The following is a 51363-nucleotide window of genomic DNA, read 5'->3' as shown; positions in this document are numbered from 1 at the left end:
ACCTGGACAAAACCATGATGGTGTTCGGCGACGCTAAAAAGGTCATCGAAGACATGGTCAAAGCCGTCGACTAACCCCGCGCGGCACCCGGAACGCCCCGACTTGTCGGGGCGTTTTTGTTTGCGCAAATCGTCGGACAAACTATGCTTTTGTTACCGATCCGGTAACGGTGTTTTGCTTCAAAGGCCCGGAATAGACGCCTCGATTGCGACCTTGGTAGCGGGACAGAAGTCGGCGCAATTCACTAGACTGCACGTCCTGCTACCTGTTGCCCGAGATAACAATCCATGTACCGTGACCGTATTCGCCTGTCTTCGTTGTTGGACAAAGTGATGAGCGCTGCCGACGCTGCCGCTCTGATTGAGGACGGCATGACCGTCGGCATGAGTGGCTTTACTCGCGCCGGCGAAGCCAAGGCCGTCCCCCAGGCGCTGGCCGAGCGCGCCAAGGTCACGCCGCTGAAGATCAGCCTGATGACTGGCGCAAGCCTGGGCAACGACCTCGACAAGCAGTTGACGGAAGCCGGCGTGCTGTCGCGACGCATGCCGTTCCAGGTCGACAGCACGCTGCGCAAGGCGATCAATGCCGGTGAAGTCATGTTCATCGACCAGCACTTGTCGGAAACCGTGGAGCAATTGCGCAACCAGCAATTGAAACTGCCGGACATTGCCGTGATTGAAGCCGTAGCGATCACCGAGCAAGGACATATCGTGCCAACCACCTCGGTGGGCAACTCGGCCAGCTTCGCGATCTTCGCCAAGCATGTGATTGTCGAGATCAACATGGCGCACAACCCGAACCTCGAAGGTCTGCACGACATCTATATTCCAACCTATCGCCCGACCCGCACCCCGATTCCATTGGTCAAAGTCGACGACCGCATCGGCAGCACCGCCATCCCGATCCCGGCAGAAAAAATCGTCGCCATCGTGGTCACCAACCAGGCTGATTCACCCTCCACTGTGCTGGCACCGGACGCCGAGACCCAGGCCATTGCCGACCACCTGATCGACTTCTTCAAACAGGAAGTGGCAGCCGGACGCATGACCAACAAGCTCGGCCCATTGCAAGCCGGCATCGGTACCATCGCCAACTCGGTGATGTGTGGCCTGATCGATTCGCCGTTCGAAGACCTGACGATGTATTCCGAGGTACTGCAGGACTCGACCTTCGACCTGATCGACGCAGGGAAGCTGAGCTTTGCTTCGGGCAGCTCGATCACCCTGTCGAGCCGGCGCAACGCCGACGTGTTCGGCAATCTGGAGCGCTACAAGGACAAACTGGTCCTGCGCCCGCAGGAGATCTCCAATCACCCTGAAGTCGTGCGCCGCCTCGGCATCATCGGCATCAACACGGCACTGGAGTTCGACATCTATGGCAACGTCAACTCCACTCACGTCTGCGGCACCCGGATGATGAACGGTATCGGCGGCTCGGGTGACTTCGCGCGCAACGCGCACCTGTCCGTGTTCGTGACCAAGTCGATCGCCAAGGGCGGTGCGATCTCCAGCGTGGTACCGATGGTCAGCCACGTTGACCACACCGAACATGACGTCGACATCCTCGTGACCGAAGTAGGCCTGGCAGACTTGCGAGGCCTCGCGCCTCGGGAGCGTGCCCGGGTGATCATCGACAAATGCGTGCACCCGGATTACCGCCAGGCGCTGAATGATTACTTTACCGCCGCGTGCGCCATCGGCGGGCACACCCCGCATATCCTGCGTGACGCCCTGAGCTGGCACATAAACCTGGAAGAATCCAGGCAAATGCTGAAGAAGTAATTGGTACAGAAAGCAGCTGACGCAAACACAGTTTCGTCAGCTTGCTCTTGCTCTCCTCGCAACATGAAAAAAACTGTACTGCTGTACTGGTCATTTCCTACAGTAAATCCCCACACCACGAAGCAAAAACTGCAATTTTGCACTTAAACAGTGCAGACAGGTACAGTTGCCTCAATTTCGACCAGTACACCCCCTATAAACAGTTAACTGAGCTCTCACAATACAGATGAACTGTATCTACAGAGACTAGGCAAACAAGAGGATCATGGGCACCAGTTAAACCACTACCTAATCCCGCCACAAGCGGAAGGATGACCACCATGGAACGTACACTCAGTTCCGATCTGTTCTTCGAAGACACCGCTGCAAAAACCCAGGCTTCCCTGCCTCTGCGCGTTATCGCCAACCTGATGTTGTGGCAGCGCCGCATCACCAGCCGCCATCAACTGGCTCGCCTGGATTCGCGTTTGCTGGCTGACGCCGGGATTAGCGAAGCACAACGCTACGAAGAGCTGAGCAAGCCGTTCTGGCGCTAAGTTAGCGTCGCTGGCTCTGACCTTAAGGTCCACCGCCAGCAACCCGAATTGAAAAAACAAAACCCGTCGTGGGAAACCACGACGGGTTTTGTCGTTTTGGCCTGTCAGATCCGGTCTTACAGTAGGGAAACCTGAAGACCAGTACAGTTTGCAAAAACCAACAACTGAATGAGTACAATATCGTCGCTGCGTGTCTGTAGTGGATGTTCGGCCGGTGTCAGCATGGAACCTCTACTGATCAGGACAGGGACCGCATCATGAATTCTTTACAGGATGTTTCCAGCACCTCAGTTCGATCGAGACCTTGCCTGAACCGGGTTAGAGATCTGTTAACAGCACTCTAAGCCAGTCTCGAAAGAGCGAGAACACGACGTTTACTGGCTCAACTCGATGATCGTCAGCTAGCAGATCTTGGCATCAGCCACGCCGAGCGCATCAATGAACTGGATAAACCGTTCTGGCGCTGACTTCCCGCTTGCATGCCGGGCTGTTCGAACCGACACACTCAGGCCTAATATCAGACCAGAACGTGGCGAGCGCCAAGCGCCTGGCGTCTGACTTTGCAGACACTGCGCCACTTTTCAATTGGTTTACCCAAAGGAGTTACCCCATGTCCCGTCTTCGCCTGCTCAGTGCTGCGGCCCTGTTTGCCGTGGCTGCCAACGCCAGCGCAACCAGCTTCATCGTGACCACCGACGCTGTTGTCAACGCACTCAAAGCCACGTCCGATGCGACCACCGACGTCGTCTCGTCGTCGTTCAAGGATGACAAGATCGTGCTCGCGGCCCGTGACGACGCTGCCAGCTTCGTCGCCAGCGAAGGTTCCATCCGCGGCGTGAAACTCGAAAGCGCCCTCGACCACATTCGCCATCAGGCGCCACAGCTGAGCGCAAGCGACGCACAACTGGCGCAAGCGATCCTGACAATCTAAACGACTGCACAGGCATGGGGCACGCCCGGCTTGCCCCAATGTTTCGGCGCTGGCTCCAGAACGGGCCTTGCGCTAGCCTTTGGACTCACTTTCAACTGTCGAGTCTCATGCGTCTTCCTTCGAATTTCTTGATCGTTCCAGTCTTTCTTGCCCTTGGTTACTGTGGATCAGCCCACGCCTATGACGCCTTCAACCTGTCCACCCAAGGCATCGTCGCCAGCGGTTACGCCACAAGTTTGGTGACCAGCGCCCCCTTCGACCATAAACTGCTGCTCGCCGCCCAGGATGACGCTGCGGCATTCATTGCCAGTGACGGCCAACTCAGAGGCGCACGACTGGAGTCGGCCCTGCGGTATCTGCACCGAACCCAGGCAAAACTTCATGCCAGCGACCTTGAACTGGCACAAGCAATTCTCGTCCAATAGTTATCCCTGTTTTTCTGGAGTCGTTCCATGCGTAACCCGCTGATTGCTGCCACCTTAGGCCTGCTGCTGTTGGCCGATGTAACCCAGGCACATACTCTGGTTGCCACCAGTAACATGCTGATCCGCGCTACCCAGCGCACCCTCGATTTCACTTCCGACACCACCACGTCCATTCGCGATTCGAAAATCGTGCGCGAAGCCCAGGACGACGCTGCCAGCTTCGTTGCCAGCAATGGCGACATTCGTGGCGCTCACCTGGAGTCCGCTTTCGACTTGCTGCGCACCCGCGTGCCGGAAGCCCGTGACGCCAGTGACCGGGATCTCGCCGAAGCCATCCTCGCACTGTGAGACGTCCAGGCACCTGGCTGCTGGCCGGGGTCCTGTTGCTGCTTGGCAACACGGCCCACGCAGGCCTTCAGTTACATCTAAAGACTGAAGGTCTGACTCCCGCGCAACAGCAAGCCAGCCAGGCGTTGCTTGATGAAGCCATGCAGGCACTGCCGCCACGCTTTATCGAGCAACTCGATCGACGCATCGACGTCGATTGGACCGATGACATGCCGCGCAACGCCTACGGTCAGGCATCACTGGTGTCCGAGCTCGATCTGAATCGCAACCTGCTGGCCGGCCTCACCGATGGCAGCGCCGCGACCAGGAAAACCCATCGTCCTCATGGCACCGTGCGCAAGGAACTGCTGGCCACGGTGTTGCACGAACTGACGCACATCTACGATCGCTCGCGTCTGTGGCCGGATACCGAACGCAAACTGATTCAGCGCTGCACCCGGCACAACAACAGCTCAGGGCTGGTTGGCATTCCCGACCAATGTCGAGGCCAGTCCGATCGGCGCTTTACCCTCAGTGACGATCCGCGCCTGCTCGACCTCGCTGGCTGGCAGCAATACGTAGGCCGTCGCGGAGAACGCGAACAGCACAATCGCCAGATTGCCCGCAGTCCGGATATCTACGAGACCAGCAGTCCAAAGGAGTTCGTCGCGGTCAACATGGAGTATTTCCTCCTCGACCCGAGCTACGCCTGCCGCCGCCCGGCGCTGTACCGCTACTACAAGGATCATTTCGGCTGGGCGCCCGCCGCCAAAGACACCTGCAGCAAAACCCTCGCTTTCCTCAATGCCGGCAACGACTTCGCCAAGACACCTTTGGGCCAGGTCGATCCGGAGCGGGTCTATGCCGTTGACTATCTGCTGGCCGAGGCCAACCAGAACCTGTTCAGCCGCTGGGGCCACAGCATGTTGCGCCTGGTGATCTGTGCGCCGGGGCGACCACGCGGACCGGATTGTCGATTGGACCTGGACCAGCATCTGGTGCTGTCGTACCGCGCCTTCGTCGGCGACGTACAGCTGTCGAGCTGGGATGGCCTGGTCGGCAAATACCCGTCACGGCTGTTTATCCTGCCGCTGTCCCAGGTCATCGACGAATACACCAAGACCGAACTGCGCAGCCTGGCCTCCGTGCCCCTGAACCTGTCGCGCAGAGAGATTGAAGATGTGGTGGAACGTGCCGCCGAGATGCACTGGAGCTACGACGGCAACTACTTCTTCCTGTCAAACAACTGCGCGGTGGAAGAACTGAAACTGCTGCGCGGCGGCACCAACAACCCGCAACTGGTGGGACTCGACAACATCATGCCCAACGGTTTGCTCGAGGTGCTGAAGGGCCGCGGACTGGCGGACACCAGTGTGCTTGACGATCCGCGAGAGGCCTTGCGCCTCGGTTATCGTTTCGACTCCTTCCGCGATCGCTATCAGGCCATGTTCGAGATACTGAAAAAGCAATTGCCGATCAAACAGGAAACCGTCGAAGACTGGCTGGACTTGAAAGCCCAGGAGCGTCGGCAATGGTTCGAGCAAGCCGATTTGCGCACCAGTGCGGCGTTGCTTCTGCTGGAGCAAGCGAGTTTCCGTCGACAGTTGCTATTGGCCCAGGATGAAGTGAAGCAGCGTTATCTGGGTGCCCGAGAGCTGAAGAATGGCGGCATGGACAAGGCCAACGAGACGCTCAAGGACATTCTCGCCAACAGTGGCTTCCTCAGCCGGCCGGCGGAGCTGCTGGGCACCAACGGTTATGGCTTGCCGCAGCAGAGCGAGTGGCAGCATCTGGAAGCGGAAACCAGCCAGCGCCAGAAGCAGCTCCTGGCGCTGTCCGGGGATCTGGACAGGGAAGTGAGAGCGTTGCTTGAACCGAGCCGTGCCGCCGAAATGGCCGCCAACGAGGCCAACGTGAAGCAGATTGGCGAGCACCTGCGCAAACTGCACAAGGCGTCGGGCGGGATAGAGTTGCCCTGACCCCGCAACCTGTTTGTAGGAGCGAGCTTGCTCGCGAAGGTATATCAGTCAACAAGGATGTTGAAACTGATGGTCTTTTCGCGAGCAAGCTCGCTCCTACAGGGGGTCAGGGTTCAGCCCGATGACCGATCCGTCAGTACAGAACCCCCTGCAGAACCTCATAAACAATCCCGGTACCCGCCGCGATCAGTACAACGTCCGCGCCTGCGCGACGCCATTCGTAGCCCGGGTAATACGGCAACCGGCTCAACGCGCGGTTATCCAGGCGTTCGCCGTAATAGCCCCGAGGCAGCGGCCTGCCACGCACCACGATGACACCCGGTGGTGGCGGAGCACCGCGGACGAAATACACATGATTGTCGTGGATCGCCTGGCGAACAGGAGCGAAATCCCGGGGTGGAGGCCCACCGTGATGGTAGTCCTGCGGGACTCGGCGCTCGTCACCATGATAATCACCATGGTTATCGTAACGGCCGTGATCGTCGTGCTGATCAGCGTTGGCATGCAGGGTCGTGCCGAGCAGCAGCACACCGAGGCCGGCCATCAGGCGTTTCGACATTTTCATCAGGTCTTTCCTCACATCACACACAGCAAAAAGGGCTTCAGAACGCAGTCCTGAAGCCCTCGGTCTTGCTGTTTAGTCTGTGTCGCGAGGCTCTAATTCCTCTGTATCAGGAACTTTACCCTCAGTTGACGCGGGCTTTACGCACGCCGTCGGCCAACGCCGAGCACAGGCTCAGCACGCCATCGATCGCCTGATCCGGCGTCGAGGCATTGGCGATGTGATCGATCAGTGCCGAACCCACGACCACACCGTCCGCCAGACGCGCGATAGACGCGGCTTGCTCCGGCGTGCGAATGCCGAAACCGATGCTGATCGGCAGATCAGTATGGCGACGCAAACGAGCGACCGCCTCTTCAACGTGCTCCAGCGTCGCCGCGCCAGCACCGGTCACACCGGCAACGGACACGTAGTAAACAAACCCGGAGCTGCCGTTAAGCACGGTCGGCAGACGCACATCGTCGGTGGTCGGGGTGGTCAGACGGATGAAGTCCAGGCCGGCAGCCTGTGCCGGATCGCACAACTCGCCGTTATGCTCGGGAGGCATGTCGACCACGATCAGACCATCGACACCGGCCTCTTTCGCTTCGGCGATAAAGCGCGGCACACCATATTTGTGGATCGGGTTGAAGTACCCCATCAGCACCAGTGGCGTTTCATTGTTGTCCTTGCGGAACTCGCGAACCATTTCCAGGGTTTTCGCCAGGTTCTGCTTGGCAGCCAGAGCACGGATGTTGGCGAGCTGGATCGCCGGACCGTCGGCCATCGGATCGGTAAAGGGCATGCCCAGTTCGATCACATCGGCGCCAGCCGCCGGCAAGCCTTTGAGGATCGCCAGGGACGTGTCATAACCCGGGTCGCCAGCGGTCACGAAGGTCACCAGGGCGGCGCGGTTCTGTTCCTTGAGTTCGGCAAAACGCGTTTGCAGGCGGCTCATCAGTGTTTCTCCTGCTTGGATTGCTCTTGTTGAGAGTGTTCCATGTGGTGCATCACGGTCTGCATGTCTTTGTCGCCACGGCCGGACAGGTTGACCACCATCAGGTGATCCTTTGGCAGCTTCGGTGCGCGCTTGAACACTTCAGCCAAGGCATGGGCGCTTTCCAGGGCAGGGATGATCCCTTCCAGGCGGCAGCATTGGTGGAACGCGGCGAGAGCCTCGTCGTCGGTGACCGAGGTGTACTGGACGCGACCGATGTCGTGCAACCAGGCGTGTTCAGGGCCGATGCCTGGATAATCCAGACCCGCGGAGATCGAATGAGCATCAATGATCTGGCCATCGTCATCCTGCAGCAGGAAGGTGCGGTTGCCGTGCAACACACCCGGTACGCCGCCGTTCAGGCTGGCCGCATGCTTGCCGGTCTCGATGCCGTAACCGGCGGCTTCAACGCCGATGATCTCGACGCTCTTGTCGTCGAGGAACGGGTGGAACAGCCCCATGGCGTTGGAGCCGCCACCGATGCACGCCACCAGGCTGTCCGGCAGGCGGCCTTCCTGGGCTTGCAGCTGCTCACGGGTTTCCTTGCCGATCACGGCCTGGAAGTCGCGAACCATTGCCGGGTAAGGGTGCGGACCGGCCACGGTGCCGATCAGGTAGAAGGTGCTGTCGACGTTCGTCACCCAGTCACGCAGGGCTTCGTTCATCGCATCCTTCAGGGTGCCGGTGCCGGCCACCACCGGGATAACCTCGGCGCCCAGCAGTTTCATGCGAAACACGTTGGCCTGCTGACGCTCGATATCAGTGGTGCCCATGTAGATCACGCAATCCAGACCGAAACGCGCAGCGACGGTGGCCGTGGCCACACCGTGCATGCCGGCGCCGGTCTCGGCAATGATGCGCTTCTTGCCCATACGCCGCGCCAGCAGGATCTGGCCGATGCAGTTGTTGATCTTGTGCGCGCCAGTGTGGTTCAGCTCTTCACGCTTGAGGTAGATCTTCGCGCCGCCACAGAACTCGGTCAGACGCTCGGCGAAGTACAGTGGGCTCGGACGGCCGACGTAGTCGCGCTGGAAGTAGGCCAGTTCTTCCTTGAATGCAGGATCTTCCTTGGCCAACTCATATTCACGGGCCAGGTCGAGGATCAACGGCATCAGGGTTTCGGCAACGTAGCGGCCACCGAACGCGCCAAACAGGCCGTTGGCATCAGGGCCGTTGCGCAGATTAGTCTGGGTCATTTGGCGCTCCAGTTGAATGCGTGAAGTGATGCATAAAGAGATAGTGGGCTTAACTCTACCCCTGACGCCCCGGACTGAAAACCGATAAGATCGCCACAACCTGTCAGGAAAACTCACAGATCCCATGAGCCATGACCTTCCTCCGCTGAACGCGCTTCGCGCCTTCGAAGCCACCGCCCGCTTGAACAGCGTCAGTCAGGCGGCGGAGCAGTTGCACGTCACCCATGGGGCCGTCAGCCGGCAATTGAAAGTACTGGAAGAACACTTGGGTGTGAGCCTGTTCATCAAGGACGGGCGCGGCCTGAAACTCACAGATGCCGGGTTACGCCTGCGTGACGCCAGCAGCGAAGCCTTCGAGCGCCTGCGCAGTGTTTGCGCCGAACTCACACAAAGCACAGCCGATGCCCCGTTCGTGCTTGGCTGCTCGGGAAGCCTGCTGGCGCGCTGGTTTATCCCGCGACTGGGCAGACTCAATGCCGACCTGCCGGACTTGCGCCTGCACCTGTCGGCCGGAGAAGGCGATCTCGATCCGCGAAAACCGGGGCTGGATGCCTTGCTGGTCTTTGCCGAGCCACCCTGGCCGGCGGACATGCAGGTTTTTGAGCTTGCCGGCGAACGCATCGGTCCGGTCATGAGCCCTCGATTCAGCGGCTATGAACGGCTCAGGCACGCGCCGGAAACTGCACTGGTGAGCGAACCCTTGTTGCACACCACCTCACGCCCGCAAGCCTGGCCGAGCTGGGCGCAACCACGCGGCCTCGACGCCAGGGCGTTGAAGTACGGTCAGGGATTTGAACATTTGTATTATTTGCTCGAAGCCGCCGTCGCGGGCCTGGGTGTGGCGATTGCCCCCGAACCCCTGGTGGCCGAGGACTTGAAGGCCGGCCGCCTGGTTGCACCATGGGGTTTCAGTGAAACCCCGGCACAACTGGCGTTGTGGCTACCCAAGCGCGCCGCGGACGGGCGCGCCCGGCAACTGGCTCAGTGGCTCAGGAACGAGCTGCATCGAGCGGATTAATCACGTTTGCACAACAGATAAGCGGCCAGCAGGCCCAATGCGCCCACGGCGACGCCGGCTGTTGTCCAGGGGTGTTCCTGGGCATAGTCGCGGGTGGCAATCCCGGTTTCGCGGGTTTTGACCTTGACCTCTTCATAGGCATCGGCAAGCAGATGGCGCGAGTGCCTCAAGGCATTCTCGGCGTTGCTTTTCAGGGTCTTGAGGGTTTTACGCGACTCGTCCGAGGCGTCATCCTTCAGGCTTTCCAAAGACTTGAGCAGACTCTCGATCTCGGCTTCCATGCTCTGCAATGAGGCTTTGCGTAACGAGGTGTTGGCCATGGTGGCTCTCCTGCATTGGTGATGAGTGGCGTGTGTTGGTTGGGACTTCAGGGGTACAAGAAAGTGCAGAAAATCTGAACTTGATCCAGAGAACGACCAACACAAGAAATAGGAAAAATCACTGCTAGGCTGTAATTCACACGCCGAGGAGAACGCCATGTCTGACCATCACACCTACAAGAAAGTCGAGCTGGTCGGCTCGTCCACCAGCAGTATCGAAGATGCGATCAACAACGCGCTGGCCGAGGCCAGCAAAAGCATCAAGTACATGGAATGGTTTGAAGTGACCGAGACCCGTGGGCACATCAGAGACGGCAAGGCTGCGCACTTTCAGGTGACCTTGAAAGTCGGGTTTCGGATTGCCAGCAGCTGACTTTGGGCTAGTCTTCTGAACTTGCACGCCGGCCGAATGCCACAGGGAATGGCAATGCGCGACATGAGTGCGTCCGGCTGACGGCTGGTTACCCCCTATGATCCGACCAGGGAATGCAACCGATGAAGAAGTTTATGTTGGCGGTAGGTTTGTTGAGCCTTGCGGGGACCGCATTGGCGGGCGGCAAGCCATGCGAAGAGCTGAAAGCCGAAATCGCAGCGAAACTTGATGCCAAGGGCGTTTCCGGTTATTCGCTGGAGATTGTCGATAAAGGTGCCGCTGCCGGCGGAAAAGTTGTTGGCAAATGCGAAGCGGGCGCCAAAGTGATCGTCTATAAAAAGTAGGCAGAATTGCGCCTGAAAAAAAGCCGACACCACGGTGTCGGCTTTTTTACGCCTGGCGTTTGAGTATCAGCCTCGCATGACCTGCGCCAGCAGCTCGTAGGAATGCACGCGATCCGAATGTTCGTACAGGTCACAGGTAAAAATCAGCTCGTCAGCCTGGGTCTGTTCAATCAGGACCTCGAGTTTGGCGCGTATTTTCTGCGGGCTGCCGATCATGGCCAGGCCAAGGAAATCGTGCACGGCCTCTCTCTCATGGGGCAGCCACAGGCCGTCCATGGTCTTCACCGGCGGGCGCTGTACCAGACTTTGGCCACGCATCAGGGCAAGAATCCGCTGGAACACCGAAGTCGCCAGGTAATCGGCCTGCTCATCGGTATCGGCCGCCACCAATGGCACACCGAGCATCACGTAGGGTTTATCCAGAACGGCTGACGGCTTGAAGTGATTGCGGTAGACCCGAATCGCTTCATGCATGTAGCGCGGTGCGAAATGCGAAGCGAAGGCGTAGGGCAATCCGCGCTCACCCGCCAGTTGTGCGCTGAACAGGCTCGACCCCAACAACCAGACCGGTACATTGGTCCCGGTTCCCGGCATGGCGATGATGCGTTGATCCGGGGTACGTGGCCCAAGGTAGCGCACCAGTTCCGCCACATCTTCCGGGAAATCGTCGGCGCTGCCGGAGCGTTCGCGGCGTAAAGCGCGTGCGGTCATCTGGTCGGAACCGGGGGCACGCCCCAGGCCCAGGTCAATCCGGCCCGGATAAAGGCTTTCCAGGGTGCCGAACTGCTCGGCAATCACCAGCGGTGCATGGTTGGGCAACATCACTCCGCCCGAACCAACACGAATGGTCGACGTACCACCGGCCAGATAACCGAGCAGCACCGATGTCGCGGAACTGGCGATGCCGTCCATGTTGTGATGCTCAGCCACCCAGAAGCGGTTGTAGCCAAACTTCTCGACGTGCTGCGCCAGGTCCAGCGAATTGCGCAGCGACTGGGCCGCGCTGCCGTTCTCGCGCACCGGCACCAGATCGAGAGTCGAGAACTTGATATCGGACAGTCGTTTCATGAACCTGCTTCTCCAATTGAGGGCGCAGGTTTGTTCTTGCGAACGCAAACCTGCCGAATCCAAAAGCGTGTTCATGCAATGTGGGCATATACCCGAGTTTCAATAGCCAGGTAACAAATCCCGCAAAAAAAGCAGATTGACCGGACGAAATGAATATTCCCAGGGTGACTCAGGTGCAGTTCGAAGAACCCGGCAACAAGGCCAAATAGGGCTGCCCGGTGTCCAGGCTGCTGAATGCGAAGATCAGCCTGGAGGCAACATTGGTTGGCGGGATTTTCATTGAAACGAAAAAGATCGCAGCCTTGCGCAACCTGCCGGGATCATTCGGCAAAAGCTGCTCAAGGCTACGATCTTTTTTGCGTCGTGACAGATTTGCCCGCTAAAACTATGGTCGAATAAATGACAGCAGCGAAACCCCATGAATATGCGTGCTGCCTCAAAGGAGCTTCAACCATGAAACGTTTTGCCCTGGCGGTTATCTGTTGCGCACTGGCCACTTCGGCCCTCGCAGCACCGAAGCCCTGCGAAGAACTCAAGGCCGAGATCGAAGCCAAGATTCAGGCCAGTGGCGTCACTGCCTACACGCTTGAAATCGTCACCAACGACGAAGTACACGACCAGAACATGGTCGTGGGCTCGTGCGAAAACGGCACCAAAAAAATCATCTACCAGAAGAACGACCGCTGACAGCTCACATCAGGCAGTAGGACTCCCGATCTTCAGCGACGATCTCGCGCTTGGCGTTGTACAGCCGGGCCTCGGGTATGAAGGCGATTGAGCGGCCTTGGAGCACATAACGCTGACCGGCTTCGAAATGATCGTAATTGATGGTCAGGTAGCAGATCCGTTCAGAGGGGCCGTTCATCATGCTCAATCCGCCACCACCGGGTACTTCAAAGTCGAAACGGACGATCAGTTCGTGGCTGCCCGGTGTGACCTCAAAGAAGCGCCCGTCGCGCAGGCGCTGCTTATCCAGTCGTTCGGCCATCAGCAACTTGTCGTTAGGGAAGGGCGTAGAGAATTCCACCCAGGCCATCTTCGGATTAGCCGCCGGCATCGGGCTCTGACAACCGGCAACAACACTGGCGGCGAGTAACAGCATCAACCTGCGCATGATGAATGTCCCAAGGGATTATGCATTCAGCATAACGCCGATCAGGTGCCTTGGCAGCCCGCTGGCTTGCCTTGACCAATCACTTTTCGCTGTTGATCGTAAAGTTTCGCCCAAGGCCGAAAACCAATGTTCCCCGCCTGTAGCTCATAACGCTCACCGGCGTTGAAGTCGTTGAATTTCACGTTCAACTGACAATCGCGCCACAACGGCTCGGCGTCGGGACCGATGTTGGTGGGCTGGACCGAAAACTGATAGCGGACCGTCAACTCATGACTACCGGGCTGGACCTCGAAATAGCGTTTATCGTCAGTGGCCTTGTTATCGACCTCCAGCGCCTGCAGCGCCGTATCTTCCTGCTTTGAGTCCAGGTCGATCCAGGCTTGCGCAGGATCAGGGCGGGGTATTCCGAAACCAGCACAGCCGGCCAGAAACAGCAGGCCACCCGTCAGTACCAACATGCGCATAGCGGAGCTCCATTCAAGCGGGATAGTCTTGTGCAAAGACTCTCCAAGGAAGAATTATTGTGTTCAGGCCGCTTCCTAGCCTTGGTTTACTTGATCGCGTTTTTCGCGTTTTGTTTCCGTGCGTGTTGTTTTTGTTGCTCAACGGTTGCGCCAGCGTCAGCTACTACAGCCAATTGGCCAGCGGCCAACTGCAGTTGCTGCGGGCCAGGGAGCCTGTTTCCAGTGTGATCGCCGACCCGGCGAGCGATGAAAAACTGCGTACGCACCTGGAGCAATCGCAGAAAGCCCGAACGTTCGCCAGCCGGCAATTGCACCTGCCGGATAACCAGAGTTACCGCTTGTACGCCGACATTGGGCGTCCTTTCGTCGTCTGGAATGTCTTCGCCACGCCGGAATTTTCCCTCAAGCCCGTAGACCACTGTTTTCCCGTTGCCGGTTGCGTGGCCTACCGCGGTTACTACAGCCAGAGCGCCGCCCGCGGCGAAGCGGCTGTGCAACGCTTACAGGGCATGGACGTATCGATCGGTGGCGTCGAAGCGTATTCGACGCTTGGCTGGTTCAATGACCCGATCATCAGTTCGATGATGGGCTGGGGCGATGAGCGACTGGCCACGCTGATTTTTCACGAGCTGGCCCATCAGCGCTTCTATGTGAAGGACGACACGGAGTTCAACGAATCCTTTGCCACTTTCGTCGAGCAGGAAGGTACTCGCCAATGGCGCGCCTACCGCCACCTGCCACCGGCTGACAATGCGCAGGCGCGCCAGCGCGACCAGTTCACCGAGTTGGTGCTCAATACCCGCACCCGACTGGAACAGCTCTACACCGCGCCGTTGCCAACCGAACAAATGCGCCAGCACAAGGCAGCCGAGTTCGAGCGCTTGCGTAGCGAGTACCGGCAAATGCGCGACCGTCAGTGGGCTGGAGACAAACGCTATGACGCCTGGATCTATGCGCCCATGAACAATGCCCGGCTATTGCCGTTTGGCTTGTACGATCAATGGGTACCAGCCTTTACCGCGCTGTTCCATCAGGTGGATGGCAACTGGCTGCAGTTTTATGCGGCCGTGGAGAAGCTCGGTGCCTTGCCCACGGACCAGCGCAAAGCAGCGTTGAAAACTTTGGCTGACGGCACCCGTCAACCAAAGAACCAGTAGCAAACCCCGATTGAACCCAGCACCCCGGCAAGCTCCGCCAGCAATGCGCAGCCAACCGCATGGCGTGCGCGCTGGATGCCCACGGCGCCGAAGTACACCGCCAGGACATAGAACGTCGTTTCGGTACTGCCCTGGACCGTTGCCGCCACCAGCGCCGGGAAGCTGTCTACGCCCGAGGTCTTCATGGTTTCAATCAACATCGCCCGGGCGGCGCTACCGGAGAAGGGTTTGACCATCGCCGTCGGCAGCGCATCGACGAAGCGCGTGTCCCAACCGGCCCACGCCACCAGATGACGAATCCCGTCCAGACCGAAGTCCAGCGCCCCGGAGGCCCGCAGAACACCAACGGCGCAGAGCATCGCCACCAGGTAGGGCAGCAAGTTCTTGGCGACGTCGAAACCCTCTTTGGCACCTTCAACGAAGGCCTCGTAGACCTTCACTTTGCGCAGCGCACCGATCAGCAGAAACAGCATGATCAGGCCAAACAGCGTCAGGTTGCCGAGGATTGACGACAAGCCGGCCAGCGCGGTCGCCGAAAGGGTCGCCAGCAATGCCATGAAAGCGCCAAGGGCGAGGGCACCGGGGATCAGGTAGGCCAGCACCACGGGGTCCCAGATGCGCAAACGCTGCATGAACGCCACCGCCAGGAAGCCGACAATGGTCGAGCAACTGGTCGCCAGCAGGATCGGCAGGAACACCAGCGTCGGGTCGGGCGCGCCTTGCTGGGCGCGATACATGAAGATGGTCACCGGCAGCAGGGTCAGCGAGGAAGCGTTGAGCACCAGGAACAGAATCTGTGCGTTGCTGGCAACGGTTGCGCTGGGATTGAGCTCTTGCAGCGCCTTCATGGCCTTGAGGCCGATCGGCGTAGCGGCGTTGTCCAGACCCAAGCCATTGGCGGCGAAGTTGAGGGTGATCAGGCCGATGGCCGGATGACCAGGCGGAACTTCGGGCATCAGGCGCAAAAAAAGCGGCCCCAAGGCCTTGGCCAACCATTCGACGATCCCGGCTTTCTCGGCAATGCGCAGAAAACCGAGCCAGAGGGTGAGGGTGCCGAACAGCAGCACCATGACTTCGACCGAAAGCTTGGCCATGGCAAAAATGCTTTCTACCATCGCCGCGAATATCCCGGCGTTACCGCCAATCAGCCACTGGGCCAGCGCCGATACGGCGGCCACGATGAAGAAGCCAAGCCACAGGCCATTGAGCATCAGTCAAATCCCCCAAAAGATCCGCGAATGATAGCGGGGTGGCCAGAAACGACAAACCCCGAATTTCTCCGGGGTTTGTCTGTTATTGCCTGTACCGCTCCCACAAGGGGTGTTGCATCAGTTCTTGGAAACTTCACCCATCGGCAGTTGTTCCTTGCTGCGCCAGTGCGGCAGGGAGTTCCAGTAGCGCTGACCCTTGGCGTCGTCGTACATGCCTTCCCAACGAGCGATAACCAGAACGGCCAGGGCGTTGCCGATCACGTTCAGTGCGGTACGGGCCATGTCCATGACGCGGTCGACACCGGCGATGAACGCCAGGCCTTCCAGTGGAATACCGACGCTGCCCAGGGTGGCCAGCAGTACCACGAAGGACACGCCCGGTACGCCGGCGATGCCTTTGGAGGTGACCATCAATGTCAGTACCAGCAGCAATTGCTGGCTGATCGACAGGTCGATGCCGTACAGCTGGGCAATGAAGATCGCCGCAATGCTTTGGTACAGGGTCGAACCGTCGAGGTTGAACGAGTAACCGGTCGGCACCACGAAGCTGCAAATGGCTTTCGGCGCGCCGTAGGCTTCCATCTTCTCGATCACGCGCGGCAGCACGGTTTCGGAGCTGGCGGTGGAATAGGCCAGTACCAGCTCATCCTTGAAGATGCGCATCAGCTTGATCACCGAGAAACCGAACAGGCGAGCGATCAGGCCCAGGATCACGAAAGCGAAGAAGGCGATGGCGACGTAAACCAGGATCACCAGTTTGGCCAGCGGTATCAGCGACGCGAAGCCGAAATTGGCCACAGTCACTGCGATCAGTGCGAACACGCCGATCGGGGCGTAGTTCATGATCATGTGAGTGACCTTGAACATGCTTTCCGATACGCCCTGGAACATCTTCACCAGCGGCTCGCGCAGGTCCGCCTGCAGGCTCGACAAACCGAGACCGAACAATACAGAGAAGAAGATGATTGGCAGCATTTCACCGCGAACCATGGCCGCAAAGATGTTCGACGGGATCAGGTTGAGGATGGTTTCGATGAACGCGTGTTCATGCTGAACCTCGGCCGCCGTGGCCTGGTACTTGGAAATGTCCACAGTGCCCAGGGTGCTCATGTCGATGCCGGCACCCGGATGGAACAGGTTTGCCAGCAGCAGACCGACCACGATGGCGATGGTGGTGACGATCTCGAAGTAGATGATGGTCTTGAAGCCGATACGCCCCAGCTTCTTGGCGTCACCGACGCCTGCGATGCCGACGATCAGGGAGGAGATGACGATCGGAATCACGATCATCTTGATCAGACGGATAAAGATATCGCCTGCCGGTTGCAGGACGTTGCTGATCCACCAGGCTTTTTCGGCACTGAAATGGTTGAGCAGCGCACCGATTGCAATCCCCAATACCAGACCGATGAGGATCTGCCAGGCGAGGCTAAGCTTTGCCTTCTTCATATCTTTACCCTTACTTGTTGTTTGACTCAGGGAGATGCGCGAACTGGAACGCTTATGGCGAAAAAGTCTGGTGCATCTACCCCCGTATAAGGTGCCCCGGAACGCGTATTGACGGCTCTCCGGCAGGCGAAAAAGGCGCAACTATTCCGATGCAAGGGAGCGCCGTCTAATGCCGTAAACGCCTACCCCATGCCAAATCGGCATGGAGTTTTTTTACCGAAAGCGACGTCGCAATCGGTTCGAATGCGACATTTCAGCAGGCATAAGTGCCGTGAACCGGTCATCACAGAGCAGATTGAATGTTTTTTGAGCAGTGGCTGAACGTTGATTTTTCAGCAGAATCCCGCTGGACGAAGCGAAAAATCATTGCCAAAGAAAATGCTTTTTTCTCGATATACGGTCGCTGGCGAAACACCTGGAAAAGTATTTTGCGACGTAACAAGGACAAGGAAGCGATAACACTGGTGAAACCGAGACGAGCGCTCTATTTCAATGTGTTGCGTATTCAAGCCCTTCGCAAGTCCGTCGAGCCATGGTGGTCCGGCGAACTTGCGCAGTAGCTTTTCCTGACCCGGCCCTTGCGCAGGCACTCCCTGTACCCGTAGGTCACTCCGCCCCTGAAACAGGCAGAACATCCCGACCCCTTGGTCATGCGCCAGCCTTCCTCAGGTGACGCAGGTGGAAGGAGGCGCTGTGGCCTCCTCTCATATCAGCCTCGACCGCGACGACCAAAGAAGAAAGAGGCAATGAACATCACCAGGAACACGACAAACAGAATCTTGGCGATACCCGTGGCGGTGCCCGCGATACCACCGAAGCCCAGTACGGCGGCGACGATGGCGATGATCAGGAATGTGATTGCCCAGCTCAACATGGTGATTCTCCTTACGCTTCTGTTTAGAGGTGCTGCGTTTCCCGGCGCATCGGGTGCGGCGGAGGTTTTGCCTAGAACACCCAACGCTCTTGATGACGCATCTCACCCACAGGCCCGGCCTGGTCGACATCCATCATGCGCATCGGGGGGCTATCGGCCTGACCGCTGCCGACAGCACTGAAATGGGTTTGGGTCGGATGCGGAGTCGACAGGAATGGCGCTTCCAGCTGCCGACTCTGCTCCCAGCGCAGAAACTGCTGGCCGCCGATCAGGGTGATCAACAGCGCCAGAACAGCAAACAGCCCTTGCTGGATATGCACAGGCGACAGGTGCAGGCGGGCGGCACGTTGACGGTTCATCCTGGAGCTCCTACCACTCGGGTCGGTATTCGATAGCGGGCGTTTGTCTTTGAATGCCCTGGTTAACCAGACAATTGCAGCCCGCATGCCACCTTTTCCTCGAAATATTCTCCTTTTATTTCAATATCTTATGCACACCAAGGAAATCACTTCGCACGCATCCTGCACGATGCCACGGGTGCAGTCGTGCGTATTGCACGATTCACTTGAAGGGAAGGTGTAAATTTTTTGAATTGAGAGAAGGGCGCGGATGTCAGAAATACAGGCTGTCCACTGTCAGGACCCGGGCATCTACTAAAAGACCCGCATAACCGGGTGGCTAACCGATACATCGGATGAAAGCTACTCTGCCATGACAGCATTGGCTCAGAATCAATCATGCAACTTGCCCGATTTTTCCGGGCCTAAATAAAGATCATTCATTAAGGAGCGCAGGAAAATGGAATCAGCCACTGAGCATCAAGGCCGCATTCTGCTGGTGGATGATGAGTCCGCTATCCTGCGTACCTTCCGTTATTGCCTTGAAGACGAAGGCTACAGCGTGGCCACCGCCACCAGCGCCGCGCAGGCAGATACCCTGTTGCAGCGACAGGTCTTCGACCTGTGCTTTCTCGATTTGCGCCTGGGTGAAGACAACGGCCTCGATGTGCTGGCCCAGATGCGTATCCAGGCGCCCTGGATGCGGGTAGTGATCGTCACTGCGCACTCGGCTGTCGACACGGCGGTGGATGCGATTCAGGCCGGTGCCGCCGACTATCTGGTCAAACCGTGCAGCCCCGATCAATTGCGCCTGGCAACCGCCAAGCAACTGGAAGTGCGGCAACTGTCGGCGCGACTGGAAGCCCTGGAAGGTGAAGTACGCAAGCCCATGGATGGCCTGGACTCCCACAGCCCGGCCATGAAAGTGGTACTCGAAACCGCCCGCCAGGTTGCCACGACCGATGCCAATATCCTGATTCTTGGTGAATCCGGTACCGGCAAGGGCGAACTGTCCCAAGCCATTCATGGCTGGAGTAAACGCGCGAAGAAATCCTGCGTCACGATCAACTGCCCGTCGCTGACCGCCGAACTCATGGAAAGCGAACTCTTCGGCCACAGTCGCGGCGCCTTCACCGGCGCCAGCGAAAGCACCCTGGGCCGAGTCAACCAGGCTGACGGCGGGACGCTGTTTCTCGACGAGATCGGTGACTTTCCCCTGACATTGCAGCCCAAGTTGCTGCGTTTTATTCAGGACAAAGAATATGAGCGCGTTGGTGATCCGGTGACCCGACGTGCCGATGTGCGCATCCTTGCGGCCACCAACCTCAACCTTGAGGACATGGTCCGCGACGGTCGCTTCCGTGAAGACCTGCTCTATCGCCTGAATGTCATTACCTTGCACCTGCCACCGCTACGCGAACGCCGCGAAGATATTCTCAACCTGGCCGATCGTTTCCTGGCGCGTTTCGTCAAGGAGTACGCCCGTCCCGCACGCGCCTTCAGCGACGAGGCCCGGGAAGCGCTGCTGAGCTATCGCTGGCCGGGCAACATCCGTGAGCTGCGCAACGTGATCGAGCGGGCGAGCATCATCTGTCCGCAGGAACGGGTCGAGATCAGTCATCTGGGCATGGCCGAAACCCCAGCCAACAATACACCTCGCATCGGCGCGGCATTGAGCCTGGACGAGCTGGAAAAGGCCCACATCGGCGCGGTCCTCGCCACCGCCGACACGCTGGACCAGGCCGCCAAAATCCTGGGCATCGACGCCTCGACGCTGTACCGCAAACGCAAGCAGTACAACTTGTGAGCAATAGCCGATGAAACTGGCGATGAAATTGCGGACCCGGCTTTTCCTGAGCATCTCCGCCCTGATCACCGTCGCCTTGCTCGGGCTCTCGCTCGGGCTGGTCAGCGTGATGCAGATGGCCGGCAGCCAGGAAGCGCTGATACGCAGCAATTTCATCACCCTGGACCTGGGGCTCAAGCTGCGTCAGACCCTGGGCGACCAGTTAATCATCATGCTGAGCGAGAAACCCGACTCTGCGGCCTTCGCGGCCTCGAAGCAGCATTACTTCGAACTGCTCGAACAAGGCATTGCCCAGGAACCGGCAGAAACAGGAAGCGAATACGGTTTCAGAAAAGCCAAGGCCGATTACGAGCGCTTTATCCGGGCTTATGAAGCGTCCCCGGACACCTCGAATGTGCTCAGCAGCCAGGACGACCTCACAGATAAATTCAACGCACTGCGCAATGGCCTGATCGCCGAGCACAAGCGCGCGCTGGATAACATCAACGATACCGAGCGCCAGGCCCGGGAGCAGGCACTGCTGATTGCCGGGTTACTTGGCCTGGTGGGGCTGGCGGTGCTGATCATCGGCTTCGTGACCGCGCAGGCCATGGCCCGGCGTTTCGGCGAGCCCATCGAGGCCTTGGCCAAGGCGGCGGACAATATCGGCCAGGGTAATTTCGATGTCACCCTGCCGATCTCTTCGGCGATGGAACTGAACCAGCTGACCCGGCGTTTCGGGATCATGGCCCAGGCGCTGCGTGAACATCAGGCCACCAATGTCGATGAGTTGCTGGCCGGTCAGCAGCGTTTGCAGGCCGTGCTCGACAGCATCGACGACGGACTGCTGATGATCGACCGTCAGGGCCACCTGGAACACCTTAACCCTGTAGCCCAGCGTCAGTTGGGCTGGGAGTCAGATCGCCTGGGTCAGGGGTTGGGCACGGCGCTGGAGCGCCCCGAACTCGATGATCAGCTGCAACTGGTGCTGCGTGGCGGCACGCTGGAGCGGGCGCCGGAAGACTTGAGTGTCGAAGTCGACGGCGAGTCGCGACTGCTGACCTATAGCCTGACCCCGGTCAGCCATACCCAGGGCCATATTCTCGGTGCCGTGATGGTGCTGCATGACGTTACGGAACAGCGTGCCTTCGAACGGGTTCGCAGCGAATTTGTATTGCGTGCCTCCCATGAATTGCGCACACCGGTCACCGGCATGCACATGGCCTTCGGATTGTTCCGTGAGCGCGCACACTTTGCTGCGGACTCCCGGGAAGCCGACCTGCTTGATACCGTGAATGAAGAAATGCAGCGGCTGATGCAGCTGATCAATGACCTGCTCAATTTCTCCCGTTACCAGAACGGCTTGCAGAAACTCACCCTGGCACCGTGCTCCATCGAAGCGTTGCTGGAACAGGCTCAGTCACGCTTTGCCACATCGGCAGAAGAGAAGGAAATCAGTCTGCTGGTGGAAGTGCAGGGGCCTTTGCCGCGGTTGCAGGCCGACCAGCCACAGCTGGACCGGGTACTCGACAACTTGCTCGACAACGCCTTGCGCCATACCGCTTCCGGCGGGCGGATACGCCTGCAGGCCCGGCGCCACGGCGACCGGGTCATCATCAGTGTCGAGGACAACGGCGAAGGCATTGCCTACGGTCAGCAGGGGCGGATCTTCGAGCCATTCGTGCAGGTCGGGCGCAAGAAGGGCGGGGCCGGGCTCGGCCTGGCCTTGTGCAAGGAAATCGTGCAATTGCATGGCGGGCGGATGGGCGTCTATTCAAGGCCGGGGCAGGGTACCCAGTTCTACATGGCGCTGACCGTTTAGGTCGCGGTCACGCTTCGTCATCCAGGCGCCGGCCAGCCAGGCGTCGCCCCCGGGTTATCAATTCAATGAACTGAACCGCGCTCAACGCGTGGGCGAACAGCCAGCCCTGGCCGAACTTCACGCCTTCACTGCTCAGGAACTCGGCCTGGGCCTCATGTTCGATGCCCTCGGCAATCACCTTCAAGTGCAGCGACTGGGCCATATGAATGATGTGCGGGGCCACACCGCTGCTGGCGGCGTCATGGCCCAACGCATCAATGAACGCCTTGTCGATTTTCAGGCAATCGACCGGCAAGGTTTGCAAATAGGCGAGGCTGCAATAGCCGGTGCCAAAGTCATCGATCAACACCTGGTGCCCGACATCCCGCAAGGACTGCAGGTTTTCCCGGGCCACCACCACATCGACCAGCCCGCGCTCGGTGACCTCAAAGGCAATTTGCCGCGCAGCGACGCGGTGCAGGGTCAGCAGCCTAGCCATCACCTGGCCGATCCGCGGAACCATCACATCACACGCCGCGAGATTGACCGAGATATACAGATGCGGGTTGGCACGCAGCAACTGGCCGAGTTGCTCGAGCAGGCGTTGCAGGACAAAGTCCGTCATCTGGCGAATCTGACCGGTGTTCTCCGCCATCGGAATGAACAGATCGGGACTGGTCAGGGTACCGTCCGGCCTGCGCCAGCGCAGCAACGCTTCAGCCCCGACACAGTTGCGGCTATCGAGGTCGAAGATCGGTTGATACAGCACCTGCAACTCGCCACGGCGAATCGCGCCGGTGAGTTCGGCGTCCAGCGACTGCCGCTGGCGCACCAGCAGAAACACCAGGAACCCAACGCATATGCCCAGCGCCAGGCTGGCCGGCAGCAGCCACCACCAGACCGCGGGGATGTGCATACCGCTACGCGGGCTGATCAACACCAATTGATACTCCGGGTTGTCGGTGGGCATGCGGTATATCAGGCGTGTCTGGGTGATCTGCAACGCATCACGGTTTTTTGGTGGCCAGGACTCGACCGGCGGCCAGGTCTGAGTAGCGCCCAACACCGGAATCGCGCGCGCACCATGGTCCAGGACAACCAGCAGGCTGCTGCCCGGAGAGAGGTCGACCATATCGGTCAAATGCCCGCGAGAGGTCGCGACCCGGAAATTCCCGCGCCCGAGCATCAGCGCGGCGCGGTTTTCATCGGGTTCAGTGGTGGTGTTGAGCCAATAGCTGTAAGTCGGGCCCTTGATGTCTGGCGATCGAATCAGCGACAGCCCTTCCTGGCGAGGTCGATTGGAGCAGATTCGCGAGGAGTCCATGTAGGCAGCTTCGTAGACGAAGCGATAATTGAACGTAACCTGTTGCAAGGTCGCGATCATTTCAGCATCGCAGCCGCGCAACGGTTGCGCTTCAAGGTCGTCAAGGCTTTCACGCAGTTGCCCGAAGAGCTGTTCCAGGCGGGCGAGGAAGCGCTCACCCTGAGCATTCATTTCTTCGCTTTCGTTTTGCTCGACCTGGTGTATGGCGACGAACAGGCTGCCAGCCATCAATAACGTTGCGCTCAAGACAGCAGACATCAGCCCCAGGAACCAGGGGTGACGGAACCAACCAGGGAAGGTCTCTCGAGCAGCTGGCATTGTGCAATATCCGAAGTATTACCAATGAGTTATAGCTGCTGATTGGGAAAAAGCCCTGACCGTCGGGCGGGCGTCATTATTTTGTCTGATTCAACACCAGGAGTAGCGCCGCAGTTTGCGCATCCGGAGTGCCATCGAAGCGCGCCGGGCGGAAATGCATCTGGAATGCCGCTATCACATGCCGCGTTGCGACATCGAGCTCGCCAGTTTGTGGCGAGGCGTAACCCAGGCGGGTCAATTGCGCCTGAAACCAGCTGATGCTCGGCAACTGTTCGGCGAACTGCATTTGCTGGCGCGCCACCAATTGTTCGTTCGGCCAGATACCCAGGCCTTCGGCGGCCAGACGCTTCCAGGGGAACAGCGGCCCCGGGTCCAGCTTGCGCAATGGTGCAATATCACTATGGCCGATAATGTCGCGAGGCCTTATGCCGTGGCGTTTGCTGATGTCCTTGAGCAACACGATCAACGACTGGACCTGATCTTCGGTGAAGGGATACCACACGCGCCCGGTCGGGGTGTCCTTGAAGCCCGGGTTGACGATTTCGATACCGATGGAACTGGAATTCAGCCAGGTCCGGCCATTCCACTCGCTCTCCCCGGCGTGCCAGGCCCGCAGGTTTTCATCCATCAGCTTGTAGATGGTGGCGCCCTTGTCGTCACCGATCAGGTAATGGCTGCTGACTTCACCATGGGTCAGCAGTTGCAACGACCGCTCCAGCGAGGCATTGGTGTAATGCACCACCACAAATTGCACGCGGCTGTCGTGATTGGCCGAAGGGTGGCTAGTGTCGTAACGAGGGCCGCTGGCACAGCCGGCCAGCAGAACCAGTGACACGATCAGAGCAAAATATTTCATGGCGAAAGGCAGTACACACAAGACAATAATGCAACAGTGTAACGTAATGCCTTGCGAGCTGACGGCAATCGCATCGAATTAAACAAAATGGAACAAATGATCGTCAGCCCGGTTCCACCCGGTTGCGACCGGCATTTTTTGCGCGATACAGCGCCTGATCGGCTCTTTTAAGCACTTGATCGCTGTGCTCACCCGACCTGAACGCGGTCATTCCGATAGACACGGTGATGGTCACCGGCTCTCCCTTGAAGTGGAACGGACAGGCCTCAATGGAGGCACGCAAGCTTTCCAGCAGCTTCAGCCCCGCCGCCGGCAGCGTGGATGGCATCAACAGCACAAACTCTTCACCGCCAAACCGGGCAATGAAATCCGTTCCGCGCAGACGTTTGCGCAACACGCTGGCAATGATTTTCAGCACTTTGTCACCGGCCAGGTGCCCGTAGTTATCGTTGATGCGCTTGAAATGATCGAGGTCGAGCATGGCCAGCATCAGCGTGTTGCCATGCTGCTGCCATTGTTTAACTTCATGATCCAGGCGCTCGCTCCAGGCCGCGCGGTTGGGCAGGCCGGTCAACGGGTCGACCAATGCCTTCTGACGTTGCTCTTCAAGGTGCTCGCGATAACCCTGGGCCTCCTGCTCCATATGGGCGACCCGCTCGGCCAGGCTGTGCAGGCGTGCAGCGACCTCTTGCTCACGTTCATCGCGCTGCTTCTGGTGCTGGTCCATGGTGCCCAGCAAGCCTTCGAGATGGTTTTCCAGGACGTGCTTGAGATCTTCCAGGTCCGCGGCTTCCTGCATGCTGCTTTGCAGGCCATCGACCTGCTCGCGGATCTGCGTGTCCATCTGCCGCGCCGCCGAACGGTTGTCGGCGTGTCCTGCGGTGGCGGCCTGCAAGTTGCTCTGGAACGATTCGAGGCGCTCGTTAAGTCGTTGCAGATAGGCTTCGAATTCGTGCTGGCCGCTGTCGGTAATGGCCAGCATCAACGTGGCGAAGTCGTCGAGAATAGGCAGCAATTCGTACCAGTTCAGACCGTTTTTCAGACGATCGCGCATGGATTCGGCTTGCGGGCGATGACGTTCGGGCAATGTCAGGTCTTCAAGCAGACCCAGCAGCGTGTCTTCGATGTGGCTGGCCACCGAGCTGTAGGAGGGCTCGGGGGAATCCGGGAGTGCGTAGAGAATGTCGTGCCCGGATTGCGCCTGATCAGCGGCGACCACGTCCTCCGTTGGAATCGCAGGCAAGGGCACGCTATCCGGCGATGCTTGCGCAGTCAGTTCATCAGGGTTGGCTTCCGGCTCAGGCGGTGTCGTGATGGTTTCCGGAGTCGGTTTCTCGGCCGATTCGATTTCTGCCGCATCTGCGCTGACTGGTTGAGGCTCCACAGCCGGAGGTGCAAAAGCCACGGCTGCCGGCTCGGTGGGCACGGACTCGCCTTCAACTCGCTCAGCAGCAGGTACTTCGAAGATAGCCGGCTCAATGACGAGCGGGGTCGACTCGATATTCGCCGCAGGGCTCTCGGTTACAAGGGCGGCCGGCGCAGGAGAAGTCGCCGTCTCCTCCGCTTCACGACCGCCGAACAACCGCTGCAGCAAGCCCGGCCGACCGGGTTCCGTCGGGGCCTCCAGCTGGCTCAGGGCCTTGCCTTGCAAGCCACTCAGCTCGCTGAGCAACAAGGGTATCTCACGTGCCTGACTGACCCGCGCATCCAGTTGCTTGGCGAAACTCTTGAGTGGTCGGCTCACATCCCGCGGCAGCGGCAATGTTTGCAGCTGAGTGACCAGCGCGGTCAGGGCGGCACTGGTCTGGTTGACCCGGGTTTCCCGACGCTGCTCCGAGTCGAGCACAGCCTTTTCCAGGCGTGGAATCAGTGCGGCCAGGCCGGCGTCCATGTCGTCGGTACGCACGACCTCGCGCATTTCCTTCATGCATAGGTCAACGGCGCGGTCAGTACCTTCGGCCGCCAGGGTGCTGCGCACCAGTCCACGACGCAGCAAGTCGAGCCGCGCATCCCAGCGACGTTCGAGCTTTTCCTGCTGTTCGATGCTTTGGAGGTATTTTTCTTTCCAGCGCTGTGCTTCGTCGCTCATTCATGGGATCCGCGAGGGGCAGGACTCAACGCGGGCAATGCATCGGCCGTGAGCGAACCCGGCAGACGAATCTCTACCGCGACCGGCAGGTGATCGGAAATGGGCTGTGCCAGCACCTCGACCTTTTCCAGGGTCAGGCTCGGGCTCAGCAGGATATGGTCCAGGCAGCGCTGTGGGCGCCAGCTGGGGAACGTCGCTTCCAGTTGCGGCGCGAGCAGACCGAGATCGCGCAACGCGGAGTTGTGCAGCAGGTCACTGGCATGGGTGTTCATGTCGCCCATCAGTACCTGGTGCTTGTAGTCGCCAATCAGGTCGCGGATGTAGGCCAGTTGCAGGCTGCGCGCCCGGGCGCCCAATGCCAGGTGCATCATGACCACCACCAGCGCTTCCGGGCCTTCGCCGAACCGTACCAGAATGGCTCCGCGACCCTTTGGCCCCGGCAACGGATGATCTTCAATGGCCCACGGGCGCAATCGGCTGAGCACGCCATTGCTGTGCTGGGCCAGGCGACCGAGATTGCGATTGAGTTGTTGATACCAGTAGGGAAAGGCGCCGAGTTGGGCCAGGTGTTCAACCTGATTGACGTAGCCTGATCGCAGGCTGCCGCCATCGGCCTCCTGCAAGGCGACCAGATCGAAGTCGCCCAGCAGATTGCCGATTTTCTGCAGATTGTCGGCACGCCCGGTGTGTGGCAGCAAATGCTGCCAGCCCCGGGTCAGGTAATGCCGATAGCGCTCGGTACTGATACCGACCTGGATATTGAAACTGAGCAAGCGCAGACGACTGTCTGCGGGCAAGCCCGCGGACTCCAGATGATGCTCGTTGACCCGTGGATCATGCAGGCCAACGATGCGTTCAGTACCCCATCGGCGCATGGCAGTGACTGCCCTTAGTTGGCGGCAGCCTTGTTAGCCGCTCGCTCTTTGTCGATCAGTTTGTCGGCCAGTTGCAGGGCCTGTTCCGCACCGCCGGCAGAGCCTACGTCAAAGCGGTACTTGCCGTTGACGATCATGGTTGGAACACCGGAGATTTCATACTTCTTGGCCAGTTCACGCGCCTTGACGATCTGCCCCTTGATGGCGAAAGAGTCGAACGTCGCGAGGAACTTTTCCTTGTCCACGCCTTGGGTAGCGAGGAAGTCGGCCATGTCATCCTTGTCGGTCAGTTTCTTGTGTTCTTTCTGGATTGCGTTGAACACCGCGGCGTGAACGTTGTGCTCGACACCCATGGCTTCAAGGGTCAGGAACATCTGACCGTGAGCATCCCACGCGCCACCGAACATGGCTGGAATGCGTACGAAATTCACGTCCGTCGGCAGTTTCTCGACCCATGGATTGATCACGGGCTCGAAGGCGTAGCAATGCGGGCAGCCGTACCAGAACAGCTCGACCACTTCGATCTTGCCAGGCACGGCGACCGGAACCGGATTGCTCAGCTCGACATAAGGTGCGGCGGGGGCTTCAGCGGCCTGGGCAGTCATGCCGAACAGGCTGGCAGCGGCAAAAACGGCGCTGATGATCAGATTACGCATGCTTCACTCCTGGACAAATTTTTTCGCCTCGCGCGACTTGTCATCAGACAGATCTTGGCGGGCTTGAGTTCTGTAGTGTAACGGCAGCGGCCACAAAAAAGGGCGGCCAAAGCCACCCTTTTTATACTTGCCGGGACGGATTAATCGAGCGTTAACGTTGCAGGTAATAAGCACCCCGTTCAACGCCCGATCCGCCGGCCTTAATGCAGGCCTTGAATGTAGCTGGACACCGCGGCGATGTCTTCGTCGCTCAGCTTTTTGGCAATGGTCTGCATCGGTTTGGTGTCGCCGTCGTTGTTGCGGCCGCCTTCTTCCTTGCGGAAATCGGTCAGTTGCTTGGCGATATACTGAGCGTGCTGGCCGCCCAGGTGCGGGAAACCGGCGGGTGCGTTGCCCGCGCCATTTGGCGAGTGGCAACCGGTGCAGGCTGGCATGCCCTTGGTCAGATCACCGCCGCGGAACAGTGCTTCACCGCGAGCCACGACTTTCGGATCGGCGGCACCGACGCTGCCTTTCTGGCTGGCGAAGTAGGCGGCGATGTCCGCCAGGTCCTGATCGCTCAGGTTGGTCAGCAGGCCGGTCATTTCCAGAACGGTGCGCTTGCCCGACTTGATATCGTGCAATTGCTTGGTCAGGTAGCGTTCACCTTGACCGGCCAGTTTTGGAAAGTTTGGCGCCATGCTGTTGCCATCCGGGCCGTGGCAGGCGCCACATACGGCGGCTTTGGCCTGGCCGACTTTTGCATCACCCGGTTGTACTGCCTCACCTGCAGCATGGGCGAAGCCTGAGATGCCCACGGTCAACAGCAGACTCACGATCAATTTCTTCATCAGCTAATCCAACTACGGCTAAGGGTTAAGAGTTATGGGCCGGGTTTACTCGCTCATCCAGAGGATGATGGCTTGGTAATCCTCGGCACTGCAGTCCATGCACAAACCACGCGGCGGCATCGCCTTGAAACCCTGGGTCACGTGTTGCACCAGCGTCTCCATACCTTTCGCCAACCTCGGCGTCCAAGCTTCCTGATCGCCTTTTTTCGGCGCCATGGGGAGTTGGCCGGAATGACAGGCACCACAAACACGGTTGTACACAGCTTCCGGATCCTGTGTAGCCTGAGCGCTGTAAAGCGGCATCATGACACCGGCAGCTAGCAGCCATTTCGTCATAAAACGACCTTTTCAGGGTTGAGAGCGAGCTGCGTTCTAGTGCGCAATCAAGGTCTGTCGCTCTCGTGAACTTCATCCTACGCTGGGACAAAGCGCACACAAAATCTGCGGCATTATATACTGGCGTCACTGAAACGGAAGCGACACTGCTTGCCGCGCCCATTCCTGGCGCCGCCCACATCGGAAATCCCATGCAACTCAAGAATCCCATCCTCGGTCTGTGCCAACAGTCCACCTTCATGCTCAGCGCCGCCAAAGTCGACCAATGTCCGGATGACGAGGGCTTCGAAGTCGCCTTCGCCGGGCGTTCCAACGCCGGCAAGTCGAGTGCCTTGAACACCCTGACCCACGCCAGCCTGGCGCGCACCTCGAAAACCCCGGGGCGCACGCAACTGTTGAATTTCTTCAAGCTAGACGATGAACGCCGTCTGGTCGACCTGCCGGGCTACGGTTATGCAAAAGTACCGATCCCGCTCAAGCAACACTGGCAGCGTCACCTCGAGGCTTATCTGGGTGGGCGCGAGAGTTTGAAAGGTCTGATCCTGATGATGGACATCCGCCATCCGATGACCGATTTCGACCTGCTGATGCTCGACTGGGCCGTGGCTGCCGGCATGCCGATGCACATTCTGCTGACCAAGGCGGACAAGCTGACCTATGGCGCGGCCAAGAACACGCTGCTCAAGGTTCAGGCGGAAATCCGCAAGGGCTGGGGCGATCTCGTGACGATCCAGCTGTTCTCGGCCCCCAAGCGCATGGGCCTGGAAGAAGCCTACACAGTGCTTGCAGGCTGGATGGAACTGGCGGACAAGGGTGCCGAGGTAGAGATTCAATAAATATCAAAAACTGTTTGTGGTGCGCTCAGGCAAGGCAAAAGCGCGGCTCGAAAGCGGAGTTTAGGGGCCTAAATGAGCATTTCGAGCCGCGCTTTTAACGCAGCATGAGCGCATCACGGACAGTTTTCGCCAGGCAAAAAAAACCCCGGACTTCATATGGGGAGGGAGAAGTTCCGGGGTTCAAGCTCTAGACCGCTAGGGCGGGGTCCAGATATCTGCCAACACTTAACACAACATAGGAGCATCGAAGGGCTTCACCAGCCATTCAGTATCTCTGAGTGGTGGTTCGCAAGATTAGTTCAGATTTTTTTCAAATAGCTTTGGAATAACTCTGATTATCTTCCGGTCTAAACGACCTGCGCCTTCTGCCGCGGCTCTATGCCGCAGCAGAACACGACAGTTTTCTGTAGGAGCGAGCTTGCTTGCGATGGAATTTCAGTCGAAATCGATGTATCTGACGCTCCATCGCGAGCAAGCTCGCTCCTACAAGCCTCAGTGAGCCTCATCCCAGTTATTTCCAATACCCACTTCGACCAGCAACGGGACATCCAGTTTCGCGGCCTCGCTCATGTGCACGCGAATTTCATCGCGGACCTGGTCGACCAGGTCTTCACGCACCTCAAGCACCAGTTCATCGTGCACCTGCAGAATGACTTTGGCGTCGAGACCAGACGCGGTCAGCCAGTTATCCACCGCGACCATGGCTTTCTTGATGATGTCCGCAGCGGTGCCTTGCATTGGCGCGTTGATCGCCGTGCGTTCGGCGGCGGCGCGCTCTTGCGGCTTGTTGGAGTTGATGTCCGGCAGATACAGGCGACGGCCGAAGAACGTCTCGACATAACCTTGCTCGGCGGCCTGGGCACGCGTGCGGTCCATGTACTGGCGAACGCCAGGGTAGCGGGCGAAGTAGGTATCGATGTAGGCCTTGGCGGTCTTGGTGTCGACGCCGATGTCCTTGCCGAGCTTCTGCGCGCCCATGCCGTAGATCAGACCGAAGTTGATCGCCTTGGCACTGCGGCGCTGGTCGGAGGTCACCTCGGCCAACTCGACCTTGAACACTTCGGCGGCGGTCGCGGTGTGCACATCCAGGTTGTGGCGGAAGGCGTTCATCAGCCCTTCATCCCGGGACAGGTGCGCCATGATCCGCAGTTCGATCTGCGAATAGTCCGCCGCCAGCAGCTTGTAACCGGCCGGGGCCACAAAGGCCTGGCGGATGCGACGCCCTTCGGCGGTGCGCACCGGGATGTTCTGCAGGTTCGGATCGCTGGAGGACAATCGCCCGGTGGACGCCACCGCCTGGTGGTACGAGGTATGGATTCGCCCGGTACGCGGGTTGATCTGCTCCGGCAGACGGTCGGTGTAGGTGCTTTTGAGCTTGCTCATGGAGCGGTATTCCATAAGCACTTTCGGCAATCGATAGTCGTCTTCTGCCAGCTTGGCCAGCACTTCTTCGGCGGTGGACGGCTGGCCCTTGGCGGTTTTCTTCAATACCGGCAGGCCGAGCTTCTCGTAAAGGATCACGCCAAGTTGCTTGGGCGAACCGAGGTTGAACTCCTCGCCGGCGATCTCGAAGGCTTCGCGCTCCAGCGCCACCATCTTGTCGCCCAGCTCGATGCTTTGCACACCCAGCAGGGCGGCGTCGACGAATGCGCCCTGGCGCTCGATACGCGCCAGTACCGGCACCAACGGGATTTCGATGTCAGTCAGCACACTGGCCAGGCTCGGAATGGCCGAGAGTTTTTCGAACAGGGTCTGGTGCAGACGCAAGGTGATATCCGCATCTTCGGCGGCGTAAGGTCCGGCCTGCTCCAGGGCGATCTGATCGAACGTCAGCTGTTTCACACCTTTGCCGGCGATGTCCTGGAAACTTACCGTGGTGTGGTCCAGATACTTCTGCGCGAGGCTGTCCATGTCATGGCGCGTGGCCGTGGAATTGAGTACATAGGACTCAAGCATGGTGTCGAAGGCAATGCCGCGTACGGTGATGCCGTTGTCCTGATCGCCGCCGATGGCGCAGTTGGCCAGGATGTTCATGTCGAACTTGGCGTGCTGGCCGACCTTGAGCTTGTTCGGGTCTTCCAGTATCGGCTTGAGCGCGCGCAGAACAGTGTCGCGATCCAGCTGCTGCGGCACGCCGATGTAAGAATGGGTCAACGGGATGTAAGCCGCTTCGTTGGCCTGAACCGCGAACGACAGGCCCACCAGTTTTGCCTGCTGCGCATCGATGCCGGTGGTCTCAGTGTCGAAGGCAAACAGCCTGGCCTTGTTCAGCTTTTCCAGCCAGGCATCGAATCGCGCCTGATCGAGGATGGTTTCATATTGGGCTTCAGCGGCCACAACGGGTGCTTCGGCCTCGACAGCGCTAAACAGATCAACCGCCGGCTCAGGCTCGGCAGCGCTGCTCAGTTCGATACGCTTGGCGTCCCGCTGCAGATCGTTCAGCCAGCTCTTGAACTCCAGCAGGGTGTAGAGCTCGAACAGCTTGTCCGGATCTTCCGCACCCATCTGCAAGTCATCGAGACCGATGTCCAGTGGCACGTCGACCTTGATCGTTGCCAGTTGATAGGAGAGGAATGCCATCTCCTTGTGCTCTTCGAGCTTGGCCGGCAGAGTCTTGGCGCCGCGAATCGGCAGGGTCGGCACGATATCGAGCTGTGCATAGAGCTCGGTCAGGCCGCCATTCACACCGACCAGCAGGCCTGAAGCCGTCTTCGGGCCGATACCCGGAACACCGGGAATATTGTCGGAAGAATCGCCCATGAGAGCCAGATAATCGATGATCTGCTCCGGAGCGACGCCGAATTTCTCCTTCACGCCCTCCACGTCCATGCTGCTACCGGTCATGGTGTTGACCAAGGTAATGTGGCCGTCGACCAGTTGCGCCATGTCCTTGTCGCCAGTGGAGATAATCACCGGACGATCCGCCGCCGCGCTGCTGCGGGCCAAGGTGCCGATCACGTCATCGGCCTCGACGCCTTCGACGCACAGCAGCGGGAAGCCCAGGGCGATCACGCTCTGGTGCAGCGGCTCGATCTGCACGCGCATATCGTCAGGCATGCTCGGACGGTTGGCCTTGTATTCGGCGTACATGTCATCGCGAAAAGTCCCACCCTTGGCGTCGAACACCACGGCGAACGGACTGTCCGGATACTGCTTGCGCAGGCTCTTGAGCATGTTCAACACGCCCTTGACCGCGCCGGTCGGCAGGCCTTTGGACGTGGTCAGCGGCGGCAGCGCGTGAAAGGCGCGGTAGAGGTAAGAAGAACCGTCCACCAGGACGAGGGGGGCTTGGCTCATGAGCAGGATCAACCTTTTCGGCGGGTCCGGCGCTAGAATAGCGGGACCGTTGACGACAAAGGGACAAGGTTATCATGCGCACACCAAATCGCCTGTTGCTGGCTGGCTTGTTTGCAATCGCCCCATTGGCCGTCATGGCGGCGGACGGTGCGCCGACACCAGAGCCGGATGTCACGATCCGCACGGAAGGGGACAAGCTCATCCAGGAATACCGCCAAAACGGCTTCCTGTATGCAATCAAAGTCACGCCCAAAGGCGGCAAGCCATATTTCCTGGTACGCGCCGACGGATCAGAAGGTAACTTCATCCGCTCGGATTACCCGGATATGCTGATTCCGGCGTGGGAAATATTTAAGTGGTAAGTCGTCCTTAACTTTAATCGGCGCTGGCTCAACAGCGGCGCCCGTACTGGCAGTTTAAACATGTCTGTGTTCACCCCCCTGGCTCGGCCCGAGCTGGAAGCTTTTCTCGCCCCTTATGGCCTCGGCCGCCTGCTTGATTTCCAGGGGATTGCCGCCGGTAGCGAAAATACCAATTTCTTTATCAGCCTGGAGCAGGGCGAATTCGTCCTGACCCTGGTCGAGCGCGGTCCGGTTCAGGAAATGCCGTTCTTTATCGAACTGCTCGACGTGCTGCACGGCGCCGACCTGCCGGTGCCTTACGCCCTGCGCACCACCGACGGCGTGGCCCTGCGCGAACTGGCGGGCAAACCTGCCTTGCTGCAACCGCGCCTGGCCGGCAAGCACATCAAGCAAGCCAACGCGCAACATTGCGCGCAGGTCGGTGAGTTGCTCGGCCATCTGCATCTGGCGACCCAGGGCAACATGATCAAGCGCAAAACCGATCGCGGCCTGGACTGGATGCTGGAAGAGGGCACGCAGTTTCTGTCACACCTCGGTGCCGAACAGAAAGACCTGCTGCAACGGGCGCTGGATGAAATCACCCGGCAGAAGGAAAAAATCCTGGCTCTGCCGCGGGCGAACATTCACGCCGACCTGTTCCGCGACAACGCGATGTTCGAAGGCACGCACCTGACCGGGCTGATCGATTTCTACAACGCCTGCTCCGGGCCGATGCTCTACGACGTGGCGATTGCCCTGAACGACTGGTGCTCGGACGACGACGGCGTGATCGATGGACCGCGAGCGCGGGCCTTGCTGGGCGCTTACGCGGCCTTGCGACCGTTCACCGCTGCCGAAGCCGAGTTGTGGCCGACCATGTTGCGGGTGGCTTGCGTACGGTTCTGGTTGTCGCGGTTGATCGCGGCGGAGTCATTTGCCGGGCAGGATGTGTTGATTCACGATCCGATGGAATTTCAATTGCGATTGGCACAGAGGCAGACAGTCAACACGCCTTTGCCGTTCGCCCTCTAAAAGCTTCGCGAGCAAGCCCGCTCCCACATTTGACCGCATTCCATCTGGAAGAACCCGGTCTAATGTGGGAGCGGGCTTGCTCGCGAATGGGGCACCGCAAATGTTGAGTTACAGTGACTCCAGGCACCCCGCCAGATCATTGCCCAGCTTCTCCAGCACCTGCTCATACCCTTGAGCGGTGGCCGGCGTATACCCGCCCAGCGCATCCAGCTCAGCCAGTTTCACCGGCAACCCGGCTACCAGGGTTTCCGCCAGACGCGGACGCAGCGGTGGCTCGCTGAACACGCAGGTCTTGCCGACTTCCTGCAAGCGCGCACGCATTGTCGCGACGTGCTGGGCACCGGGTTGCACTTCGGCCGCGACACTGAACACACCCGCGTGCTTGAGGCCGTAAGCGTCCTCGAAGTAATCGAAGGCTTCGTGGAACACGAAGTAGGGTTTGCCCTGAATATCGGCCAGGCGCTTCTTCAGGCGCGCATCCAGTGCATCGAGACGCTCGTCGAAGGCTTTCAGGTTGCTCTGATAACGCGCAGCATTGTCAGGATCGGCGGCACTCAGGTCAGCTGCCATTTTCGCGGCAATGACCCGAGCGTTAACCGGCGACAGCCACAAATGCGCATCCAGGCTACCCGGACGGTGATCGTGATCATGTTCGTCGGCTTCTTCGGCGTGGGAGTGGCTATCTTCGGCAAAGCGGCGCAGTTTCATACCCGGCAGGTCCTGCACGGCGACGCTGGGCAATGTACGACCATTGAGCACGCGCGGCAGGAAACCTTCCATGTCCGGGCCGATCCAGTACAGCAAGTCCACCGATTGCACCTTGCGCACGTCGGATGGGCGCAACGCATAGTTATGCGGCGAGGCACCCGGCGGCAGCAAAACCTCAGGAATCGCCACGCCGTCCTGCACGGCCGCGGCGATCAATTGCAGAGGCTTGATGCTGGTAAGAACCTTGACCTCGGCTTGCGCCGAACCGATCAACAGAAAACTTGCGACAAATGCGACAAAGATAGAAAAAAGTCGGGACACGATGACTACTCGAAGAGGCGAGAACGAGTAACATAATAACGTCTCTCACAAAACTCGTCGCCGCTCATGCTAAAAACACCGATTGCCAGCCGCCCCCACGACCACTCACATTGCGTTCACAGCGCTTTGTCCGAGGCCGATGCCCTGTGCGCACGTCAAGGCCTGCGCCTGACCGCCTTGCGCCGGCGAGTGCTGGAACTGGTGTGGCAAAGCCACAAGCCCCTGGGTGCCTACGACATTCTCGCGGTTCTCAGCGAGCAGGACGGCCGCCGCGCCGCGCCGCCGACGGTGTACCGCGCGCTGGACTTCCTGCTGGAAAACGGCCTGGTCCATCGCATTTCCTCGCTCAACGCCTTCATCGGCTGCAATCACCCGGAACATGCTCACCAGGGTCAGTTCCTGATCTGCCGTGAATGCCACGCTGCGATCGAACTTGAGCAAAAGTCCATCAGTGACGCGATCATCGCCAGCGCCAGGGATGTCGGGTTTGTCGTCGAAGGCCAGACCGTCGAAGTGGTCGGTCTCTGCTCGGGCTGCCAGGGGGCTTGATGAGCAACGCACTGATCCGTCTTGAGCAGGTTGCCGTAACGTTCGCCGGGCAACCGGTGCTGGACAACATTGAGCTGAGCGTCGAGCCGGGGCAGATCGTTACCCTGATCGGCCCCAACGGCGCCGGCAAGACCACACTGGTGCGTGCCGTGCTCGGCCTGTTGAAACCGGACAGCGGCAGTGTCTGGCGCAAGCCGAAGCTGCGGGTCGGTTACATGCCGCAAAAACTTCATGTCGATCCGACCCTCCCGCTGTCGGTCCTGCGCTTCTTGCGCCTGGTGCCAGGCGTGGACCGCGCGATGGCCCTGGCGGCACTCAAGGAAGTCGGCGCCGAACAGGTGATCGACAGCCCGGTGCAAAGCGTTTCCGGTGGCGAAATGCAACGCGTGTTGCTGGCCCGGGCCTTGTTGCGCGAACCTGAACTGCTGGTACTCGACGAACCGGTACAGGGTGTCGACGTGGCCGGCCAGGCGGAGCTGTACAGCCTGATTACCCGCCTGCGCGACCGCCACGGTTGCGGCGTGCTGATGGTCTCCCATGATTTGCATCTGGTGATGAGCACCACGGATCAGGTGGTTTGCCTTAATCGTCACGTCTGCTGCTCCGGCCATCCCGAGCAGGTCAGCGGCGATCCGGCTTTCGTCGAGCTGTTCGGAAAAAACGCACAAAGCCTGGCGATTTATCACCACCATCACGACCACGCCCACGACTTGCATGGCTCGGTGGTCAAGGCGCCCGCGTCGGGCCATAACCATGTTCACGGAGATAGCTGCAAGCATGGCTGATTTTCTGCTCTACGCCCTGCTTGCAGGCCTGGCCCTGGCCGTCGTTGCAGGCCCGCTGGGGTCTTTCGTGGTCTGGCGGCGCATGGCCTATTTTGGCGACACCCTGTCCCACGCGGCATTGCTCGGCGTGGCTCTGGGCTTCCTGCTGGATGTCAGCCCGACCGTTGCCGTCACCGTTGGCTGCTTGCTGTTGGCGGTGTTGCTGGTGACATTGCAACAACGCCAGCCTTTGGCATCCGATACGCTTTTGGGGATTCTCGCACCCAGCACGCTCTCTCTGGGCCTGGTGGTACTAAGCTTCATGCACGAAGTGCGGATCGACCTGATGGCCTATCTGTTCGGCGACCTGCTGGCAATCAGTCCAACCGATCTGGCCTGGATTCTCGGCGGGAGCGCTGCGGTACTGGGGTTGCTGGTTGCGTTGTGGCGCCCATTACTGGCGATCACCGTGCATGAAGAACTGGCCAGGGTCGAAGGCTTGCCGGTGGCTGGATTGCGCCTGGCCCTGATGCTGTTGATCGCCGTAGTGATTGCCGTGGCGATGAAAATCGTTGGCGTGTTGCTGATAACTTCGTTGCTGATCATCCCGGCTGCCGCGGCACAACGTCATGCCCGCTCACCGGAGCAGATGGCACTGGGCGCGAGCCTGCTGGGCATACTCGCCGTGTGTGGCGGGCTGGCACTGTCCTGGTTCAAGGACACCCCCGCCGGCCCGTCGATTGTGGTGGCAGCCGCCGTGCTGTTTCTGCTGAGTTTTGTTCTGCCCCGTCGAGGGGTGTAGACTTGCTCGTTTTTTGCGCAAATAGAGAGTCGCAGGAATGAAGTCGTTCGCCTCCCGTTATCTGCTCCTTGTCGCATTTTCTTTGCTGCTGGGCGCCTGCCAAAGCACGCCACCGGCGGCCACCGCGGCCGCGGATGCGCGGGCCACGGCCATCGTACAGCTGGAACAAAACATCGCCAGCGATGAACTGGCGACCGCCGAAGACCAATTGGCAGCCTTGCAGGCCGAATCGCCTACCGATGCTTCCCTTGAGCAGTACCAGCGGCAACTGGCCGAAGCCTATCTGCGCCGCAGCCAGATCGTGTTGCAAAAGGGTGACGTGGATGCCGCCGCGACCGCCCTGAGCCGTGCCCGCGCATTGATGCCCAAGGCTCCGGCGCTGACCGGTGGAGTCAACGGCTCGATTGCCCAGGCGCGCAAGGCCGAGCTGGAAAAAGCCGAAGCCGACCTCAAGGCTGCCGAAGCCAGGCCAAAAGCCAAGGTCATCGATCTAACGGCTGAAAGCACCACGGTCGCGCTGAATATCAACGATATGGGCAAATTGCGTCGCCAACTGGACGCCATCGCCGCCGATGTGGTGAATTTTCAGTGCGACGTGAGCATTCAGGCTCCGCGCACCAATGATTACCCTTGGCTGGCTAATTTGCTGACCAAACGGGTGAAGAAGCTCGATCCTGAGTTTGATCTGAAGCTGGAGCGGCAGATTTTGCGCAGTGTTCCGGCGCAGATAGTGCTGAGTCCGCGCAAACCCTGAAAGCATCGCGAGCAGACTCGCTCCCACACTGGATCTGTGACCGACGCAGAACCATTGTGGGAGAGGGTTTGCTTGTGAAGACGCCCTTCCTCGCAAGAGGATTTCAAGCCGGCATTCCTTTGGCCTTCGCCTCCGCGTTATTGCCAAATGACAGGACAAATGCGAAATAAATGCTAAGAACCTCTATACGGACAGGCTAAAATGCGCGCCCGGCTAACCGCTGACCCTTTTCTAACGCGCCCCACAAGGTTCGCTACGTGATCGAGTTTCAAAACGTCCATAAAACCTACCGCGTCGCCGGTAAGGAAATCCCCGCCCTGCATCCGACCAGTCTGACGATTGAGAACGGGCAGGTTTTCGGCTTGATCGGTCATTCCGGCGCAGGAAAAAGTACCCTGCTGCGTCTGATCAATCGCCTGGAAAACGCCAGTGGCGGCAAGATCATCGTCGACGGCGAAGAAGTCACGGCCCTGGACGCCAACGGCCTGCGCCGCTTCCGTCAGCAGGTCGGGATGATTTTCCAGCACTTCAACCTGTTGGCCTCCAAGACCGTTGCCGACAACGTCGCGCTGCCGCTGACGCTGGCTGGTGAACTGTCCCGCAGCGACATCGACCGTCGCGTCGCCGAATTGCTGGCCCGGGTCGGCTTGTCCGATCACGCCAACAAATACCCGGCGCAATTATCCGGTGGGCAAAAGCAGCGCGTCGGCATTGCACGCGCCCTGGCGACCAAGCCAAAAATTTTGCTGTGCGATGAAGCCACCAGCGCCCTTGATCCGCAAACCACGGCGTCGGTCCTGCAGTTGCTGGCCGAGATCAATCGCGAGTTGAAGCTGACCATCGTGCTGATCACCCATGAAATGGACGTGATCCGCCGGGTCTGCGACCAGGTCGGAGTAATGGATGCAGGCGTGATCGTCGAGCAAGGTTCGGTGGCCGAGGTGTTCCTGCATCCGAAGCACCCGACCACCAAGCGCTTCGTGCAAGAAGACGAGCACATCGACGAAAGCGAACAGCGTGACGACTTTGCCCATGTCCCGGGCCGCATCGTACGTCTGACCTTCCAGGGCGAAGCGACCTACGCACCTTTGCTGGGTACAGTCGCCCGCGAAACGGGCGTGGACTACAGCATCCTTGCCGGTCGAATCGATCGCATCAAAGACGTCCCTTACGGGCAACTGACCCTGGCCGTGACCGGCGGTGACATGGAAGCGGCCTTCGCCAGCTTCACCGCAGCCGACGTCCACATGGAGGTGCTGCGCTAATGGAAGCCCTGACAAGTTTCTTCGCCAATATCGACTGGCTCGAAATCTGGCTGGCCACTGGCGACACCCTGCTGATGCTCGGCGGTTCGCTGTTGTTCACCGTGCTGCTCGGCTTGCCGCTGGGCGTGCTGCTGTTCCTGTGCAGTCCGCGCCAGTTGCTGGAAGCCAAAGGCGTCTATGCGATGTTGTCGCTGGTGGTGAACATTCTGCGTTCGCTGCCGTTCATCATCCTGCTGATCGTGATGATTCCGTTCACCGTGTTGATCACCGGCACGTCCCTCGGTGTTGCCGGTGCGATCCCGCCGCTGGTGGTGGGTGCCACGCCATTCTTTGCCCGCCTGGTGGAAACCGCCCTGCGCGAAGTCGATCGCGGCATCATCGAGGCGACCCAGGCCATGGGCGCGACCACGCGGCAGATCATCACCAATGCCTTGCTACCGGAAGCTCGCCCGGGCATCTTCGCGGCGATTACGGTGACTGCCATTACACTGGTGTCCTACACGGCGATGGCCGGTGTGGTGGGCGCCGGTGGTCTGGGTGACCTGGCGATCCGCTTCGGCTACCAGCGTTTTCAGACCGATGTGATGGTGGTGACAGTGGTGTTGCTGCTGGTACTGGTTCAGGTACTGCAAACCGTTGGCGACAAATTGGTCGTCCACTTTTCCCGTAAGTAAGACATGAGCCGGCCATTCGCTGGCAGGCGCCAAGCGGGCGCCCCACATGGAGTTAGCTGAATGAAAAAACTGATCGTGGCCTTCGCGGCCGTTGCCGCGTTCTCTGCCCACGCTGAAACCCTGACCGTCGCGGCCACCCCGGTACCACACGCCGAGATCCTCGAATTCGTGAAGCCGGCCCTGGCCAAAGAAGGCGTGGACCTGAAGGTCAAGGTCTTCACCGACTACATCCAGCCGAACGTGCAGGTCGCGGAAAAGCGCCTGGACGCCAACTTCTTCCAGCACCAGCCGTACCTCGATGAGTTCAACAAGGCCAAGGGCACCAACCTGGTGTCGGTTGCCGGCGTGCACCTGGAGCCCCTGGGCGCTTACTCCAGCAAGTACAAAACCCTCGCTGAACTACCTGGCGGCGCCAACGTGGTGATCCCGAACGACGCCACCAATGGCGGCCGTGCTCTGTTGCTGCTGGCCAAGGCCGGCGTGATCAAGTTGAAGGATTCGAACAACATCCTGTCGACCGTCAAGGACATCACCGAGAACACCAAGGACCTGAAAATCCGCGAACTGGAAGCCGCGACCATCCCGCGTGTGCTGACTCAGGTCGACCTGGCGCTGATCAACACCAACTACGCGCTGGAAGCCAAGCTCGATCCGGCCAAGGATGCACTGGTCATCGAAGGCAGCGACTCGCCGTACGTGAATATCCTGGTGGCTCGTCCGGACGACAAGGACAGCGAAGCGATGAAGAAACTGGTGGCGGCCCTGCACAGCCCGGAAGTGAAGGCCTTCATTCTCGAGAAGTACAAAGGCGCGGTAGTGCCGGCGTTCTGATAGAACTGCTGCAACGAAAAAGGGGACGCCAAGTGCGTCCCCTTTTTTATGCCTTTGAAATATAGACCCCTGTGGGAGCGGGCTTGCTCGCTCCCACAGGGTTTTGTGTTGCTCAATTGCGTTTGAGCATCACCGGCAACTGCGCCACCAGCTTCGCATTGTTCAACGGCGCGCGGATGAAGCCGCGCTGGGTGCCGTCCGGCCCGATCACCGCGAGGTTGCCACTGTGGTCGACGGTGTAGTTCGGCTTGCTGGTGTCCGCCGGAATGTACGGAATGCTCACCGCGTTGGCGACCTTTTGCAGCTCTTCGGTCGACGCCGCGGTCAGGCCGACGAACTGCGGGTCGAAATAACCCAGGTACTGCTTGAGCTGCTTGGGCGTATCGCGATTAGGGTCGACGCTGACCAGCACGACTTGCAGTTTATCCACCGCCTCGGGCGGCAATTCGCTCTTGATCTGTCGCAGTTGGGCGAGAGTGGTCGGGCAGATGTCCGGGCAGAAGGTGTAGCCAAAAAACAGCAGGCTCCACTTGCCCTTCAATTCATTGATCGTGACCGGCTGGCCGTCCTGATTGGTCATCGTCACTTCCGGCAGATTACGGCTCTGCGGCAGCAAAATGATGCCGGCGTCGATCAGCGCGGTCGGATCGCCCTGGTTTTTCCCGGACAGTACCTTGTTGACGGTCAGGCCCAGGATCAGTGCGACCAGGGCGACGAGAATGAAGACGGTTTTCTGGGTTCGAGTCATAGGTTCAACAATAAGTAGTGGTCTACGAGCAGGGCGATAAACAGCAGGAACAGGTAGTAAATAGAGTACTTGAACGTGTTGATCGCCGCGTGCGGCCGAGTGCCACGGTACAGCACCACGGCCCATTGCAGAAACCGCGCACCCAGCCCGAGCGCGCAGACCAGGTAGAGCGTGCCGCTCATGTGGATCACGTAGGGCATCAGGCTGACAGCAAGCAGCGCGAAGGTATAAAGCAGGATATGAATCTTGGTGTAGTGCTCGCCATGGGTGACCGGCAGCATCGGAATATCGGCCTTGGCGTATTCCTCCTTGCGATGGATCGCCAGCGCCCAGAAGTGCGGCGGGGTCCAGGCGAAGATGATCAGCACCAGCAGCAGCGGCTCAGCGCTGACGTGACCGGTGGCAGCGGTCCAGCCGAGCAACGGTGGCGCAGCGCCCGCCAGGCCACCGATGACGATGTTCTGCGGGGTCGCACGCTTGAGGAATCCGGTGTAGATCACCGCATAGCCGAGCAACGAAGCCAGGGTCAGCCACGCGGTCAGCGGGTTGGTAAACGCCAGCAGCATGGCTTGCCCGAGGGCCGCCAATACCAGCGCGAACGTTAGTGCGGCGGTCGGCGAAACCCGGCCTTCGGCCAGCGGCCGTTTATGGGTGCGCGCCATGATCGCGTCGATGCGCCGGTCCACCACATGATTGACCGCTGCCGCGCCACCGGCACACAGGGCAATGCCCAGGTTGCCGAAAATCAGCACCGTCCACGGCACGCCGGCACGGGTCGCGAGGAACATTCCCACCAGTGAAGTGATGAGCATCAGCACCACCACTTTGGGTTTGGTCAGTTCCAGGTAGTCACGCCAGATCGCCTGACTGGGACGTTCGCCGATCAGAATCGCCATGGCGTCTCTCCTTTTGTTGTTATGGGCCCGGCTGAGTGTTTACGCGGGCTGAAGTGCCAGCGCGCTGGTTGCTTGACCCGAACCAGACTGGTTCGGGCGTGGTAATTGACCAGCACCATGGTCAGCAACAGCGCCGCGCCGCCCGCGTTATGCGCGACGGCCACCGGCAGCGGCAGATGGAACAGCACGTTGCTGATGCCCAGGGTGATTTGTGCACCAAGCGCGATCAGCACCAGGCCTGCCAGGCGTGTCATGCCAACCACCTTCAATTGCCAGGCCAGGCCGAGCAATACCAGGGTGACCAGCAATGCGCCGATGCGATGGGTCAGGTGGATGGCCGTACGGGCGTCGCTGTCCAGCTGCCCGCCAAGATAGTTCGGACCGATGTGTTGAGTCAGGTGAAAGCCATTGGCGAAGTCGGCCGGTGGCAACCACTGGCCGTGACACGTCGGAAAGTCGATGCAGGCCACGGCGGCGTAATTGGAGCTGACCCAGCCGCCGAGGGCGATTTGCCCGATCACCAGCAATAGCCCCGCCGTCGCCCAGTACTGCAAGCGTCGTGGCACGGTCAGCGCCGGCAGTACGCCGGACAGGCGCAAGGTCAGCAGAAACAGCAAGCTCAAGGTCGCGAAGCCGCCAAGCAAATGCCCGGTGACCACCTGCGGCCAGAGCTTGAGCGTTACCGTCCACATGCCGAAAGCGGCCTGGCCAACAACCACCGCCAACAGAAACAACGGCAACTTCACCGGTTGCCCGGGATGACGGCGATGCACCCACGCGCGACCGGCCAACACCGCGATCAACATCCCCAGTGTGCCGGCGAAGTAGCGGTGGATCATCTCGTTCCAGCCCTTGTGGGCCTCGACCGGAGCGTCCGGGAAATGCAATTCGGCATGGGCCAGTTGGGCTTCGCTTTTCGGCACGCTGATGAAGCCGTAGCAGCCAGGCCAGTCCGGGCAGCCGAGGCCGGCGTGGGTCAGACGGGTGTAGGCGCCGAGCAACACCACAATCAGTGCCAGCAAGGTGGCAAACAGCGCGAGGCGAAATCCAGGCTTGGCCATGACGATGCCCTTATCCGATGTTCGACAGTTTCAGCAGGTGACGCAGATCGTTGAGCAGGTCCTTGCCCTTCACCGACGGGTCGTAGCGCAGCACCAGATTGCCGTGAGGGTCGATGATCCACAGGTGCGGCGCGTCATCGCTCCGAGCACCTTTGATGTAGGTCGGCAAGTCCAGTGAATAGCGTTGCAACTGCGGGTACTCGCGTTGAAGTTTAGTCTCGTAATCGCTGTTCAACGTCTGCGCGGCGGCCAATGCATGGCTGGCGCGGGACGCGTCGCGACCGAGGCCGATCTGGATCTGCCGCGCCAGGTACACCAGCTGCTGGCAGTCCACCGCGCAATCCTTGGGCGCCGTCACCAGCATCTGCCAGCGATCCTCCTGGGCCGGCACGCCGATATCGGCACGGGTCTGGCCATTGCCGATCAGTTCGCCGTGATAACTGCGGCCCTCGGGCACCCAGAAATTCAGCTTGTACATGCCGGTGGCGAGGATCATCGGACCGATCACCCCGAGCAGGATCAGCAGCAGTTGCAAGCGGCCCTTGCGCCGGTTCACCGACGGTTTCGCCTCAGACATGCTGGGTGGATTCATGGCCGCTCCCATGGTGTTTCTCCTTTGCGTTGTGCCAGCCGAGATAGAGATAAAGACCGAACAGGGCAATCGCCATGGCAAACCACTGCACGGCATAAGCGATGTGTTTTTCCGGCCCCGTGGCGACCACCGGCCAGTCGGCCTGATAGGTGGCCGGGCCGGTTTCGGCGCGTAGTTCGTAAGCAAAACCTTCGCGGTTCAGTGCAGTCCACAGCCTGGTTGGCTCAACGGCCGTAATCAGTTTCGGCCATGTCAACGTTGTGGGATCTGCGTGCAATTGGAACGTCGCACCGGGGGGGACGTAGACCCACGCATCGAGGCTTACCGCTTCGGTGGGTGTGTTGAATTGAGGTGGTGTGCGGCGCTCCGGCCATGGCAACCAGCCGCGATTGACCAGCAGCCAAAGCCCGGTGGCCTGATCGTGAAACGATTGCAACAGTTCGACGCCGACCTTGCCGTTGCGTTGACTGTTGTCCAGCAGCAGGCTGTGTTCGGCATCGAACTGGCCGTGCAGGCGAACCCGGCGAAAGGCAGGGTCAGTGGTGTACTGCAATTCGTTGCTGGCCATCGGCTCGGCGACCCGGCGCTCGGCGTATGTTTGCAGCAGCGCGCTTTTCTCCGCGCCCCGGCTCAATTGCCAGAACCCCAGGGACACCAGTAGCGGCAGCAACAGCGCGACCACCAGCGTCGGCACGATACCCGGCCGAAAGCGCTTCATGGCATCGCCAGAAAGTCGGTCATCGCGATAGCTATACTTAAGTGCATCGCTTCTCCCCCCGGAGTCTTAACCATGCTCAAAGCAGCCATCGTCCTGATGCTGATTGCCACGATTGTCAGCCTGTTCAGCGGCCTGTTTTTTCTGGTCAAGGACGACAGCCGCTCAAACCGCCTCGTCATTGCCTTGAGTGTTCGCGTGACCCTGGCCGCCCTTACCCTTGGCTTGATTGCCTGGGGCTTTTTCAGCGGCCAGCTGGTTTCCCATGTCCCGTGGTAGCTCGCTCCTACAATCTGCTCTAAAGCACATAAACGAAAACGAACAGCCCGATCCACACCACATCCACGAAGTGCCAGTACCAGCTCGCCGCTTCGAAGCCGAACTGGTGCTCGCTGTCAAAGTGCCCGCGCATGATCCGCATCAGCATCACGAACAGGATGATGGTGCCGATGGTCACGTGGGCGCCGTGGAACCCGGTGAGCATGAAGAAAGTCGCGCCGTAGATGCCCGAGCCCAGGGTCAGGCCCAGCTCGTGGTAGGCGTGCATGTACTCTTCGGCCTGGAACGTAAGGAACGCGCAGCCCAACAATACGGTGAGCGCCAACCATAGTTTCAGTGCACCGCGATGGCCCTTTTTCAAGGCATGGTGGGCGATGGTCACGGTCACGCTGGAGCTCACCAGCAACACGGTGTTGAGCAGCGGCAGGCCCCAGGGACTGATGACTTCCTTGGGCGGCGGAAACAGTTTTGAGTCGGGGTTGTCCAGCAGCGGCCAGGTGAACTGGAAGTTCGGCCACAGCATGTGCGCGATGCCTTTGGCGCCTTCACCGCCGAGCGCCGGCCCGGAGATATGACGCACATAAAACAGCGCGCCAAAAAAGGCGATGAAGAACATCACCTCCGAGAAAATGAACCAGCTCATGCCCCAGCGGAACGAGCGATCCATTTGCGGGCTGTACAAGCCGCCGCGACTTTCCTTGATCACCGTGCCGAACCAGCCGAACAGCATGTAGGCCACCAGCAATCCGCCGACGAAAAAGATCAGTGGCCCGTGGGATTCCGGGCGCGCCGCTTTCAGGTCGTTGAACCAGGTGGCCAGGCCGTACACGGTGGTGACCATGCCGAGCGTGGCGATGATCGGCCATTTGCTCTGGGCGGGAACGTAATAATGTTCATGAGTTGCCATTTATTGTTCTCCTTATCGGGCACGCTCAGCCGCCAGTATTTACAGCTACCGGTGGATGTCGGGCGGTGATATCGAACAGCGTGTAAGACAGCGTCAGGTGCTTCACGTCCTTGGGCATGTCACGGTCAACGATGAAACGTACGGGCATCTCGATCCGTTGACCGGGCTGCAGCACTTGCTGGGTAAAGCAGAAACATTCGGTCTTGTGGAAATACGCGGCGGCTGTGCTGGGCGCGATGCTCGGCACGGCCTGGGCACTCATCGGCTTGTCAGTGGGGTTGTGGGCGATGAAGATCATCTCGTTCACCGCCCCCGGATGGGCCACCAGTTCCTCGCCCTTGGGATAGAAGTCCCAGGGCATATCGGCTGTATTGGTCGACAGAAACTGCACACGCACCTGCCGCGAGGTGTCGACCGTTTGCTCACCCTCGTATTGCCCGGCGGTCTTGCCGTTGATGCCAAAGGCCTTGCACATCACGTCGTATATCGGCACCAGGGCAAAGCCGAAGACAAACATCGCCGCCACCACAAGCAATAGCCGGGTGACCAGTTTCTTCATCGAAATCGAGTCAGCCATGATTACCAGCCTCTACGCCAAACCATGTAGGAGCGAGCTCGCTCGCGAAAAACCTGAGAGCACCGCGGGGTGTCAGGCTTCCAGCGTTATCGTTGACACTCATCGCGAGCGAGCTCGCTCCTACAGGGGGCCGTACGTTCATTTCACTTCCGGCGGCGTAGTAAAGGTGTGATACGGCGCCGGCGACGGGATGCTCCACTCCAGGCCTTCAGCCCCATCCCACGGTTTGGCCGGTGCCTGGGGGCCGCCGCGAATGGTCTTGATCACGATGAACAGGAAGAAGATCTGCGTGGCGCCGAACATGAATGCGCCGATCGACGACACCATGTTGAAGTCGGCGAATTGCAGGTTGTAGTCCGGGATTCGCCTCGGCATGCCCGCCAGCCCCACGAAATGCATCGGGAAGAAAGCCATGTTCATGCCGATGAAAGACAGCCAGAAATGCAGCTTGCCCAGGGTTTCGTCATACATGTGGCCGGTCCATTTCGGCATCCAGTAATAGGCCGAGGCGAAGATCCCGAAGATCGCCCCCGGCACCAGCACATAGTGGAAGTGCGCGACCACAAAGTAGGTGTCCTGGTACTGGAAGTCCGCCGGGGCGATGGCCAGCATCAACCCGGAGAAGCCGCCGATGGAGAACAGGATCACGAATGCCACGGCGAACAGCATCGGCGTCTCGAAGGTCAGCGAGCCTTGCCACATGGTGCTGGCCCAGTTGAACACCTTCACGCCAGTTGGCACCGCAATCAGCAGCGTGGCGTACATGAAGAACAGCTCGCCCACCAGCGGAATGCCGACCACGAACATGTGGTGCGCCCACACGATGAACGACAGGAACGCGATACTCGCCGTGGCGTAGACCATCGACGTGTAGCCGAACAACGGCTTGCGCGAAAAGGCCGGAATGATCGAGCTGACGGCACCGAACGCCGGCAGGATCATGATGTACACCTCGGGGTGACCGAAGAACCAGAACACATGCTGGAACAACACCGGGTCCCCGCCACCGGCGGCACTGAAGAAGCTGGTGCCGAAGTGGATGTCCATCAGCATCATGGTCACGCAGCCCGCCAGTACCGGCATCACTGCGATCAACAGGAACGCCGTGATCAGCCAGGTCCAGACAAACAGCGGCATTTTCATCAACGTCATGCCGGGGGCGCGCAGGTTGAGGATGGTCGCGATCACGTTGATCGCCCCCATGATCGAACTGATCCCCATCAAGTGGATGGCGAAGATGAAGAAGGTCACGCTTTCCGGCGCGTAGGTCGTCGACAGCGGCGCATAGAAGGTCCAGCCGAAGTTCGGCCCGCCACCGGCGGTGAACAAGGTCGATACCAGCAGCAGGAACGCTGCCGGCAACAGCCAGAAGCTGAAGTTGTTCATCCGCGGCAGGGCCATGTCCGGCGCGCCGATCATCAGCGGGATCATCCAGTTGGCTAGGCCGACGAAAGCCGGCATTACTGCACCGAAGACCATCACCAGGCCGTGCATGGTGGTCATCTGGTTGAAGAATTCCGGCTGGACGATTTGCAGTCCCGGCTGGAACAGTTCGGCGCGAATCACCATCGCGAACGAACCGCCTAGCAAGAACATGGAGAACGCAAACCACAGGTACAGCGTGCCAATGTCCTTGTGGTTGGTGGTCAGCACCCAGCGCATCAGGCCTTTGGCGGGGCCGTGGGCGTGGTCGGTGGCGGTATGAACATGTTCATCGATTACAGCAGTCATGTCCTGTCTCCTGCAAACAGATGGGCTGGGCAAGCCGGGGTACGTAGCCCCGACCGGTTCCGTACGTGCGCAATAGACCGGGTCATTTGCTTTCCGCCTGTTTCAGCTCCAGCACTTCTTTAGGCGTGACCATGTCGCCTTTGTTGTTGCCCCAGGCATTACGTTCATAGGTCACGACCGCCGCGATATCGACTTCCGAGAGTTGCTTGCCGAACGCCGCCATCGCGGTGCCGGGCTTGCCATGGAAGACCAGGCTCAGGTGAGCCTCTTTCGGCCCGGTGGCGATTTTCGAGCCCTTGAGTGCCGGGAACATCGGCGGCAGGCCCTGGCCTTCGGCCTGGTGACAGGCTACGCAGGTGGTGTGATAGACCTTGTCGCCGCGATCCTTGAGTTCGTCGAGCGTCCATTCCTTGCTGGTCAGCTCTTTGAGCTGCGCGACCTCGACCTTGCGATCGGCCAGCCATTTTTCGTAATCGGCCTTTTCCTTGACCTCGACCACGGTCGGCATGAAGCCGTGATCCTTGCCGCACAACTCGGCGCACTGGCCACGGTAGATGCCGGGCTTGTCAATGCGGGTCCAGGCTTCGTTGACGAACCCCGGAATCGCATCGCGCTTGACCGCGAAGGCCGGCACCCACCAGGAGTGGATAACGTCGGCAGATGTCACCAGAAAGCGCACCTTGGTGCCGACCGGCAGCACCAATGGCTTGTCGACTTCGAGCAAATAGTGCTCGCCCTTGGTTTCCTTGTTGTGGATTTGATCTTGGGGGGTGGTCAGGTTGCTGAAGAACTCGACGTCCTGGCCCAGGTACTTGTAGTGCCACTTCCACTGGTAACCGGTGATCTGGATATCGATTTCCGGCTCGCTGGCGTCGTACATCCTGATCAGGGTCGCAGTAGCGGGAATCGCCATGGCCACCAGGATCAGGAAGGGCACAATGGTCCAGAGGATTTCAACAGTGGTGCTTTCATGAAATTTGGCGGCCACCTGCCCGGTCGAGCGGCGGTGGAGAATCATCGACCAGAACATGGCACCAAAAACGATGATGCCGATCACCACACAGATCCAGAAAATGGTCATGTGCAGGTCGAATACTGCGTGACTGATTTCAGTCGCTCCAGGCGCCATATTCACAGTCCAGGCCGCTTGCGCCTGACTGAAAATCGACCACAACAGGAGGCCCATCCAGACATGTGGATGTCGCATCATTGCGGGTTCCCCTTATCGTTCTTGTTATCCCGCCGGCTTTCACCTGCGGCAAGGGAGCGGCTGCATCAGACTACGAACTTGAATCGCCGGGCCTTGCTGCACATGCAGTCGGGCGTCATCAGCTAACTCCATTCCACCCCGAGTATAGACAGCACCTCTGACCTCGCAACGCAAAGGCGTAAATCATCTGAAACAGCATTAACTTGCTTTGCAGGGCACGAATGGAGAAGGATGCAGACGAGTGGTGGCCAATCGATATAACGGCGCCGTCTGAAGGATGAAATAATTATGACAAATGCGTCTTAGCATTTTTCGTAAGCCAGCTAAGTTATGTCTTCCCTATTTCATTGCCTTGTTTCCTGGAGTTTTCATGAACACCGCCGCATTGCGCGAGCAGATCCAAAAAGCCCAACAACACGAAGCCGAGACCGGCCTGCTGACGCGTCAGCTGGAAAGCAAACTGCCTCATCTACACCCGGCGATCCAGTTACCGGAAGCGGACGCCAATGGCGTGCTGACGCGTTTTGTCGCCGCTTACATCAATGAAGTTCCTGATCTGCTGGACGCAGCCAATGAAGTCGCCAGGGAAGCGGGCATCGAGTCACAGATCAAACCGGTGCTGACAATCGCCGAGCAGTACTTCCTCCAGCCGCCAGCCATCATGGCCGGTCATGTCGGGCTCGACAGCCTGCTGGATGAAGCCTACCTGGCGCACCGGTTTGTCGAAGAGGTCAACGACCTGTACATCAAGCATTTCGGCCAGCCACTGATCCCTCTGGACATGACTGTCGCCAACCTGATTGCTCACCAATTGATCGGTGAGGAGTTTGCCAACCAACTGGACGAAGTCGTACATCACGCTTTCGAACAAATGTTGACCGAAGAGAGCTTTGCGCTAGAGTTGGTGGAAGCCTACCGCGAGAAGCTCAGCAGCCCGGACACCGGCGCCGCGTGGAAGCGCTGGCCGTGCATGTCCCGCCGTTTGGGCGTAGGTCTGGAACTGGATCAGCCGGCGGCTTGATCCATCGGTAACTCCCCCTGTGGGAGCGGCGGTGCGGCGATCCGACTTGCTCGCGAAGGCGGTTAACCATTCAGCAAATAAATTGGCTGATCCACCGCCTTCGCGAGCAAGTCGGATCGCCGCACCGCCGCTCCCACA

At 59.5% G+C, this 51363-nt stretch carries 56 protein-coding genes and 2 pseudogenes; 29 read left to right on the top strand and 29 right to left on the bottom strand.

The genetic code is table 11. The features are described from left to right. The 8 genes and pseudogenes from ACCD00_RS16870 to ACCD00_RS16835 all read left to right on the top strand — a co-directional run. On the top strand, positions 1-74 hold a 74-nt coding region (locus tag ACCD00_RS16870; protein ID WP_413426209.1), incomplete at its 5' end, for a hypothetical protein. A 213-nt stretch (positions 75-287) separates the two neighbouring features. Next, positions 288-1781, top strand: coding sequence for an acetyl-CoA hydrolase/transferase family protein (locus tag ACCD00_RS16865; RefSeq protein ID WP_413426207.1), 1494 nt, complete (start codon positions 288-290; stop codon positions 1779-1781). Positions 1782-2101: 320 nt separating this feature from the next. After that, a complete protein-coding gene (locus ACCD00_RS16860; RefSeq protein ID WP_007969750.1) occupies positions 2102-2317 on the top strand; it encodes a DUF1127 domain-containing protein in 216 nt (71 codons plus the stop codon). A 257-nt stretch (positions 2318-2574) separates the two neighbouring features. Continuing rightward, positions 2575-2784 (top strand): annotated as a pseudogene (locus ACCD00_RS16855) (DUF1127 domain-containing protein). A 143-nt stretch (positions 2785-2927) separates the two neighbouring features. Then, a complete protein-coding gene (locus tag ACCD00_RS16850) occupies positions 2928-3248 on the top strand; it encodes a DUF2388 domain-containing protein (RefSeq protein ID WP_413426205.1) in 321 nt (106 codons plus the stop codon). Positions 3249-3355: 107 nt separating this feature from the next. Beyond that, positions 3356-3673, top strand: a complete 318-nt coding sequence (locus tag ACCD00_RS16845) for a DUF2388 domain-containing protein (protein ID WP_413426203.1) — start codon at positions 3356-3358, stop codon at positions 3671-3673. A gap of 27 nt (positions 3674-3700) precedes the next feature. Further along, positions 3701-4021: a DUF2388 domain-containing protein gene (locus ACCD00_RS16840; protein ID WP_413426201.1), complete on the top strand. Its 321-nt coding sequence runs from the start codon at positions 3701-3703 to the stop codon at positions 4019-4021. Next, positions 4018-5979, top strand: coding sequence for a DUF4105 domain-containing protein (locus ACCD00_RS16835; RefSeq protein ID WP_413426199.1), 1962 nt, complete (start codon positions 4018-4020; stop codon positions 5977-5979). Before ACCD00_RS16840 ends, ACCD00_RS16835 begins: the two co-directional genes overlap by 4 nt. Before the next feature lie 133 nt (positions 5980-6112). Here ACCD00_RS16835 and ACCD00_RS16830 read toward each other — a convergent pair whose 3' ends face one another. The 3 genes from ACCD00_RS16830 to trpB all read right to left on the bottom strand — a co-directional run bounded on the left by ACCD00_RS16830 (position 6113) and on the right by trpB (position 8713). After that, entirely contained in the window at positions 6113-6544 is a 432-nt protein-coding gene (locus tag ACCD00_RS16830) for an anti-virulence regulator CigR family protein (protein WP_413426197.1), read from the bottom strand. A 121-nt stretch (positions 6545-6665) separates the two neighbouring features. Further along, positions 6666-7478 (bottom strand): tryptophan synthase subunit alpha, encoded by an 813-nt coding sequence (gene trpA, locus ACCD00_RS16825; RefSeq protein WP_413426195.1) that lies wholly within the window; start codon positions 7476-7478, stop codon positions 6666-6668. Beyond that, the gene (gene trpB / locus ACCD00_RS16820; RefSeq protein WP_008018483.1) at positions 7478-8713 is read right to left on the bottom strand and encodes a tryptophan synthase subunit beta; all 1236 of its coding nucleotides are present in this window, start codon (positions 8711-8713) and stop codon (positions 7478-7480) included. Before trpB ends, trpA begins: the two co-directional genes overlap by 1 nt. 124 nt (positions 8714-8837) lie before the next feature. On the opposite strand from trpB, the gene ACCD00_RS16815 reads away from it, so the two are divergent. After that, positions 8838-9731 carry a LysR family transcriptional regulator gene (locus ACCD00_RS16815; protein WP_413426193.1) on the top strand — a complete coding sequence of 298 codons (894 nt, stop codon included), beginning with the start codon at positions 8838-8840 and terminating at the stop codon, positions 9729-9731. Here the strand turns inward: ACCD00_RS16815 and ACCD00_RS16810 are convergent. Further along, on the bottom strand, positions 9728-10051 hold the full coding sequence (locus ACCD00_RS16810) for a DUF883 family protein (RefSeq protein WP_008018481.1): 324 nt from the start codon (positions 10049-10051) through the stop codon (positions 9728-9730). The genes ACCD00_RS16815 and ACCD00_RS16810 overlap by 4 nt on opposite strands. 157 nt (positions 10052-10208) lie before the next feature. Here ACCD00_RS16810 and ACCD00_RS16805 point away from each other — a divergent pair, with 157 nt between their 5' ends. Beyond that, entirely contained in the window at positions 10209-10424 is a 216-nt protein-coding gene (locus ACCD00_RS16805) for a dodecin (RefSeq protein WP_008002152.1), read from the top strand. A gap of 122 nt (positions 10425-10546) precedes the next feature. Further along, a complete protein-coding gene (locus ACCD00_RS16800) occupies positions 10547-10768 on the top strand; it encodes a DUF1161 domain-containing protein (RefSeq protein ID WP_085716026.1) in 222 nt (73 codons plus the stop codon). A 66-nt stretch (positions 10769-10834) separates the two neighbouring features. On the opposite strand, the gene ACCD00_RS16795 is transcribed toward ACCD00_RS16800, so the two are convergent. Then, positions 10835-11836 (bottom strand): LLM class flavin-dependent oxidoreductase, encoded by a 1002-nt coding sequence (locus tag ACCD00_RS16795; RefSeq protein WP_322617780.1) that lies wholly within the window; start codon positions 11834-11836, stop codon positions 10835-10837. A 155-nt stretch (positions 11837-11991) separates the two neighbouring features. On the opposite strand from ACCD00_RS16795, the pseudogene ACCD00_RS16790 reads away from it, so the two are divergent. Both ACCD00_RS16790 and ACCD00_RS16785 read left to right on the top strand, forming a co-directional pair. Continuing rightward, positions 11992-12105, top strand: a pseudogene (locus ACCD00_RS16790) (OsmC family peroxiredoxin); the annotation flags it as partial. A 184-nt stretch (positions 12106-12289) separates the two neighbouring features. After that, positions 12290-12523, top strand: coding sequence for a DUF1161 domain-containing protein (locus ACCD00_RS16785; protein WP_008018477.1), 234 nt, complete (start codon positions 12290-12292; stop codon positions 12521-12523). Between the two features lie 4 nt (positions 12524-12527). On the opposite strand, the gene ACCD00_RS16780 is transcribed toward ACCD00_RS16785, so the two are convergent. Together ACCD00_RS16780 and ACCD00_RS16775 are read right to left on the bottom strand one after the other, a co-directional pair. Continuing rightward, entirely contained in the window at positions 12528-12950 is a 423-nt protein-coding gene (locus ACCD00_RS16780; RefSeq protein ID WP_413426190.1) for a hypothetical protein, read from the bottom strand. Positions 12951-12991: 41 nt separating this feature from the next. After that, positions 12992-13414, bottom strand: a complete 423-nt coding sequence (locus tag ACCD00_RS16775) for a hypothetical protein (protein ID WP_413426188.1) — start codon at positions 13412-13414, stop codon at positions 12992-12994. Between the two features lie 59 nt (positions 13415-13473). Here ACCD00_RS16775 and ACCD00_RS16770 point away from each other — a divergent pair, with 59 nt between their 5' ends. Further along, positions 13474-14571: an aminopeptidase gene (locus tag ACCD00_RS16770; protein ID WP_413426186.1), complete on the top strand. Its 1098-nt coding sequence runs from the start codon at positions 13474-13476 to the stop codon at positions 14569-14571. On the opposite strand, the gene ACCD00_RS16765 is transcribed toward ACCD00_RS16770, so the two are convergent. Together ACCD00_RS16765 and gltP are read right to left on the bottom strand one after the other, a co-directional pair. After that, positions 14553-15782, bottom strand: coding sequence for a nucleoside recognition domain-containing protein (locus ACCD00_RS16765; RefSeq protein ID WP_008018473.1), 1230 nt, complete (start codon positions 15780-15782; stop codon positions 14553-14555). The two genes, ACCD00_RS16770 and ACCD00_RS16765, sit on opposite strands and share 19 nt — an antisense overlap. Positions 15783-15899: 117 nt before the next feature. Further along, entirely contained in the window at positions 15900-17231 is a 1332-nt protein-coding gene (gene gltP / locus ACCD00_RS16760) for a glutamate/aspartate:proton symporter GltP (RefSeq protein WP_413426184.1), read from the bottom strand. A gap of 299 nt (positions 17232-17530) precedes the next feature. On the opposite strand from gltP, the gene ACCD00_RS16755 reads away from it, so the two are divergent. Beyond that, the gene (locus tag ACCD00_RS16755) at positions 17531-17791 is read left to right on the top strand and encodes a hypothetical protein (protein ID WP_413426182.1); all 261 of its coding nucleotides are present in this window, start codon (positions 17531-17533) and stop codon (positions 17789-17791) included. Positions 17792-17940: 149 nt separating this feature from the next. Here ACCD00_RS16755 and ACCD00_RS16750 read toward each other — a convergent pair whose 3' ends face one another. Beyond that, the gene (locus ACCD00_RS16750; RefSeq protein WP_003170804.1) at positions 17941-18105 is read right to left on the bottom strand and encodes a DUF1328 domain-containing protein; all 165 of its coding nucleotides are present in this window, start codon (positions 18103-18105) and stop codon (positions 17941-17943) included. Between the two features lie 71 nt (positions 18106-18176). Continuing rightward, positions 18177-18464: a hypothetical protein gene (locus tag ACCD00_RS16745; protein WP_413426179.1), complete on the bottom strand. Its 288-nt coding sequence runs from the start codon at positions 18462-18464 to the stop codon at positions 18177-18179. A 439-nt stretch (positions 18465-18903) separates the two neighbouring features. Here ACCD00_RS16745 and algB point away from each other — a divergent pair, with 439 nt between their 5' ends. Next, complete coding sequence (gene algB, locus ACCD00_RS16740) at positions 18904-20250, top strand: sigma-54-dependent response regulator transcription factor AlgB (protein ID WP_413426177.1); 1347 nt, start codon at positions 18904-18906, stop codon at positions 20248-20250. Positions 20251-20260: 10 nt separating this feature from the next. Then, positions 20261-22051 carry a KinB sensor domain-containing domain gene (locus tag ACCD00_RS16735; RefSeq protein WP_413426175.1) on the top strand — a complete coding sequence of 597 codons (1791 nt, stop codon included), beginning with the start codon at positions 20261-20263 and terminating at the stop codon, positions 22049-22051. Between the two features lie 7 nt (positions 22052-22058). Here the strand turns inward: ACCD00_RS16735 and ACCD00_RS16730 are convergent, their stop codons facing one another. From ACCD00_RS16730 to ACCD00_RS16700, 7 genes are all read right to left on the bottom strand, one after another. After that, on the bottom strand, positions 22059-23672 hold the full coding sequence (locus ACCD00_RS16730; RefSeq protein ID WP_413426173.1) for an EAL domain-containing protein: 1614 nt from the start codon (positions 23670-23672) through the stop codon (positions 22059-22061). 76 nt (positions 23673-23748) lie between these two features. Continuing rightward, the gene (locus ACCD00_RS16725) at positions 23749-24528 is read right to left on the bottom strand and encodes an N-acetylmuramoyl-L-alanine amidase (protein WP_413426171.1); all 780 of its coding nucleotides are present in this window, start codon (positions 24526-24528) and stop codon (positions 23749-23751) included. Positions 24529-24631: 103 nt separating this feature from the next. After that, entirely contained in the window at positions 24632-26617 is a 1986-nt protein-coding gene (locus ACCD00_RS16720; RefSeq protein ID WP_413426169.1) for a GGDEF domain-containing protein, read from the bottom strand. Continuing rightward, positions 26614-27492: an endonuclease/exonuclease/phosphatase family protein gene (locus ACCD00_RS16715; RefSeq protein ID WP_413426167.1), complete on the bottom strand. Its 879-nt coding sequence runs from the start codon at positions 27490-27492 to the stop codon at positions 26614-26616. Before ACCD00_RS16715 ends, ACCD00_RS16720 begins: the two co-directional genes overlap by 4 nt. A 14-nt stretch (positions 27493-27506) precedes the next feature. Beyond that, positions 27507-28148, bottom strand: a complete 642-nt coding sequence (locus ACCD00_RS16710) for a thiol:disulfide interchange protein DsbA/DsbL (RefSeq protein ID WP_413426165.1) — start codon at positions 28146-28148, stop codon at positions 27507-27509. A gap of 200 nt (positions 28149-28348) precedes the next feature. Next, positions 28349-28978 carry a c-type cytochrome gene (locus ACCD00_RS16705; protein WP_413426163.1) on the bottom strand — a complete coding sequence of 210 codons (630 nt, stop codon included), beginning with the start codon at positions 28976-28978 and terminating at the stop codon, positions 28349-28351. Between the two features lie 45 nt (positions 28979-29023). Next, positions 29024-29314: a c-type cytochrome gene (locus tag ACCD00_RS16700; protein WP_008018455.1), complete on the bottom strand. Its 291-nt coding sequence runs from the start codon at positions 29312-29314 to the stop codon at positions 29024-29026. A 191-nt stretch (positions 29315-29505) separates the two neighbouring features. On the opposite strand from ACCD00_RS16700, the gene yihA reads away from it, so the two are divergent. After that, complete coding sequence (gene yihA, locus ACCD00_RS16695; RefSeq protein WP_413426161.1) at positions 29506-30150, top strand: ribosome biogenesis GTP-binding protein YihA/YsxC; 645 nt, start codon at positions 29506-29508, stop codon at positions 30148-30150. A 492-nt stretch (positions 30151-30642) separates the two neighbouring features. Here yihA and polA read toward each other — a convergent pair whose 3' ends face one another. Further along, positions 30643-33447: a DNA polymerase I gene (polA, locus tag ACCD00_RS16690; protein WP_413426159.1), complete on the bottom strand. Its 2805-nt coding sequence runs from the start codon at positions 33445-33447 to the stop codon at positions 30643-30645. A 74-nt stretch (positions 33448-33521) separates the two neighbouring features. Here polA and ACCD00_RS16685 point away from each other — a divergent pair, with 74 nt between their 5' ends. Continuing rightward, the gene (locus ACCD00_RS16685; protein WP_413426157.1) at positions 33522-33809 is read left to right on the top strand and encodes a DUF2782 domain-containing protein; all 288 of its coding nucleotides are present in this window, start codon (positions 33522-33524) and stop codon (positions 33807-33809) included. A gap of 60 nt (positions 33810-33869) precedes the next feature. After that, positions 33870-34820 (top strand): homoserine kinase, encoded by a 951-nt coding sequence (locus ACCD00_RS16680; RefSeq protein WP_413426155.1) that lies wholly within the window; start codon positions 33870-33872, stop codon positions 34818-34820. 108 nt (positions 34821-34928) lie between these two features. On the opposite strand, the gene znuA is transcribed toward ACCD00_RS16680, so the two are convergent. After that, positions 34929-35849, bottom strand: coding sequence for a zinc ABC transporter substrate-binding protein ZnuA (gene znuA / locus ACCD00_RS16675; protein ID WP_413426153.1), 921 nt, complete (start codon positions 35847-35849; stop codon positions 34929-34931). A gap of 66 nt (positions 35850-35915) precedes the next feature. Between znuA and zur the strand changes: the two genes are divergently transcribed. From zur to ACCD00_RS16640, 7 genes are all read left to right on the top strand, one after another. Then, on the top strand, positions 35916-36398 hold the full coding sequence (gene zur, locus ACCD00_RS16670; RefSeq protein WP_413426151.1) for a zinc uptake transcriptional repressor Zur: 483 nt from the start codon (positions 35916-35918) through the stop codon (positions 36396-36398). After that, positions 36398-37183 (top strand): zinc ABC transporter ATP-binding protein ZnuC, encoded by a 786-nt coding sequence (gene znuC / locus ACCD00_RS16665; protein WP_008064713.1) that lies wholly within the window; start codon positions 36398-36400, stop codon positions 37181-37183. Before zur ends, znuC begins: the two co-directional genes overlap by 1 nt. Next, positions 37176-37964 carry a zinc ABC transporter permease subunit ZnuB gene (gene znuB / locus ACCD00_RS16660; protein ID WP_008018446.1) on the top strand — a complete coding sequence of 263 codons (789 nt, stop codon included), beginning with the start codon at positions 37176-37178 and terminating at the stop codon, positions 37962-37964. The genes znuC and znuB overlap by 8 nt, the downstream gene beginning before the upstream one ends. Positions 37965-38001: 37 nt before the next feature. Continuing rightward, positions 38002-38718: a PA5502 family lipoprotein gene (locus tag ACCD00_RS16655; protein ID WP_413426148.1), complete on the top strand. Its 717-nt coding sequence runs from the start codon at positions 38002-38004 to the stop codon at positions 38716-38718. 257 nt (positions 38719-38975) lie between these two features. Continuing rightward, entirely contained in the window at positions 38976-39983 is a 1008-nt protein-coding gene (locus tag ACCD00_RS16650; protein WP_413426146.1) for a methionine ABC transporter ATP-binding protein, read from the top strand. Then, complete coding sequence (locus ACCD00_RS16645) at positions 39983-40657, top strand: methionine ABC transporter permease (RefSeq protein ID WP_008018443.1); 675 nt, start codon at positions 39983-39985, stop codon at positions 40655-40657. The genes ACCD00_RS16650 and ACCD00_RS16645 overlap by 1 nt, the downstream gene beginning before the upstream one ends. Positions 40658-40717: 60 nt before the next feature. Next, on the top strand, positions 40718-41488 hold the full coding sequence (locus tag ACCD00_RS16640; protein ID WP_413426144.1) for a MetQ/NlpA family ABC transporter substrate-binding protein: 771 nt from the start codon (positions 40718-40720) through the stop codon (positions 41486-41488). 112 nt (positions 41489-41600) lie between these two features. Here the strand turns inward: ACCD00_RS16640 and ACCD00_RS16635 are convergent, their stop codons facing one another. The 5 genes from ACCD00_RS16635 to ACCD00_RS16615 are packed head-to-tail and all read right to left on the bottom strand — an operon-like array spanning position 41601 to position 45503. Beyond that, a complete protein-coding gene (locus tag ACCD00_RS16635; RefSeq protein ID WP_413426142.1) occupies positions 41601-42236 on the bottom strand; it encodes an SCO family protein in 636 nt (211 codons plus the stop codon). After that, entirely contained in the window at positions 42233-43132 is a 900-nt protein-coding gene (cyoE, locus tag ACCD00_RS16630) for a heme o synthase (RefSeq protein ID WP_413426140.1), read from the bottom strand. The genes ACCD00_RS16635 and cyoE overlap by 4 nt, the downstream gene beginning before the upstream one ends. Continuing rightward, positions 43120-44193 (bottom strand): COX15/CtaA family protein, encoded by a 1074-nt coding sequence (locus ACCD00_RS16625; protein ID WP_413426137.1) that lies wholly within the window; start codon positions 44191-44193, stop codon positions 43120-43122. Before ACCD00_RS16625 ends, cyoE begins: the two co-directional genes overlap by 13 nt. A gap of 10 nt (positions 44194-44203) precedes the next feature. Then, entirely contained in the window at positions 44204-44797 is a 594-nt protein-coding gene (locus ACCD00_RS16620) for a hypothetical protein (RefSeq protein ID WP_413426135.1), read from the bottom strand. Beyond that, positions 44763-45503: an SURF1 family protein gene (locus ACCD00_RS16615; protein ID WP_413426133.1), complete on the bottom strand. Its 741-nt coding sequence runs from the start codon at positions 45501-45503 to the stop codon at positions 44763-44765. The genes ACCD00_RS16620 and ACCD00_RS16615 overlap by 35 nt, the downstream gene beginning before the upstream one ends. A 72-nt stretch (positions 45504-45575) precedes the next feature. Between ACCD00_RS16615 and ACCD00_RS16610 the strand changes: the two genes are divergently transcribed. After that, positions 45576-45779, top strand: coding sequence for a twin transmembrane helix small protein (locus ACCD00_RS16610; RefSeq protein ID WP_008018435.1), 204 nt, complete (start codon positions 45576-45578; stop codon positions 45777-45779). 19 nt (positions 45780-45798) lie between these two features. Here ACCD00_RS16610 and ACCD00_RS16605 read toward each other — a convergent pair whose 3' ends face one another. The 4 genes from ACCD00_RS16605 to coxB all read right to left on the bottom strand — a co-directional run bounded on the left by ACCD00_RS16605 (position 45799) and on the right by coxB (position 50204). Continuing rightward, a complete protein-coding gene (locus ACCD00_RS16605; RefSeq protein ID WP_413426131.1) occupies positions 45799-46686 on the bottom strand; it encodes a cytochrome c oxidase subunit 3 in 888 nt (295 codons plus the stop codon). A 25-nt stretch (positions 46687-46711) separates the two neighbouring features. Beyond that, on the bottom strand, positions 46712-47263 hold the full coding sequence (locus tag ACCD00_RS16600) for a cytochrome c oxidase assembly protein (RefSeq protein ID WP_057397371.1): 552 nt from the start codon (positions 47261-47263) through the stop codon (positions 46712-46714). A 138-nt stretch (positions 47264-47401) separates the two neighbouring features. After that, positions 47402-48994: a cytochrome c oxidase subunit I gene (gene ctaD, locus ACCD00_RS16595; protein ID WP_008018432.1), complete on the bottom strand. Its 1593-nt coding sequence runs from the start codon at positions 48992-48994 to the stop codon at positions 47402-47404. An 82-nt stretch (positions 48995-49076) separates the two neighbouring features. After that, positions 49077-50204, bottom strand: a complete 1128-nt coding sequence (coxB, locus tag ACCD00_RS16590) for a cytochrome c oxidase subunit II (RefSeq protein ID WP_111283264.1) — start codon at positions 50202-50204, stop codon at positions 49077-49079. Positions 50205-50574: 370 nt separating this feature from the next. On the opposite strand from coxB, the gene ACCD00_RS16585 reads away from it, so the two are divergent. Continuing rightward, positions 50575-51225 (top strand): hypothetical protein, encoded by a 651-nt coding sequence (locus ACCD00_RS16585; protein WP_413426128.1) that lies wholly within the window; start codon positions 50575-50577, stop codon positions 51223-51225. Positions 51226-51363: the final 138 nt, after the last annotated feature.

It is taken from the genome of Pseudomonas sp. Pseusp3 (assembly GCF_047304225.1).
Taxonomy (GTDB): Bacteria; Pseudomonadota; Gammaproteobacteria; order Pseudomonadales; family Pseudomonadaceae; genus Aquipseudomonas; species Aquipseudomonas fluorescens_CD.
The sequence above is the reverse complement of the archived record's forward strand: the minus strand, read 5'-3'. Positions and strand labels throughout refer to the sequence as shown.

Bases quoted from the DNA above. Each gene is read 5' to 3' on its own strand.
- ACCD00_RS16845 (WP_413426203.1), top strand. From the start codon at position 3,356: ATGCGTCTTCCTTCGAATTTCTTGATCGTTCCAGTCTTTCTTGCCCTT.
- znuB (WP_008018446.1), top strand. From the start codon at position 37,176: ATGGCTGATTTTCTGCTCTACGCCCTGCTTGCAGGCCTGGCCCTGGCC.
- cyoE (WP_413426140.1), bottom strand. From the start codon at position 43,132: ATGGCGATTCTGATCGGCGAACGTCCCAGTCAGGCGATCTGGCGTGAC.
- ACCD00_RS16815 (WP_413426193.1), top strand. From the start codon at position 8,838: ATGAGCCATGACCTTCCTCCGCTGAACGCGCTTCGCGCCTTCGAAGCC.
- ACCD00_RS16795 (WP_322617780.1), bottom strand. From the start codon at position 11,836: ATGAAACGACTGTCCGATATCAAGTTCTCGACTCTCGATCTGGTGCCG.
- ACCD00_RS16715 (WP_413426167.1), bottom strand. From the start codon at position 27,492: ATGCGCCGATGGGGTACTGAACGCATCGTTGGCCTGCATGATCCACGG.
- ACCD00_RS16840 (WP_413426201.1), top strand. From the start codon at position 3,701: ATGCGTAACCCGCTGATTGCTGCCACCTTAGGCCTGCTGCTGTTGGCC.
- ACCD00_RS16785 (WP_008018477.1), top strand. From the start codon at position 12,290: ATGAAACGTTTTGCCCTGGCGGTTATCTGTTGCGCACTGGCCACTTCG.
- trpA (WP_413426195.1), bottom strand. From the start codon at position 7,478: ATGAGCCGCCTGCAAACGCGTTTTGCCGAACTCAAGGAACAGAACCGC.
- ACCD00_RS16745 (WP_413426179.1), bottom strand. From the start codon at position 18,464: ATGAACCGTCAACGTGCCGCCCGCCTGCACCTGTCGCCTGTGCATATC.
- ACCD00_RS16635 (WP_413426142.1), bottom strand. From the start codon at position 42,236: ATGACTCGAACCCAGAAAACCGTCTTCATTCTCGTCGCCCTGGTCGCA.
- ACCD00_RS16775 (WP_413426188.1), bottom strand. From the start codon at position 13,414: ATGCGCATGTTGGTACTGACGGGTGGCCTGCTGTTTCTGGCCGGCTGT.
- znuC (WP_008064713.1), top strand. From the start codon at position 36,398: ATGAGCAACGCACTGATCCGTCTTGAGCAGGTTGCCGTAACGTTCGCC.
- ACCD00_RS16700 (WP_008018455.1), bottom strand. From the start codon at position 29,314: ATGACGAAATGGCTGCTAGCTGCCGGTGTCATGATGCCGCTTTACAGC.
- ACCD00_RS16615 (WP_413426133.1), bottom strand. From the start codon at position 45,503: ATGAAGCGCTTTCGGCCGGGTATCGTGCCGACGCTGGTGGTCGCGCTG.
- ACCD00_RS16865 (WP_413426207.1), top strand. From the start codon at position 288: ATGTACCGTGACCGTATTCGCCTGTCTTCGTTGTTGGACAAAGTGATG.
- ACCD00_RS16710 (WP_413426165.1), bottom strand. From the start codon at position 28,148: ATGCGTAATCTGATCATCAGCGCCGTTTTTGCCGCTGCCAGCCTGTTC.
- ACCD00_RS16585 (WP_413426128.1), top strand. From the start codon at position 50,575: ATGAACACCGCCGCATTGCGCGAGCAGATCCAAAAAGCCCAACAACAC.
- ACCD00_RS16655 (WP_413426148.1), top strand. From the start codon at position 38,002: ATGAAGTCGTTCGCCTCCCGTTATCTGCTCCTTGTCGCATTTTCTTTG.
- ACCD00_RS16800 (WP_085716026.1), top strand. From the start codon at position 10,547: ATGAAGAAGTTTATGTTGGCGGTAGGTTTGTTGAGCCTTGCGGGGACC.
- ACCD00_RS16780 (WP_413426190.1), bottom strand. From the start codon at position 12,950: ATGCGCAGGTTGATGCTGTTACTCGCCGCCAGTGTTGTTGCCGGTTGT.
- ACCD00_RS16860 (WP_007969750.1), top strand. From the start codon at position 2,102: ATGGAACGTACACTCAGTTCCGATCTGTTCTTCGAAGACACCGCTGCA.
- ACCD00_RS16730 (WP_413426173.1), bottom strand. From the start codon at position 23,672: ATGCCAGCTGCTCGAGAGACCTTCCCTGGTTGGTTCCGTCACCCCTGG.
- ACCD00_RS16750 (WP_003170804.1), bottom strand. From the start codon at position 18,105: ATGTTGAGCTGGGCAATCACATTCCTGATCATCGCCATCGTCGCCGCC.
- ACCD00_RS16600 (WP_057397371.1), bottom strand. From the start codon at position 47,263: ATGGCTGACTCGATTTCGATGAAGAAACTGGTCACCCGGCTATTGCTT.
- ACCD00_RS16680 (WP_413426155.1), top strand. From the start codon at position 33,870: ATGTCTGTGTTCACCCCCCTGGCTCGGCCCGAGCTGGAAGCTTTTCTC.
- ACCD00_RS16625 (WP_413426137.1), bottom strand. From the start codon at position 44,193: ATGGCCAAGCCTGGATTTCGCCTCGCGCTGTTTGCCACCTTGCTGGCA.
- ACCD00_RS16605 (WP_413426131.1), bottom strand. From the start codon at position 46,686: ATGGCAACTCATGAACATTATTACGTTCCCGCCCAGAGCAAATGGCCG.
- zur (WP_413426151.1), top strand. From the start codon at position 35,916: ATGCTAAAAACACCGATTGCCAGCCGCCCCCACGACCACTCACATTGC.
- trpB (WP_008018483.1), bottom strand. From the start codon at position 8,713: ATGACCCAGACTAATCTGCGCAACGGCCCTGATGCCAACGGCCTGTTT.
- ACCD00_RS16805 (WP_008002152.1), top strand. From the start codon at position 10,209: ATGTCTGACCATCACACCTACAAGAAAGTCGAGCTGGTCGGCTCGTCC.
- algB (WP_413426177.1), top strand. From the start codon at position 18,904: ATGGAATCAGCCACTGAGCATCAAGGCCGCATTCTGCTGGTGGATGAT.
- ACCD00_RS16685 (WP_413426157.1), top strand. From the start codon at position 33,522: ATGCGCACACCAAATCGCCTGTTGCTGGCTGGCTTGTTTGCAATCGCC.
- ACCD00_RS16810 (WP_008018481.1), bottom strand. From the start codon at position 10,051: ATGGCCAACACCTCGTTACGCAAAGCCTCATTGCAGAGCATGGAAGCC.
- ACCD00_RS16725 (WP_413426171.1), bottom strand. From the start codon at position 24,528: ATGAAATATTTTGCTCTGATCGTGTCACTGGTTCTGCTGGCCGGCTGT.
- coxB (WP_111283264.1), bottom strand. From the start codon at position 50,204: ATGATGCGACATCCACATGTCTGGATGGGCCTCCTGTTGTGGTCGATT.
- ACCD00_RS16850 (WP_413426205.1), top strand. From the start codon at position 2,928: ATGTCCCGTCTTCGCCTGCTCAGTGCTGCGGCCCTGTTTGCCGTGGCT.
- ACCD00_RS16620 (WP_413426135.1), bottom strand. From the start codon at position 44,797: ATGGGAGCGGCCATGAATCCACCCAGCATGTCTGAGGCGAAACCGTCG.
- ACCD00_RS16755 (WP_413426182.1), top strand. From the start codon at position 17,531: ATGTTTTTTGAGCAGTGGCTGAACGTTGATTTTTCAGCAGAATCCCGC.
- ACCD00_RS16765 (WP_008018473.1), bottom strand. From the start codon at position 15,782: ATGCTCAATGGCCTGTGGCTTGGCTTCTTCATCGTGGCCGCCGTATCG.
- ACCD00_RS16720 (WP_413426169.1), bottom strand. From the start codon at position 26,617: ATGAGCGACGAAGCACAGCGCTGGAAAGAAAAATACCTCCAAAGCATC.
- ACCD00_RS16645 (WP_008018443.1), top strand. From the start codon at position 39,983: ATGGAAGCCCTGACAAGTTTCTTCGCCAATATCGACTGGCTCGAAATC.
- ctaD (WP_008018432.1), bottom strand. From the start codon at position 48,994: ATGACTGCTGTAATCGATGAACATGTTCATACCGCCACCGACCACGCC.
- polA (WP_413426159.1), bottom strand. From the start codon at position 33,447: ATGAGCCAAGCCCCCCTCGTCCTGGTGGACGGTTCTTCTTACCTCTAC.
- ACCD00_RS16705 (WP_413426163.1), bottom strand. From the start codon at position 28,978: ATGAAGAAATTGATCGTGAGTCTGCTGTTGACCGTGGGCATCTCAGGC.
- yihA (WP_413426161.1), top strand. From the start codon at position 29,506: ATGCAACTCAAGAATCCCATCCTCGGTCTGTGCCAACAGTCCACCTTC.
- gltP (WP_413426184.1), bottom strand. From the start codon at position 17,231: ATGAAGAAGGCAAAGCTTAGCCTCGCCTGGCAGATCCTCATCGGTCTG.
- ACCD00_RS16830 (WP_413426197.1), bottom strand. From the start codon at position 6,544: ATGAAAATGTCGAAACGCCTGATGGCCGGCCTCGGTGTGCTGCTGCTC.
- ACCD00_RS16640 (WP_413426144.1), top strand. From the start codon at position 40,718: ATGAAAAAACTGATCGTGGCCTTCGCGGCCGTTGCCGCGTTCTCTGCC.
- ACCD00_RS16735 (WP_413426175.1), top strand. From the start codon at position 20,261: ATGAAACTGGCGATGAAATTGCGGACCCGGCTTTTCCTGAGCATCTCC.
- ACCD00_RS16610 (WP_008018435.1), top strand. From the start codon at position 45,576: ATGCTCAAAGCAGCCATCGTCCTGATGCTGATTGCCACGATTGTCAGC.